The sequence below is a fragment of the Staphylococcus sp. GDY8P119P genome, from assembly GCF_017892075.1.
Taxonomy (GTDB): Bacteria; Bacillota; Bacilli; order Staphylococcales; family Staphylococcaceae; genus Staphylococcus; species Staphylococcus ureilyticus.
Map to the genome: position 1 here is coordinate 1 of NZ_JAESKJ010000015.1, position 57,671 is coordinate 57,671.

A 57,671-nucleotide genomic window follows, 5' to 3' on the forward strand; every position below is an offset into this window, starting at 1 on the left:
TCAGTTTTCAATGTTCATTTTAATATTTCATAATGGAGCGGGTGATGGGAATCGAACCCACAACATCAGCTTGGAAGGCTGAGGTTTTGCCATTAAACTACACCCGCATATTTTCATATAAATCATATGTAATGTATTTTGATGCGGCCGAGAGGACTTGAACCTCCACGGGATAAATCCCACTAGGCCCTCAACCTAGCGCGTCTGCCATTCCGCCACGGCCGCTCGGTTGACGCTAAAATTTTCCGTTCATCAAGTTAACGTACTCAATTGTAATATGTTTGAAATGTTTTGTCAATAAGTTTTTAAAATTTCTTTAACAAACTTAAAGGTCCTTCATTTAATTTCATATTATTTTCGCAACGTTTAATATCATATAACATAAATTATATATCGTCAACACATACAAATAACGAATTAGAGTAAAATATTCATTTTTATTTATTTTATCTAATTAAATGCACAAATTTCATATATTTATATCGTCTTTTTAATATCAAACGTGTAAAGTGATTCTTAAATAAAAAAGAGCTGAAAAGTATCAGCTCTCTTGCTACTTAAATTCACTATTTAAAAATGGCTTTGTTCTATCAATTTCCCTTTGCAATGTCCACAAAGCATTTTATTTAAATTCACTTTTCTTATTCTGGCATATTTCACACCACAGTTTGAGCATTTATAGATGTACCTAACTCGATTCTCATAGCTTTCAACTGCTGAACAAAATCTCGGGGCACCTGTTTGCGCACTGAGTAACTTGAAATCTTTATCTTTGTGTTTATATCCTTTTCCTTGTATATGAAGATGGTAATGACATAATTCATGTTTAATAATATCAATAACTGCCTTTTCACCGAAAGCGTCATATTGCTTTGCATTTATTTCTATATTGTGTGTATTCAATATATAACGCCCACCAGTTGTTCTAAGTCGTTTATTAAAATAAGCTTTATGTTTAAACGGTCTTTTAAAAATTGTGGTAGAAATAGACTCTGTCATGCTTTGTAATTTTTCATTATCCATGAGGATCAATCATAGTTAGTGATACTTTCCCTTTCTTGTCATCAATATCTAATATCCAAACATCAACGATATCTCCAACACTGACAACATCCATTGGGTTTTTAACAAATTTCTTAGATAATTTTGAAATGTGTACAAGGCCATCTTGTTTAACACCAATATCAACAAAGGCTCCAAAGTCAACTACATTTCTTACAGTTCCACTTAACTTCATATCTTTCGATAAATCTTCAATCGATAAGACATCCGATTTTAATATTGGTGTCTCAAATTCATCACGTGGATCTCTATTTGGTGCAATTAACGACTTGATAATATCTTCAAGGGTGGGTTCGCCAATGTTTAGCTTTGTAGCCATGTCAGTCAAATCCACATGATTTAAAGCTGCTTTCAAATCAGCTTTTCCTAAATCATCTGCACTAAAACCAATCTCACTTAACAATTGATAAGTTGCTTGGTAACTTTCTGGATGAATTGATGTATTATCTAAAGGTTCGCTACCATTGATAATTCTTAAAAAACCAATACTTTGTTCAAATGTTTTAGCACCTAACCTTTTTACTTTGGCAATATCCTTATTGTGTTTAATAGGCCCATTTTCTTCACGGTATAAAATTATGTTTTGGGCTATAGTCGAAGACAGACCCGACACATATTGCAATAGTGAGCGTGAAGCTGTATTTACATCAACACCTACTTGGTTAACAGCTGTTTCGACAACAAAAGTTAACGCGCCCTCCAATGCTTTTTGGTTAACATCATGTTGATATTGACCAACGCCAATTGATTTTGGGTCAATTTTTACAAGCTCACTTAACGGATCTTGTACCCTTCTTCCAATCGAAACAGCACTACGTTCTTCTACTTGAAAATCTGGGAACTCTGAACGAGCGATTTCTGAAGCAGAATAAACAGAAGCTCCAGCCTCGTTAACAATTATAAATTGTGTTTTTAATTTATGTTTTTGAATCATTGAAGCTACAAATTGTTCTGTTTCTCTACTAGCTGTACCATTACCGATAGCAATTAAATCAACATCATAGTTATTTACAAACTGAACAAACGTTTTCTCCGCGTCTTCCTTTTTATTTACTGGTGGATGCGGGTATATTACTCCTTTAGCTATAAAAGTGCCAAAAGGATTTATTACAGCCAATTTACAACCTGTTCTAAAAGCAGGATCCACTCCTAGAATTTGTTTCCCTTTCATTGGTGGTTGTAATAATAAATTTCTTAAATTTTCGCTGAATACATCAATAGCATGTTTTTCAGCTTTTTCTGTTAGGTCACCTCTTATCTCTCTTTCAATCGAAGGCATGATTAGTCTTTTCAAACTATCAGCAATCGCATTTTCAATAATTGTTGAACCTTCATGATGATGAATCATTTCATGCTTACGAATAAAATTCTCAATGCCTTGAATATCCATATCTATTTTAGCTGATAGTATTTTTTCTTTTTCTCCCCGATTGATTGCTAATGTTCTATGATTTGCAATTTTTTTAATTGGTTCTGAATAATCATAATACATTGAAAAAATCTCTTGGTCATCCTCAGCATTCTTTTTCTTTTGTGTAACAATTTTGCCATGCTGAAAAGTGTCTTTAAGTATTTTAGTTCTATATTTAGGTTCGTCTGAAACTTTTTCTGCAATAATATCTTGCGCACCTTGTATTGCTTGTTCTATATTTTCTATTTCTTCATTGAAAAATTGAGTTGCTTTTTCTTCTATTGTCATTTCTAAACTAGGATTTTTGAGCCATTTTGCAAAAGGTTCTAAACCTTTTCTTTTCGCTTCCGTAGCTCTTGTTTTCTTTTTCTGTTTATAAGGTCTATATAAATCTTCAACTCTTTGTAGCTTTGTTTGCTTTAAAATGTCATTTTTTAATTCTGTAGTCAGTAAACCTTGTTCTTCTATATTATGTATAACTTCTTCTTTTCTTTTTTGAAGATTAACCATATATTGATATTCATCATTAATTTGTTTTATTTCTACTTCATCTAACCCGCCAGTCTGTTCTTTACGATAGCGTGCAATAAATGGTACTGTATTTTTTTCTTCAAGCAACGTTAATACTGCATTAATTTGTTTACTTGAAAATTTATATTTTTCTTTTATAGATTGTATTAAATTACTATCCATAGTATCCTCCACTCATAAATAAAAAATTTATTACTAATACTTATATATTCTAACATATAACGTTATCTTGATTCTTTTCCTAAAAATAATCGAAGTATAAAAAAGCAGAATTCATTAAATGAATTCTGCTTTAAGCATATATTTTATTGGTTTGCTGCTTCTTGAAGTTTCTTAATTGCTGTTCGTTGTAACCGGGATACATGCATTTGACTTAAACCTATTCTTTCACCTGTTTCTTTTTGACTTAAACCTTCAATAAATGTGCACTGTATAATCTCTCTTTCCCGTTCAGATAAAATTGGGAGTATTTTTTCTAATATCATACGCTTTTCAGTTAAATCATAATTATCATCTTGTTGCCCCATAATATCTAATAATGTAACAGTCGATCCGTCTTTATCCGCTTCAATGGAATGGTCTACACTTAATGCATTATAACTTTGACCCATTTCCATAGCTTCGAGCACATCTTCTTCATTGACTTCCAACCTATCGGCAATTTCAGCAATAGAAGGTGAGCGCTCTAACTCATTTGTCAATTCATCAGTCACTTTCTTAATACGGGGTCCGATTTCTTTAATTCGCCTAGGAACGTGCACACTCCACGTTTTATCACGTAGATAACGCTTAATCTCACCAATTACAGTTGGTACTAAAAAAGCTTCGAACTTTCTATCAAAAGATAGGTCGAATCGGTTAATTGCACCAATTAAACCAACCATACCAACCTGAACGAGATCTTCGTGATGAGATTGACCTTTTGAATATTTATATGCCAATGATTCAATCAACTTTTTATAATGTTTAACAAGTTTATCTTGAGCATCTGAATTCTCATTATTTTGATGCTCCATTATCCACTGGTTGATTTGTTCAGGTGATACGTCATTAACTGATTTCGACTCTCTCGCCATTATTTCGCACCTGCTCTTTTTTTATATACTTAATCATGCTAATGGTTACACCAGAGTTTTTATCCACTGTAACTTCATCCATTAAAGATTCAATTAAAAATAAACCAAGACCTCCCTCTCTAAGGAAATCTATATTTTCATTGTCTTTATATGGTCCTAATTTTGCTTTTGTTTCTTCATAATCGAAACTTTCCCCTTGATCGGAAATTACTATTTTAATTTTATCATCAAAAATTTCAAAACAAAGGTTAATCATTCCTACATCCGTAGCATCGTTTTTATATGCGTGTTTTACTGCATTTGTTACTGCTTCGCTCACTGCTATTTTGGCATCTTCTATATCGTCATATGACGCCCCAGCACGTGAAAATACACCTGATAGAGTCAAACGTATTAAGCTTACATACTCTGCTGATGCTGGTAAACGCATTTCTATATAATCTTGTTTAAGTTGCATGTTATTCGACCTCCGTTCCTTCATTAACATGCATCAAATCTTTTAAACCTGTGATATCAAATAGTCGACTTATTCGATCTGAAGCACCTAATATATATAATTCTTTATCATTTTGATTTAAAGCCTTTAATGTTCCGACAAATAGTCCTAAACCGGTTGAATCCATATAACTAACATTTTCTAAATTTACATATATATCATGCGTTCCCTCTTGTCTCATCGGCATGAGTACTTCTTCAAGTTCTGGAACAGTATAAACATCTAATTCTCCGCCAACTTTAACTTCATAATGTGTATCATGTGATATTGTTTCAATATTTAGATTCATAAATTACACTCCTAAGCATAGTCTCATTAATAACCATTATACCCTTTTATTTTAATCATTAATCTTATCTAATTCACTCTTTTTATTATCAATATTGTTAAATCATCTCTTTTTTCTGGATTTTGAATTTTTAAAATTGCTTCATATAAAAGTTGAACAATGTCTTGTGGATGCATATGTTTATACTTTTTTATCATATCTAGTAAATAACTTTTATCTAAAAAGTCACCAGCTTCATTTCTTACTTCTGTGACACCATCTGTAAAAATGATAACTAAGTCATCTAAATGAACGGGTATTTCTTGTTGATTGTATCGTGTTTGTTGGCTAACACCTAAAACGCGACCTCTCACCTTAATTTCCTCAAATGTTTCGGTTTCAGCTCTATAAATATACCCTGGCTCATGGCCAGCAGAACTGCAATATAACAAGTGGTTTAATTCTTCATACAGTCCATAAAACATCGTTACGAACATATTTTGATTCACATTTTTTTCTACCACGCGATTCAATCGTTTAAGACCATCGCTTGGCAATTGGGAATGCCCATATGAATCCATACCAAATTTGATCATACTCATAGCTAAGGCAGCAGGTATACCTTTACCTATAACATCTGCTACTGCAAAACTCATCGTACCGTCTTTATGATCTATTAAATTAAAGTAATCGCCACTAACCTTTTGCGCAGCTACGGAAATTACACCGATTTGAATACTATCGAATTGAGGAATATCTGTCTTAAGCATCGTTTGCTGTAAACGGGATGCTAAGTCGATTTCTTTATCATGATATTGTAATCGATTTACAAGATCTTGATAATCTCTATAATTATAGCCAAATCCTTTTACTACTTCTTTAAGTACGTTGAATGTTTTAGAAATTTGTTCACTACTTAACTCTAATGCTTGAACATAATTTTTATGAATTTCAACGATATCTTCAGGTAGCAAGTCTTTTCTTTTCACTTCTTCGGTGAAGCCTTCACACTTTTTTAATAAATCTGTCTCATTTACTGTGTGTAGACTTTCGTCAATTAGCGCTTTATATTGATTTTTGAACTCTTTCACTCAGTATTTCCTCCTCAAAATGCAAATATAAATCGCATACATCGGTTTTAACAAGAATATATTCTGTTATATGTATGTGTATTAAATATTTAATCAAGCAATACAGTTTTGTTTCTAGCAAAGTGAGATGTTTTTAAATACATACTTTAAGTTGATATCGAAAAAAGCTTTAGGATAACCTAAAGCTTTTCAACTTAAACATCCTATTCATAAATATTTGATTACAAACACACGCTTTATTTTCTCTGTTCTATTTCAAATTATCTTGGAATTAAGTGTTTGTTGCATGTATAAGGAATTGATGTCTGTTATTCGTTATTTTATTACGCTCACTTTTAAAAATTATGTTCTATGATTTCTAATATTATGTAAACCTAGGCTAATATCTATAGCATTATTAACTTCTTGCATTTTTTCTTCAGATAGATATGTCAGTTTTTCTTTTAATCTGTTCTTGTCTAACGTCCGTATTTGCTCTAACAATATAACAGAATCTTTGTCGAGTTTATACTTGCTTTTTTCTATTTCTACATGTGTAGGTATTTTAGCTTTATTAATCCTACCTGTAATTGCAGCTACAATTACGGTAGGACTATACTTGTTACCAGTATCATTTTGTATAATGACTACGGGCCTTATTCCCCCTTGTTCAGAACCCTGTACTGGTGACAAATCAGCTAAATAAACGTCTCCTCTTCTCATCATTCATTGTTATTCTTAGATATAATGTAGACTTCATTGCAATCGCAAGCTTCACATTCAAATGGAAATGCTTCCGCCGCAAGGGAGAGATTCAAGTCAGCCATTTGCGAATAGCCTTCTTTTAATAGTTGTTCAATACTATGATTTCTGCTTTGATTAAAACTTGCCATGAATAAAGACCTCCATGTGACTAAAATAGAATATATTGAGATTTCTTGTTAGATATATAATAACAAATTTTAAATACAGTGACTATACTATTTTAGTAATTCATTAAGGATTTCTAGGTCTTGAGTACCATAATAGATACGTGGCAATCTCCTATTTAAGCGACATAAAACTTCATAATTGATAGTATGTTGTTGATATGCCAGCGCTTCCACAGATTGTTCACTGTCTGAATGATGATCCAACAATATCACTTTATCACCAGTTTGAATTTCTTCTGGAATTTTTATAATTATTTGATCCATGCAAACTTTTCCAATAATTTCACATTGTTTGCTGTTAACATTTACATTAAATCCGGTCATCATTCTTGGAAATCCATCTGCATAACCAACAGGAATAATACCTATTTTTGTAGGTTCTGTCGCTGTATAAATACTGCCATAACTCACAGATTCGCCTGGTTGCAAGACTTTTGTTTGTACAATTTCACTAATCCATTGCGCACTTGGTTTTAAATGTATTTTCACACTGTCTTTAACATAACTTGAAGGATAATAACCGTATAATGATATACCCACCCGCACTGAATTACAGAATTGGCTATCTTTCATTAATGCGCCTGCAGAATTTTGCGAATGTATATACTGTGGCTTTTCTTCTTCATTGACAATTGATTCAAATAAACTTTGTTGCTGATTCATTGATTCTCCAGGTTCATCTGCACATGCAAAATGCGTAAACACCCCTTCAAATACTAAATGATCATGGTTATGGATTAACTCAATAACTTCTTTATACTCCGCTGCATCTTTAATACCTAATCTTCCCATGCCAGTATCTATTTTTACGTGTAACCATAAATCTTTGTCGTTATCTTCTGGAATTTCTTTTAACGCTTCAACTAACCATGCTTTTGATGGAATGGTGATTGCTACGCGATGTTGTATGGCTTTATTAATATTATATGTAGGTATAACGCCTAATATTAAAATTTTAGCATCTATACCGTGCATTCTTAATTCTATCGCTTCATCCAAAGTTGCTACGCCAAAAAAATCAGCGCCATGATCCATAAGGTAACGTGCGATTTTCACGCTGCCAAGGCCATAAGCATTCGCTTTTACGATTGGCATCACCGTTTTATTTGGGTGTAATTTTTGGAAAACTTGAAAATTTGCCACAATTGCATTTAAATCTACGTTTAAATATGTGGATCTATAATACTTATCAGTCATTAAACGAGACCTCCATTTCAAAAATAAAGTTACACTTTGACATACATTAAATTAATTTTATAACAATTAAATAAAGATAGCCAAAACTTTATATTAAAATCGTTTTTTATTTTTCTATAATGACTTGGCTCATTGCGTAATGTTCTGTGTGTGAAATACTTACATGAACTGTAAAACCATCATAATGTATACATGGTTTTCCAAGTTCATCATTAAAACAATCTATTTCATTTAATGCTATAGTTTTTCCAAGTCCTGTACCGAGCGCTTTGCTAAAAGCTTCTTTACAGGTAAATCTTCCCGCTAAAAATTCTATTTTACGCGTTTCACTTTTAAATTGACGAAAGTGTTGTTGCTCATTTTTTGACAATACACGTTCTACCAATTTGTCTTGTCTATAGTAAAGTTTTTTTATTCTAGCTATTTCTATTAAATCAACGCCTATACCATGTATCATTAGCTACTCCTGCCTTTCTATGACAAGTTTTTTATTATAAATTCTGTGGCATAGAATGATTACCTTTTTTTATTTCTTGTTTCAATGTATTTGCTTTATTTTTGTCAATTAGCTTTATTTCAGTATTTCCACCGGCTGTCGACAAGGTTAAACTCGCCAAATTATATTTTCTCATTAAGATACCTTCATGGGTATCGACATTTTGAATACGAAACAAAGGAATTTTCACTACATTAATAAACCACAAGCCATTTCTAACCGTGATTTCTTGATTTTCTAACTTATATCTAAATATTTTATATTTATAAATCGGTCTAATCATACCACCGATAATGATAACAATGAATGCAATTATGATATTAATCGTCCATAACCAAAACATGACTTTAGAACTTATGAAATGTAACCATACCTTATCTATTACTGTAATGATTGATAAAGCCAAAATTAATAAAATTGCAGTAATTATTGAAGCAATACAAATGACTGTTTTGCCTGATGGATCCATATAATTATATTCATTCATCAAAATCACCTCTCAAATACCATGATTTTAGTTTTTCCACATGACTAACTTCACTATATTTTAACCCTATTTCTGCACTGCCAGCCGCTTTAGCAATGATAAATTTAAAGTTTGCTAGGTTACTTCGAATAAGAAACGGATTTTCTGACATTTCCATACCTAACAATTTGTTGTGTTTAAAATATGTGTTTTTAAATCCAAACATAGTTACATTCCGCACAACTAATTCATCGTGATTTAAGTTTAAACCAGAGGATTTAATAACGATAAAACTGTGAAGAATCATTATTAATATTAGGCACCCTGCAATAACAAATGACCAAACAGACCAGTAATAAGTAGCAATCGTAGCACCGATAAGTAATACTAGTGATTCTCTCCAAAAATACCTATGAAATCCCCTCCAAGGCATGCCTAGTTTTGGTTCAGTGAATTTCATGTCTGGTATCAGGTGCTTTATCAGATAAAATGCTTTTTGCCTCTTAATAAATGGTAAAATCATTACATTGCCGCCTAGAGTAACATCATCCTTATCAACACCATCCATATCACTCGTAATTACAAAATGAATTGAAGTATAGCCAAATAACTTTCTTATAAATGATTGACGTTCTACAATCGCTTGCACACGGTCAGTTGGTACAGTAATACTTTTGACATTAAACAAACCATATTGAATATTTAACTGTGTACCTTGTTGCTTAACCGTATAATTAAAATTTCTAACTATTTCTATGATAGTGCCAAAAATATAACTCACTACAATGATCAAGACAACAATCATTAAAATAATCATAAAAGCAGTCTGAAAAATTTCAGAAAATGTATTGGTAATTTTATGCCAAGGTAAAATATCACTTAATGCAAACATGACTGGTGACAATGTTGCAAAAGCTACACCAATGACACCACTTGTTAAAGCCATAAATAAAAGTTCTTTAAAATTTAATTTATAAATATTCATAGCTGGCGACTGCATTTTTTGTTCTTTTTCAGCATCCTGCTCTGCAAAAGAATTATTGTTGTCAATGATTTCGCTATTTTGAGTCAGTTTTTGCTGTTTTTCTTTTAATGTTTGCTGTATAAAATCACTTTGATTTTTGGATACAGTGTCTAACTCTATACCATCACTAGGCGTTTTAATTTGAAGTATTACCCCACCCACAATTTGATTAATAATACCTTGTGAAGTATCTAACGTTTGAATTCTGCGTATATTTAACTCTTTCCTTTCTTTACTAAAAATACCAGTGGCTAAAATAAAATGATCATTTTCAATCCAATATCTAGTGTTATAAACCTTTAATATTTGTATTATAAACGAAATCAGAAAGATAATAGTAACAATGCCTGGATAGATATATGATTTATAATCCGTAAAATCAAAGTTGCGTAAATTAAACACTAAAAAAATAAAAATCAAAATAATATTTTGTTTAATCGCCTCTATTATTCCAGTTATGTATGAAATTGGATGTAATTTTTGAGGACTATACATCATAATCAGCTCCTCGTAAGTATTTTAAAATATTATGTTCAAATACTTCAATTTCCTTTGTTAACATCAACGGGAAATCAAGTGAGTGGCCAGCTGTCACCAAAGTTAGCCTTGATATATGTAATTGTTTTAATAATGGATTGCTTTTTCTTTTTAAAAATTGCGTTCGCTCATATTTAACAATTTCATTCTTTTTAAAAAATATTCCTGTTTTGATTTCAATATATTGGTCTTTGACGCAGTAAAAAGTATATTTATACTTCAACCAAGGTCTCAACAGCATATATATTACATCAAAAATCGTTATTGCAATAAATATGTAAATTAAAAAATGCCACCAATTATAATGATTCCATAAAAATACTAATGCAATCATAAATAATAAACTAACAATCAATTCAAGAGCTTCTAGTATGTAATAATATCTCATCGCTTGTTTAGGGCTGCGCCTAAATTGTTGGTCGTTAGTCATAATTACACTCCTCCATAAAATTTTTCAATTCATTATAACATAGGGACATGTTTGCTTCATTATCGTCGTAGAAGGCAATGATTATTCTAATATTTTTATCATCACTTTAATTTCCCACTTTTTCTAATCACTTTTATGTGATTGAATCGATTTTAGATATAAAAAAATCACTCCAATAAATTGGAGTGACTAAACCTAAAATTCATATATGATAAAGTATTTTATTTTTTATGGTCTGCGAATGTGCGACCCTTCATTGATTTTTTGTTGTTTCTATCTGATGATCTATCATTTTTCTTTTTATTGTTGAAGGCGCCTTTATTTGGACGACGATTTCTGCTATCGAATTTGCCGCCACCACGTTTATGGTTTCCACCACGTTTTGGTCCACCTTTACCTTGGCGACCTTTGCCTCGAGATAATGGCTTTTCAAATGTTAATTGAACATCAACTTCATCGTTTGATTCAACTAACTCTTGCAATAATGCTGCTACTAAATTTACATCATTATATTCTTCCAGTAATTCTGTTGCAATACGTTCCAGTCTTGGTTCGCTATCTCTTGACATCCAGTTTTGAACTTTACCTTTAATGTCGTCTTCACGTGCTTTAAGCACTTCTTTACGATGCGGTGGTCTCAATGCAGTCATTTGTCGTTTGTTCGTTTGTTCAATTTGACGGATATAATCCATTTCAATTGGGTTAACAAAAGTAATTGCTACACCTTTTTTACCAGCACGACCCGTACGGCCAATTCTGTGAGTATAACTTTCAGTATCTTGAGGTATATCAAAGTTATAAACATGGCTTACACCTGATATATCGAGTCCTCTTGCTGCAACATCTGTAGCAACTAAGATATCTAATTGGTCGTTCTTAAATTTCTTCAATACTTCTAAACGTTTAGCTTGTGTGATATCGCCATGTAAACCTTCAGCTTTATATCCTTTTGAAATTAACGCACTTGTTAGTTCGTCAACACGACGCTTAGTACGACCAAAAACAATTGCTAACTCAGGTTGATGTACATCTAAGAAATTTGTAAATGTATCAAATTTTTCTAATTCTTTTACAATTGTGTAATATTCATCTATTTGAGGATCTGACATTTCATTATTCATAGTTTTAACAATTTCTGGTGATTTCATAAATTGTTGTACCAATGTTTGAATAGCTTTTGGCATTGTAGCTGAAAATAACATTGTTTGACGTTGTTCTGCTGGTATTTTATCCATAATAAATTTCATATCATCAATAAAGCCCATATTCATCATTTCATCTGCTTCATCTAATATTAATGTATGAATAGTGTTTGTTTTTAACGTACGACGATTTAAATGATCAATAACACGTCCAGGTGTACCTACAACAATTTGTGGACCCTTTTTAAGTGATTTAATTTGACGATCTATTGGCATTCCACCAAATACAGTTACTATTTGTACATTTTGGCCGGTCGCAAATGCTCTAAGTGATTCAGCAACTTGCATCGCCAATTCTCTAGTTGGTGCTAATATTAATGATTGAACTCCATCTTGTCCTGCCACTTTTTCAATAAGTGGAATACCAAAAGCGCCTGTTTTTCCTGTACCTGTTTGCGCTTGACCAAGAACATCCTTACCTTCTAAGGCAAGAGGGATACTCTCTTTTTGTATAGGAGTGGCCTCATCGAACCCCATTGATACTAGGGTTTCTACCGTTTTATCTGAGATCCCTAATTCTTTAAAATTTTGCAATATAATTCTCCTTTATTTATCTGTATTTCTCTACATATATGTTCATCTAAGTTTCTTCAACTTCTTTATAGTACCACCTCAAGTCTATAATCGCAATAAACCAAATTTATTATAATGACATAATTCACCTCATTAATAATCAAAGTAAACTGAGAAAATACTGTGACATATAGGTTGTAAGCGTTTAATTATATTTACCAGTATTTATTTTTGTTTACGAAAAAAAATTGTAGATTTATTTATATTGATAATTTTTAGTAATTTTTAAAAATAGTAACTTAAATGAACTAGTTCAAGTTACTAACTATCGAAATATCTATTTTATTTATAACAAAATAAAACACCACTTTCCCACTAATAAAAGTGATATGAAATGTGGTGTTAATAATTTTAAATTAAGGCATCTACAACTTCTTCTAATTGCATCCCTCTTGAACCTTTAATTAGTATTTTATCTTGTGGTTCAGTATTTGATTTTAATGACTGTATTAGTGCAGCTTTATCTGTAAAATGTTCTGCATATTTTACAAACGCTTTGCCTGTACGATGAATATGACCCGCTTCTGTTCCATAAGTATATAACGCATCGATTTGTTTATTAACTAAATAATCACCAACCGCTTCATGCATTGTTTGACTATTAGGCCCTAATTCTAAGACATCACCTAACACAAGTATCTTGCGGCCTCCCATACTGCTGAGTGTATCAATAGCGGCTTTCATACTAGTTGGACTAGCATTATAAGCATCATTGATAACAAGCGTATCGGAGTCGGTATGGTGTTGTTCCATTCTCATACCTGTAAGTTGAACCGCTTGAATATTTTGATGTATCGTTTCATAACTCAGATTAAGCCGTTTACCAACAGCTATAGCTATAGTTTCGTTTTTCATATTATGTTCACCTAAAATTGGTAATTCATAATGCTCATTTTCATTAATATTAAAAATAATACCAGTATCATCTATATTGTCAATTTTACAAACTAAATCATTATTTTCTTTTTTACCTATACTCATTAAATCTATATCTACTAATTTATCGACATGAGGCTTTAATAATGGCTCATCTCCATCGTAGATAAATAGACCTTGAGGTTTAAGACCAAATGAAATTTCCGCTTTAGCTTTCGCTATACCTTCACGCGATCCTAAATCTTGCATATGTGATTCACCAATATTAGTAATAATTGCAATATCTGGGTTAGCTAATTGTGATAATGCTTCAATTTCATGAAAACCAGACATACCCATTTCTAATATAGAAATTTCAGTATCTTGATCTAATTGCAAAATGGTTAACGGCATACCGATTTCATTATTATAATTTCCTAGTGTTTTTTTCACTTTAAATTGAGGCTTTAATACACTTTCTATCATGTCTTTAGTCGTTGTTTTACCATTAGAACCTGTAACAGCGATCACAAATGGATTAACAAATGCCAAATAGGCTTTGGCTAACTGCTGCAATGCTTCCAATGTGTCATCTACCCAAATAATAGGTCCAGAAATTTGAGGGGCTAAAACACTGTCCTTCTGACAAAATGCCGCTCCCGCACCATCTTCCAATGCTTGATTCACATATTTATGTCCGTCGACATGTTCTCCTTTAAAAGGAATAAACAAATTTTGTTCGTCGATTTTTCTTGAATCTATAGAAACACCTTTAATTGTGTAATCTAAATAGTCATTATCAATCTCGCATGGAATCCAATCTTGAATTTGTTCTAAAGTTACTTCAATCATGATTTAACCGCCTCAATCAATTTTATATTTATTTTTCTTTTTATCTTCATGTTTTTCTTTTGCTAATTCAATTAATTTACTTATGAGTTCTGCATAACTTACGCCCATGTTTTCCCATAAACTTGGATACATACTATAAGCTGTGAAACCAGGCATAGCATTTGTCTCGTTTATAAAAATTTGATTATCTTCCGTTACAAAGAAATCAGCGCGCAATAATCCTGAACAATCTGTTGCTTTAAATGCTTCTACAGCCATATTTCTTAAAGTCATTTTTACATCATCATTCAAGTCAGCTGGAATATCCAATTTGATTTTTCCATCTTTATACTTAGCTTTGTAATCATAAAATGCCACATCTTTAACTACCTCTCCCGGCCAAGTCGTTTCTGGGTAGTCATTACCTAAGACAGCCACTTCAATTTCTCTAGCGTTGATGCCTTGCTCAATTACTAATTTACGATCAAATTGAAATGCTTCTTCTATACCTTGTTTCAACTCTTCCTCATCGTTACACTTACTAATACCTACGCTTGATCCTAAATTTGCAGGTTTCACAAATACAGGATATTCTAACTTGTCATGTACTAATTTCAAAATATTATTTTCGTATTTTTGATATTCGCTTCTTAAGAAACTTACATATGGTAATTGAGGTAAGCCTCTATGCGCAAAGAGTTGTTTCATCACAAGCTTATCCATTGAACTTGAGGCTGCTAGCACACCATTACCAACGTATGGAATATCTAACACTTCAAATAAACCTTGAATTGTTCCATCTTCACCATTCGGTCCATGTAGTAATGGGAAAACCGCACTATATGCTGTGCCAAGGCTGCCTTCATTTAATAATTTGGAGATTTCTCCGGCAGGAACATCTGCTAATCGTAACGCATCTATGTCATCTATAGGATCTACGATATTTTCTTTCTTTTTCCAATCTCCATCGTTTGTTATGTAAATAATGTCCACTTGATATTTTTCTTTATCAATCGCATTTAAGACATTTTGTGCTGTTAATATTGATACATCGTGTTCAGCACTTTTCCCTCCATATACGATACAAACATTTTCTTTAGCCATATTTTAGCCTCCATATAGAATTCTTAAACTACATCATATCACGATTTATTAGCATTTTGCATTTGTTATGTAGTTGTAAAATAATTGTTTTTTATAAGTATATTGAAGTTTTTAAAGTATTTAAAGTGAAAACTTCAATGACACTTAAAATAATTATTTAAGTTTTACATACCCTACTTCTAGCAAAATCGTATAAAGTTCGGTAAAATCTATATATACTACAAGTAATTGAAATAATAGTTTTCCAAAGGAGTAAGAAATGAATACTTCACGTCAATCAAAAAATAATCATTGGATCCGAAAAATAGACTGGATTTTAATTGGCTTCATCGCATTACTAGCAATCATAAGTATTACGTTTATTAGTTCTGCAATGGGCGGAGGTCAATATAGCGCTAACTTTAGTATACGCCAGATACTATATTATGTTTTTGGGGCGATTATCGCATTTCTAATAATGCTAATTTCACCTAAAAAACTTATGAAATATACATATTTACTTTATATTATACTTTGTTTCTCATTGTTGTTATTACTAATTATTCCAGAAACACCTATCACACCGATTATTAACGGGGCAAAAAGTTGGTATACGTTTGGACCAATTAGTGTTCAACCATCCGAATTTATGAAAATAGTTATGATTTTAGCTTTGGCCAAAATTGTAACTAAACATAACCAATTTACATTTAACAAATCTTTAGAAACTGACTTTAAATTATTCTTTAAAATTATCGGTATAGCTTTTATCCCTATGGTACTTATATTATTGCAAAATGATTTAGGTACAACACTAGTTATCTTTGCGATTATTGTCGGTGTTATGATAATCAGTGGAATCACTTGGAAGATACTAGCACCTATATTAATAGGGTCAGTCGTTATTGCTTCTACGGTGATATTATCAGTGATTTATAAACCTTCTATTTTAGAAAATAGTTTCGGCATTCAACCTTACCAATTAAGTCGTATCAATTCGTGGCTTGATCCCTATACTTATAGTAGTGGTGATGGATTTCATTTAACAGAATCACTTAAAGCGATTGGTTCTGGACAACTATTTGGTAAAGGGTTCAATCAAGGTGAAGTTTATATTCCGGAAAACCATACGGATTTTATTTTCTCAGTTATTGGGGAAGAATTTGGTTTTATTGGTTCAGTCATTTTGCTATTGATTTTTCTTGCATTTATTTTTCACTTAGTAAGACTTGCTACTAAAATTGAATTACCGTTCAGTAAAATTTTCATCATTGGATTTACTACAATGATTCTATTCCATATCCTAGAAAATATTGGTATGACCATTCAGTTATTACCAATTACGGGTATACCATTGCCATTTATTAGTTATGGTGGTAGCTCATTATGGAGTTTAATGTGTGGTATTGGTGTGATATTATCAATTTATTATCACCAATCTAGACAATATACAACGCAAAACAAATAGCTATTTGTTTTGCATTGACATATTTAAAAAGCGTTGAAAACTCTTAGATCAAAAAGTTTTCAACGCTTTTGTTTTTTATAAATTTATCGTTCAACACGGCACACTAAAATGGAATGAGTAGAAAATCAATTTATTTAATAAGGCTTCACCGTACCATCCCTTCAAGTCAAGATTAACTGCTGCTTTAACAATAAGAGGCTGAGACAATCAATGTCTCAGCCTCTTAAATTTGCATATATGCTTTTAATCTTTGTATGGGTAACGCACTATTTCAATTCGTTAGCGGTTTTCACAGTCGTTGGTAAAGTATGCATAACTTCTAATCTTGATTTAGTTTTCTTTATGTTTACCCCTAATGATGATAATAGTTTAACTACATTTTGAATCTTTTCGTTATCTTTACTCATATCATCACTCCTAAATTCTAGCTTCTATTATATCTTACCCTATTTATTTACGAATTACTACATGTTATTGAAATTTTCTTTATCTTATAAAATAATTTTTGTTTTATTACGTAATTTTAAAACATTCACTTATAATTATTATAAGCAATAAAAACAAAAACAGAATATAAATCAATACCAGTCAGTCTATTGATTGTTTCACCCTGTACTTTATAACATGATATGAGAAAGATAACATTTCAATGACTGAAGTCGATTTAATACAAAATTTCAAATCCTAAATCATATAAGTCTTTTTCTAAATTGTTTAAACTTGCTGGTGTTTCAAATTCTATAAACACTTGTGCTTTTTCAATTTCAACTGAAACATGATTCACACCGATGATTTGTGATAATGTTCTTTCTATTTGAAGCTTATCTTGTTTATTATCTATTTTACGTAAATAAATCGTTTGTGATTCCATTGGCGTCACCTGTTCTAATCTTTCATTAACTTTTGGAAAGTTACCAACAACTCATCCATTGCTTCTTGTTGCTCACCTTGGTTCACTTTATCCATAATACAACTTTTCATATGGTGATCTAATAATTTCGTAGCAACACTATTAAGTGCTGATCTTGTCGCTCTAATTTGTGTAAGCACATCATCACAATATACATCTTCATCAATCATACGATTGATCGCTCTTACTTGTCCTTCAATGCGATTTAAACGAGATTTTAAATTTGATTTAATTTGTTCAGAATGATGCGCTTTTTGCATTTCTGCCATGATCCAACGCCCCCTCTTAATATACATTTATAATATACCCCTATCAGGTATTAGTCAAGTGATAAAAACGTGGTACCATGTTACAATGATGAAGAATTTATCAATTGTAAATTAATTGAATAGCAATTTGGAGGTTTAATATGATAGATATTTTTGCTATAACTTACAACCATACAAACGTCATCATTAATGTTATTCTGATTGGCGCATTTATATTAAACCTAATCTTTGCATTTACAATTATCTTTATGGAGCGACGATCTGCTGGTTCTGTTTGGGCATGGATATTGGTTTTGGGTCTTATACCTATTTTAGGTTTTATCGTGTATTTACTTTTTGGTCGCCAAATCCAACGCGAACATATCTTTAGTTTAGATGAAGAAGATAAAGTCGGCATTGAAATGATTGTAAATGAACAACTAGAAGCCTTGAAAAATGATGATTTTTCTAAAGGCAATCATCAAATCGTAAAATTTAAAGATATGGTTCAAATGTTATTGTATAATAATGCGGCTTTCTTAACTACTGATAATGATATAAGCATCTTTATAGACGGAAAAGAAAAGTTTGATGCACTCATTGAAGATATATATAATGCCAAAGATTATATACATATTCAATACTATATTTTCCGTAATGATTATCTAGGAAAACGAATATTAACTGCATTAGAACATAAGCTTGACGAAGGTGTCGAAGTGAAAATGCTTTATGACGACATGGGGTCTAGAGGTTTATCTATAAAAGACTTTAAAGCTTTTAGAAAAAAAGGTGGACTCGTTGAAGCATTCTTTCCATCTAAATTACCATTAATCAATTTGAGAATGAATAATCGTAATCATAGAAAAATTGTTGTTATCGATGGACATATTGGTTACGTAGGTGGATTTAACGTCGGTGATGAATATTTGGGACTTAAGAAAAAATTTGGATACTGGAGAGATACACATCTCCGTATCGTTGGTGATGCCGTTAACGCTTTACAACTTCGTTTTATGCTTGACTGGAACTCACACTCAACACGTGATAATTTAAGATATGAAGAACGTTATTTTCCAGACGTAGATTCAGGTGGTACGACGGGTGTGCAAATTGCTTCTAGTGGTCCTGATGAAACGTGGGAACAAATAAAATACGGTTATTTAAAAATGATTGCTTCAGCAAAGCATTCTATTTATATACAATCGCCTTATTTTATTCCCGATCAAGCATTTTTAGATGCTGTTAAAATTGCTTCTTTAGGTGGCGTGAACGTAAATATCATGATACCTAATAAACCGGATCATCCTTTTGTTTATTGGGCAACATACAATAACGTTGCTTCTTTATTAGATGCTGGTGTGAATATCTTTCACTACAATAATGGTTTCTTACATTCTAAAACACTCGTCATTGATGATGAAGTTTCCAGTGTTGGAACAACAAATATGGATCACCGCAGCTTCACATTAAACTTTGAGATAAACGCATTCATCTATGACCCACATATTGCTAAAGCTTTAAGAATGGCTTTTGAAGAAGATTTAAACGTCTCTTATAGATTAACTAAAGCACTATATGAACAAAGAAGTTTATGGGTCAAATTTAAAGAAGGCATTTCAAGATTATTATCTCCGATTTTATAGAATCATTATCAGTCCGAGACTTATCATATGTCTCGGACATTTTTAATCTTAGTAATTATAAACAACCGAATTAAAAAATGTATTTCTACGCTTATAAAAGCTTAAAGTATATACATGTTGTTTGTCACTCTAGTAAAAACACTTAATACTTTCATCTTAGAAAGATTGTTGATCACCCACTATTTAAACACATCAATGTATTATTTATAATTTTATAACAATTAAATCTCAATTAATAATTTAGTTTAGTTTTTTGTCAAAATGGAGGCAACTTGATATGACTAATGAAGATATACTCACTAAAGCGCAAAACTACATGAAACTTTTTCATAAAGATGATACAACCGGGCACGATATTGCACATATACAACGCGTAACAAGATTAGCAGAATATATTGCTAACAATGAACAACAAGGTCATTTACTCACCATACAATTAGCAAGTATTTTACACGATACTATCGATAGCAAACTTACAAATACTAAAGAAGCAAAAGTAAAGTTAGCACAATTCCTCAATGGTTTGGAACTTGATCTCGTAATACAACAAGATGTGTTACATATTATTGAACATATCAGTTATAAAAATGGTAAAAATGATCATGTTAAATTATCGATTGAAGGACAAATTGTTCGTGATGCTGATCGTTTAGATGCGATTGGTGCAATTGGTATAGCACGCACATTTCAATTTGCAGGTCATTTTGGTGAACCTATGTGGATTGACCAACAATCCAATAATATAAAAAAATCTAATCAATCATATTTTGATTGGAAACCTTCTGCAATAAAACACTTTTATGAAAAATTATTTAAACTTAAATCACTCATGCACACTCAAACAGCAAAAAATTTAGCGCAACAACGACATGAATTTATGAAAAATTATGTAGATACTTTTTTCAAAGAATGGTATTTTTAAAAATTCAAGTATGTTTGTTCCAGACTTTGTAGACCATCTTTATATATTGGATAGCTACGTTACTTTCGAAACTAAGATACATTTATTTTAAATATAAAAAATAGAAGCACTTGAGATAATCATCTCAAGTGCTTCTAAACTTTATACCTGCTATATATTATGTACCAGGTCTACCATTTAAATTAATAATGTAATGCATTATTTCTTTTTAGATTTCTTAGGTGCTACTTGAGTGTTTTTACCTTTGCTAGCTTTTTCAGAATTATTATTCTTCATTGCTTCAATCATTGGAGCAACTTCTTTTTTAGCAAGATTAGAATAATACATGTTGGCAACTTGAGTTTGTACAATCAAGAATGCCGCACTGACTGACCAATAAAGACCTAATGCTGACGCAGAACTTAAAGAAATCCAAACAATCATAATTGGAGAAATAATCATCATCATATAACCCATTTGACGTTGTTCATTTGGCATACTCTTACTTGATACAAAAGCTTGTAAGAAGTATAAAATACCAGCGATAACAGTAATCCAAATATCAGGTTGAGACAAGTTAAACCAAAGGAAATTTGGGTGTTCCGTAAATCCACCACTTGACGGGTATTTCAATACGAAGAATAAGCCCATAATGATTGGCATTTGAATTAAGATTGGTAAACAACCTAACATGCTCTTCATTGGATTCATATCGTATTTTTTATATACTTCCATCATTTCTTGGTTTGCAGCCATTTTTTCTTCTTGCGTTCTAGAACGCTTAACTTTTTCTTGAACTGCATCAATATCCGGTTTTGCAACCTTCATTTTTTCTCGCATCATATGACTATTTTTATAGTTTGATAACATGAAAGGCAATAATACAACACGTATTGCCAATACAAGTACTACTATTGCTAAACCATAATCATTGTTGAAACTTGTTCCCAACCAATGAATTAACTTGTCCATTGGTTCTACAAACGTATTAAAGAAAAATCCATCTCTATTTTCAGGTTTAGAGTAGTCACAGCCTGCTAAAAGGACCATTACACCTAATAATAAAGGTAGTAGCGCTTTCTTTTTCATTTTTCCACCTCTAATGATATATTCACATAAAATTTATTTTATCATACTCAAAGGAAAGTAGAAAACAAAAAAAGAAATTTTCCGCATTATTCAACAGTTTGTAAAAATTGTTGTACAGTTTCTTGGATATTTGAACTTTTCGAGATTGCAGAAATAATTGATAATCCATCTGCACCATGATTCATAATGATTTGAGCATTTTTTGTATTAATACCTCCAATTGCAACGATTGGAAAATCTTGAACTTTAGTTCTTAATGTTTGAATCATTCCTGGGCCCACTGGAGCTTTAGCATCTGATTTTGAGCCCGTATGATACATCGGTCCAACACCGATATAATCAACATTGGTTAAGTCCGATACTTGATATTCTTCTAAATCACTTACACTAAGACCTATTATTTTATTACTAAATGTACTGGCGAATGCATCAATATTGGCATCATTTTGTCCTACATGTATTCCATCAGCATCTATTGCTTTTGCTAAGTCTACATCATCATTAACAATAAAAGGAACATGATAACTTTTACATAAAGATAATAATTTTTGTGCAAGTTCAATTTTGGCATTTCCTGTTAATGAACCGTCCCCTTTTTCTCGAAATTGGAACATTGTAATTCCTGATTCTAAAGCTTCAGTCACAACATCTATGATTGATGTTTGTTTTGGTATATCTTGTGTACCACAAATAAAATATAGCTTTAAATACGCTTTGTTAAACATAGTTACACCTCTTGCTTATTTTGATATTGTATATCAGTTTCAAAGGTCATATTATACAATGCATTTAACAATTCTACTTTAAAACTACCAGGTCCTGCTGAAATTTGTTCAGCTTTTTCTGCAGCGATATTATATAGAGAGACCGCTTCTATTAACGCATTTATAGAAGGAGTTTCTGAGTCAACAAAACTTGCTACTATTGCTCCTAATAAGCAACCAGCACCAGTTATTCTTGCCAACAATGGAGATCCGTTAGATAGTTTAAATATGCGTTCATTCTGAGCAATAATATCCTCTTTGCCAGTTATGACAATCGACGTATTAAAGTGTTTGCGTGCTTCTTTTGCAATTGATACTGAATCTAAACTACTATCGCCGTCAGTTCCCTTCATTTTAGTATCGCTATTAATTAACGTTAAAATTTCAGAAGCATTTCCTTTAATAACAGTAACTTTTATTTCATTGAGAAACTTTTTGCAAAAATCTTTGCGGTATTGTGAAGCACCTACAGCAACAGGATCAAATATAATCGGTTTGCCAAGATGATTCGCTGTTTTAGCGATGTTTAAAATATCTTGTTCTCTTTCTTTTGTTAACGTACCAATATTTATTAACAAAGCGTTTGCAGCTGTCAGCATATCATGTGCTTCTTCAGGCGCCTCACTCATTGCTGGACTAGCACCAAGACTTAACAAACCATTTGCAGTAAAATTTTTAACTACATCATTTGTATAACAAATGACAAGCGGTTGATCCGCCCTTAATTTTTCTAAATTATTCATCATCTAAACCAACTTCCTTCATATATGCAAAATGGTTTACTGGACCTCTACCTAAACCAATTTCTGGTGTATGTTTAATACTAAGTGAAATAAATTTCTTCGCTTTTTGAACTGCATCGAACATCGATTTACCTTTTGCTAACTCTGAAGTAATAACAGCTGAAAAAGTACATCCTGTACCATGTGTATGTTTTGTATCATATCTAGGTTCTTCAAAGGTAAACACATCATCTTGTGTAAATAAATAGTCTATAGCTGTATTTTTATCACTTGAATGTCCCCCTTTTATAACAACACCCTTGCTACCAATTTCATTGATAAATATATTGCCAGCTTGATAAATCGACTGTTGGTCATTAATTGTAATACCTGTAATTTCTTCAGCTTCTGGTAAGTTAGGCGTCGCTATTGTAGCGTAAGGCAATAAAATATTTTGTAAGTTTGCTTTAGCATCATCATCCATCAAAGAATCACCACTTTTTGCTAACATAACTGGATCGATAACATATGGAATATTGTCGTATTTTTTTAAATACATTTGAATAATCTCCATCATTTCTCTAGATGCAATCATCCCAGTTTTCAAAGCATGTGGTAGTTCATCTGAAAATACACTTTCCATTTGCTCTTCTAACCAATGTGAATCTAGATTATGAATATGTTGTACGCCTTTAGTATTTTGAGCCACAATGCTTGTTATTGCAGCCATACCATATACACCACATGCATGGAATGATTTTAAATCTGCCATGACACCTGCACCACCGGTAGGATCTGTTCCAGCAATCGTTAACGCAATCTTAGGTTTATTCATTATTTTGACCTCCGTATAACCAATTTTCTTGTATATATGCCATATTAAAGAAATTTCGTTCATGTATCGTACTTTGCAAGAAACAAGATTTTATTGCTTCTTTTTCTTCAACTGCAAGATTTTGTGTTAATCGGTCCATTAGTTCATCAAAAATATTTACCAATTCATCCATTTCCGTACTATAAAATTCAAATCATTTTGATAAAATTGAGTCTTTATTTAATTCACTGTCTTTCAACGCTTCTTTAGCAATCACTTGATACACATATGGACAAGGTGCCATTGCTGCAATTGTATATGCAGCATTTTCTTTTGAATAGGCATTGAAATACATATGTTTGATATAATGATCTCCACTTGGTGGCCAAACTTTTTCTTGAACGATTTCACTATAGTTTTGTTGTACATATGTTGCTAAGATTTCGTGTGCTTCTACTTCACCATCAACTATAAATTGTATTTGTTCTACTAAAAATTGAACCTCTTCCAATCTACTCATTTTTGGTATTAACAATGCATATATATTTGCAAATTCTTTTAAATAAGAAGCATCTGCTCTCAAATAAAATTTCAAAGCCTCTTCAGAAATCGTACCATGCAACATTTCTTGGATAAATGGATCATTATAGATATCCTCAATAATTGGTTGTGAAGCTTTTTTTAATTCCTGTGAAAATAACAAATTTAACCCTCCTAATTAAAAAAACTACATCCCACGTAGGAATGTAGTTTATTAATATATATTAGAGCAATTTCCCAAATATTAATGAATGCTACTTTCCTACGTTGGTCTTAACCAAATCAGGTTATAAGGGTCTGAATTTCTCATCTCAGCCATAAGGCTCCCCTAGTAGTTTCTTTATTATGTATTTATATAAAACATATCAAAGTACATCAACTATTGCAATAAAATGGTTTATATAAACCTTCTAGTAATACAAAAACCTTTAATATGATTGTACTCCCAACAGTTATCAACTAAGTTAAATGTACTTATAATTAGCTTTATATACTCTAGATGCACATTATTTATAAGAAAAAATATGCAGGACTTTGGCTATCGTTCATGCATAATTACCACTAACTTAATATAACAATAAAAAGCTGAGACAATTAAATTGTCTCAGCTTTTCCAAAAATAAACTTTATTGTATTTTGTTATATTATGCTGTAACCCATTGTGAAGGGCCTACTTCATCATATAATTTTTGAGCTGCTGCATCTTGAACTGCTTCTGGTGCGTTAGCAGCTGGTTGACCTTGATATTCAGCTGGAGCTACTGAATCCCATGTACTTTGTAAGAATTGGAACTTACCTGAAGCACCTGATGATGGGTTTGTAGCATGAATATCGCCACCTGATTCACGTTGTGCAATTTGTTGTAAGTGTGCATTCACACCTGATGAGCTAGTTGAAGCTTCATTTGAGCTTGATGATTGAGTTGAAGCTTTTGTAGTTGCTTCTTGTTGTGGTTGTTGTGTTTGTTCAGTTTGTGGAGCAGCTTGTTGAGCTGGTTGCTCAGTTTGTACTTCTTGTGCTGGTTGTTCAGTTTGTGCTTGTTGAGGTTGTTCAACAGAAGTTGTTTGTTCTGATGATACATCTTCACTAGAACCTCCACCAAAACTCCATGACCATGTTTGGCCATCTGATTCAAAATTATAATTTGTACCATTATAATTAAAGTTATAGTTATATGCACCCTCTTGTACAGGTGATGCATTTAATTGTTCTGGATTAGATTGTGCTAAGTTTGCTAATTCTGCTTTGTCAACACCTTGTTCAGCTGCGTCTGCTGAGTTTCCTGCTGCAAATCCTGTTACGCCTAAGCCTACTGCTAATGTTGAAGCTAATACTGTTTTTTTCATTTTTAAAAATTCCTCCTATAAGGTAAATAATTTTTTTCGTTATGATTAATTTGCAAGTACAACTATAACATCTTAAAAACAGTAGTAGGTTACAGCCAAATAAAAAAGTACACCTTTTCTTTACATGGTGATTACATTTATAAAATAGAATATAAGCATCATCAACTATGTTGAAAACTGCTATGAAAGTTTATGTGACTATTTAACAAATATAGTGAGTGTAATAAAATTGTAATTTATCAGATTATTCTGTATTATTTCGAGATAAATTTCTACCTTCTTATAAAAGTACATTTTCCTATAAAGTATGTATTTTAGCTATTCCTATTGTCTATTGTTAATTTAATAGACAATAAGAATAGCCTGATAGAAGTATAATTAAATAGTAGGATTAAATATATTAGATTTGATGGGTTAAATTAACGGGGAGTTGGGAGTGCTTGAAATATTATACAATTTCATAAATTTCGTTTTCTTCAAAATCAAATTGACTTATAAGATCTGGGTTTTGATCTATTGGAAGTGGATCAAAAAGTGTTTCATCTTCATTTTTAGAACGTGGGGACATAAATTTAATAGTTTCAATAAAAATTTCTGATACAAAATGCATCTGTCCTTCTTTTTCAAATTTTCTCGATTGCATTTGTCCAGTTATACCAACCAATGAACCTTGATTGATATATTTTTCGACATTATTAGCAATTTTTCCGAATGCCTTACAAAATAAATAATCACAAATAACTTTTTGATTTTTATCTTTATAATTTCTTGAGACGGCTACGCAAAATGTAGCTAGTTTATTACCTTCCTTCTCATAAATTTTAGGGTCCTTTGTTAGTCTCCCTACAATGACAATACTGTTAATCATATGTCACCTCCTCTATAAGTAAATCATAAAAAATTCACATGATTCCGTCAAAATACAGTTTTTATAATTTCAAAAAGTAAATGACTACAAAATTCTACTTTTTTCACCTTTATCATAGAAAATTACGTTATAATGATAATATAAATACATTTTATGTAGAGTTTAAATTAATTAAATGGATGTGAGACGATGAAAACATTTAAAGCCGTTCGATTTCAAATCGTATCAGAAAATGGTGGCTTAACTGAGTACGAATTAGAAGATGGTGTCATCATCAATAAGGAAAACAGTGGCACTGGCTGGTTGCTTGAAATCGTCATTTCAGATTATCATTATGAAACTATGAAAACATATATGGATAACGAAACATTATTAGACATACGTGTCGTTATCACTAGACCTGCTAACGATCCAGCTTTATTTGATGCAACCATTAAACATATCATTCAATTAGAAAATACAATTTCTGTTGTTTGTGAATGTCACATTTACACATTAAGACAAGTTTATGCTGAAAGTTTGTTAGAACAATTAATAGATGAAGGTTTATCTGGTGAAGACTTGAAGAAATCCTTTAATAGAATGATGCAATCTAAACCAAGACTGAAGGATGAAAAAGTAGATAAATAAAAAATAGTGTTACAGCCCGTTTTAAACAGTCTGTAACACTATTTTTTTATTATTTGTCTTGTAAAGCAAATGTTAACTCACAACTACATGCTAACTGTCCATCTACTGTTGCCTTAGCACTACCTTTACCAATAGGGCCTCTGAGCTTCGTGATTTCAACTTCTAAGCGCAAAGTATCTCCAGGTGTTACTTGTTTTTTAAAACGACATTTATCGATACCAGCAAATAGTGCAAGTTTTCCCTTGTTTGCTTCGCTATTTAGCATAGCGACTGCACCTGTTTGTGCTAAAGCTTCAGTAATTAATACGCCAGGCATTACTGCATATTCTGGAAAATGACCTTGAAAGAATGGTTCATTACCTGAAACTTGTTTAATTGCTACACATCGTTGACCTTCATCGTATTCTACAACACGATCAATCAATAAAAATGGTTGCCTATGTGGAATAATCTCTTTTATTTGGTTGTAGTCAAAAATTGTTTCCATAATTTGCTTCCTCCAACTTTACTTCTCTCTGTTTCCAATTTATTAATATAATATATTATAACATTAATCTTGTATTCTTTTGATGTCAGCACCTAATGCCTTTAATTTACCATGCAAATCAACATACCCTCTGTCTAAATGCTTTAGTTCAGTAACATATGTTGTTCCTTCAGCTACTAGTCCCGCTAAAATAAGTGCTGCTGCTGCACGTAAATCCGTTGCTTTTACTTGAGCGCCTTGAAGTTGACTTTTACCTTCAATTTTTGCACTTCTTCCTTCAACAGTGATTTTAGCATTCATTCTTTTAAATTCACCGACATGCATGAATCGATTTTCAAACACAGTTTCCGTTACTACTTTATGTCCATTTGCAGTTAATAATAACGCCATCATTTGTGATTGCATGTCTGTAGGAAAACCAGGATGTGGAAGTGTTTTGATATCTACCGGTTTCAATTCGTTTTCAGCACTTACACGAATAGCATCATCAAGGTATTCTAGATTAACTCCCATTTCTTCTAATTTATAAACTAGACTCGTCATATGTTCTTTGATTGCACCGTTAACTAAAACATTTCCTCTTGTAATTGCACCTGCAATTAATAATGTACCTGCTTCAATTCTATCAGGTATAATTGAATGCTCGACGCCATACAAGGCTTCAACACCTTCAATCGTAATGGTGTCAGTACCAGCACCTAACACATTTCCGCCCATTTCATTAATATAATTTGCTAAATCAACAATTTCTGGTTCACGTGCGACGTTTTCTAAAACAGTTTTACCTTCAGCTAATGAAGCAGCCATGATAATATTTTGAGTCGCACCTACGCTTGGAAAATCTAAGTGAATCGTTGTACCTTTCAATCCGTTAGTAGTGTTTGCGTATATAAAACCACCATCCATATGGATTTCAGCACCTAGTTCTTCAAAACCTTTAATATGCTGTTCTATCGGTCTTGAACCAATTGCACAACCACCCGGTAAAGCAACTTTGGCATGACCTAATCGTGCTAGTAAAGGTCCCATTACAAGTATACTTGCTCTCATTTTACTTACATATTCATATGGTGCTTCTTCATTTAATTGTTTTGTTGCATCTACTGTAACTTCTTCTTGTTCTTTATTATAAGAGACCTCAGCATTTAATGTAGATATTACATTATTAATTGTTTCTACATCACTAAGTGCTGGTACATTTTTTAATTCGCTCACGCCTTTTGATGCTAATAGTGATGCTGTTAATACTGGTAATACTGCGTTTTTTGCACCCGAAACTTTCACTTCACCAGTTAATTTTTTACCACCATTAATTTCTATCTTATCCATCTTAAATCCTCCACTTAACTACTTATATATTGCCTAAAATTTTTATTCAAACTTACTATTAAATTATATCGATAATCATACGTAATATACAATTATTTGAATTATTGTACCAAATATTTTATTTGTGTAGAAAATTGTAATAAATCTACAATAAAATTACTGACCGAAGTTCCAATTAATATTGCTAAAAATATCATACAAATTTGAACTTGTACTGGAAAACCTTTTTTAAAAAATTGCTCTAATCTCACTGCATTCAATGCCCAATAAGCAATACAAATACAAAGGACATGTAGTATGAGATGTACAATTGAAAATTGTCCTAAATATTCCATAAGCCATTCTCCTTGATAAACACTATTTATATATTTTACACGAAACACTAAACAAAAGATACTTAATAATTAGATTACTGACTTTTAAATAATAAGCGTCAATTTAATATTATTTTCCCATTATATATATCATGTATGCATAACTATTAAAATTAAATATTTTTACTTACTTTACTTCTAAACGATTAAAAGTATATGTGAAAGTAAAACTTTTACTTTTTTATTCATACTACACTCTTAAATCTTTAGTACATTATTATAATTCACTTGTGATTTAAGAAAGTTACTATAATCCATATTTTGAATTAATGTTTCATTGCTAAATTAACGCTAAAAATTTAATTTTGACATGTTTAATTAGAAAAGAAAAAGTCGACAAAGTAAAAACTTTGTCGACTTTTTTAGATATTCGTCATAGTATATCTTTTATTCATTATTGTAATTGAGCGACACGAAGACGGTTATTAGCACGATCTAATGCGCGTTTGGCTCTATTTATGTCACTGCTATCTTCTTCATTGTTTAAATGAGATTCTGCTCTTGACTTAGCTAATTCTGCTCTAGCAACATCAATTTCATTCGCAGGCTCTGCAGTTTGAACAATGATTGATAATTTATCTTGTCTTACTTCAACAAAACCTTCACTCACTGCAATATATTCTGAACCACCGTCAAAATTAATTTTGGCATAGCCAATTTCAAGTGCTGCAACTGTTGGAATATGTCCATACATGACACCGATTTCTCCAGCAGTAGTTTGTAAAACTGCCAGAGTGACATCTTCTCGGTCGTAAACAGAACCATTAGGAGTGACAATATTTAGGCTTAATGTATTCATTATCCATACCTCCTAATTTTAAACTTCAACACCCATATCTTTAGCTTTTTCAATTACTTCATCCATGCTTCCAACTAGACGGAATGCATCTTCTGGAATATGATCGTAATCACCATTTAATATTGCTTTGAAGCCTTCTACTGTTTTTTGAACAGACACATAAGATCCTTTTTGCCCAGTAAATTGTTCAGCTACGTGGAAGTTTTGAGATAAGAAGAACTGAATACGACGCGCACGTTCTACAGTTTGTTTATCCTCTTCCGAAAGTTCATCCATACCTAAAATAGCAATAATATCTTGTAATTCTCTATATTTTTGTAAAGTAGATTGTACCTCACGTGCTACTTCATAATGTTCTTGACCAACAATTGATGGATCAAGGGCTCTAGAAGTAGATGCTAATGGGTCAACTGCAGGATAAATACCCATTTCAGTTAATTTACGCTCTAAGTTTGTAGTTGAATCTAAGTGCGCAAATACTGCAGCTGGTGCTGGGTCGGTATAATCATCGGCTGGCACGAATACTGCTTGAATTGACGTTACAGATCCTTTAGTTGTAGAAGTAATACGTTCTTGTAATTGTCCCATTTCCGTTGCTAATGTAGGTTGATAACCAACGGCTGAAGGCATACGTCCTAATAGTGCAGAAACTTCTGAACCGGCTTGCGTAAATCTAAAGATGTTATCGATGAATAGTAGAACATCTTGTCCTTGTTCATCACGGAAATACTCAGCCATAGTTAAACCAGAAAGTGCTACACGCATACGAGCACCAGGTGGTTCGTTCATTTGTCCAAAAACCATCGCTGTCTTTTTAATAACACCACTATCACTCATTTCAAAGTATAGGTCATTACCTTCACGAGTACGTTCACCTACACCAGCGAACACTGATATACCACCGTGTTCTTGAGCGATATTATTGATCAATTCTTGGATTAATACAGTTTTACCAACACCTGCACCGCCGAATAATCCAACTTTACCACCTTTAATATAAGGTGCTAATAAATCAATAACTTTGATACCTGTTTCTAATATTTCAACTTTCGTAGATAATTGATCAAATGCAGGTGCTTCTCTATGAATTGGATCACGACGTACTGAGTCATCTATGTCTTCATCTAAGTCTATCGTATCACCTAATACATTAAACACTCTACCTAACGTTTCATTACCAACTGGAACGCTAATGCTGTTTCCGCTGTCTCTTACTTCTGTACCACGTTTAACACCATCAGTTGAATCCATTGCGATTGTACGTACTACGTCATCGCCAAGTTGTAATGCAACTTCTAACGTTAATTCAACAGTACCTTCTTCTCTTTCTATATCGAGAACTAAGGCATTATTAATTTCTGGAACTTCATTGTGCTCAAAGCGAACATCAATTACTGGACCCATAACTTGTGTTACACGGCCTAATCCCATGCTATTTTCCTCCTTTAATCATTATTCAAGTGCAACTGCGCCACCAACAATTTCAGTAATTTGTTGAGTGATTGCTGCTTGTCTCGCTCTGTTATATTCGATAGATAAATCATCAATGATATCTGTCGCATTATCAGATGCATTTTTCATAGCCGTCATACGTGTTGCATGTTCACTTGCTTTTGCATCTAAAATCGTTCCATATATTAAACTTTCAACATATTGAGGTAAAATGACACTTAAAATTGCTTCTTTGTCTGGTTCAAATTCATATGAAGACATTTGACCATGCCCTAAGCTTGAATCTTCTGGAGACAATGGAAGCACAGTTTTCATCGACGGTGTATTTTCTAAAACACTGACGAAATGACTGTAATAAATTTTCACCTCATCCACAATCTCATCGTTATACAAATCTATTGCTTTTTTAGCAATTGCTTGTATCTCTTTAAATGAAGGTTGATCAGGAACTTCTGTTAAAGAATCATGAATGTCATATCCTTTATTTTTAAGAAAATCAACACCTGTTTGGCCTAAAACTAAGATGGAATATTCATCACTACTACTATGTTTGCGTTCAATATCTTTCATTAGATGTTTCAACACATTCGCATTGTATGCACCCGCAAGGCCTTGGTCACTAGTAATTACGATATAACCACTTTTCTTCACTTCTCGTTGTTGTAACATTGGGTGATGTGAATTTTTGTCCGCTCCAGCAACAGCTGTAATTGCATCTTGCATTTTAACCATATATGGTCTGAACTGATTCGTATTTTTTTCAGCACGACGCAATTTCGAACTAGAAACCATGTTCATTGCTTTCGTAATCTGTTTCATCTTTTTTGTTGATTTTATTCGTGTATCGATTTCTTTAAGAGATGCCATTATCTCACCACCTTTTATCTACATTAACTATTATGCTTCTTCTGATTTGCTAAAACTCTTCTTGAATTCATTAATCGCTGATTCAAATGATTCATCATTAGGTAAAGCACCCGTCGTTTTGATTTCATTTAATAAATCAGATGCATTCGATTTAGCCCATTGATTCAACTCGTCTTCAAAACGTGTGATATCAACTACAGGGATATCATCCAAATGTCCTTTTGTTAAAGCATAAATAATTAAAACTTGATTTTCTACAGGTAGTGGTTTGTTTTTATCTTGTTTTAATATTTCAACTGTACGTTTACCACGTTCTAATTTTTTAGCAGTAAATTCATCTAAATCAGATCCAAATTGCGCGAATGATTCTAATTCACGATATGATGCTAAATCTAGACGTAAAGTTCCAGCAACCTTTTTCATTGCTTTAATTTGCGCAGAACCACCGACACGTGATACTGATTGACCTGCATTAATCGCTGGTCTTACACCAGAGAAGAACAAGTCAGATTGCAAGAATATTTGTCCATCAGTAATAGAAATTACGTTTGTCGGAACGTAAGCGGCAATGTCGCCTGCTTGTGTCTCAATAATAGGTAATGCTGTGATTGAACCGCCACCTAAATCATCATTTAGTTTAGCCGCTCTCTCTAATAATCTACTATGTAAGTAGAATACATCACCAGGATAAGCTTCACGGCCTGGAGGTCTACGTAATAATAATGATAGTTCACGATAAGCTGCTGCTTGTTTTGTTAAATCATCATAAACGATTAAAACATCTTTGCCAGCAAACATGAATTCTTCAGCCATTGCTACACCAGAATATGGCGCGATATAAAGCATAGGCGCTGGATCTGCTGCTGAAGCAGAAACAATAATTGTATAATCTAATGCACCTTCTTGACGTAATTTTTCAACATTTGCACGTACAGTTGAATCTTTTTGTCCGATAGCAACGTATATACAGATCGTATCTTGATCTCTTTGGTTCAAAATCGTATCAATGGCAACCGTCGTTTTACCTGTTTGACGGTCTCCGATGATTAATTCACGCTGTCCACGGCCGATTGGTACAAGCGCGTCAATTGCTTTTATACCAGTTTGTAATGGTTCATCTACAGATTTACGATCCATTACACCAGTTGCTTTCTTCTCTACAGGACGTGTTTTTGTAGTATTGACTGGTCCTTGACCATCAATTGCTTGTCCTAATGGGTTAACGACACGACCAAGTAACTCCTCACCAACTGGAACTTCCATGATACGTCCAGTTCGTTTTACTTCGTCTCCCTCTTTAATATCCGTGTAAGGTCCTAAAATTACTACACCGACATTGGATTCTTCTAAGTTTTGTGCTAAACCTAGAACGCCGTTATTAAATTCAATAAGCTCACCAGCCATAACGTCATTTAATCCGTGGATTAAAGCGATACCATCACCAATTTGCAGAACTGTACCTACATCAGTAACAGCCATTTCTGACTCATAATTTTCTATTTGTGAGCGAAGTAATGCACTGATTTCTTCAGCTTTAATGGCCATCTATGTCACTCCTTCGATTTTTATTTCACTCTAATAAATTGCTTTTCAAGTTTGGCAAGATCATTTTTAATACTTGCATCCATCACTTTCGTACCAACTTTAACTCGGATACCACCGATAAGATCTGGATTTATTTCATTTGTAATCATTAGTTTTGATAGTTTTGTGCGCGATCTAATAATTGAATCAATACTTGCTATTTCATCCTCAGATAGTTCATACACCGATTCAATAATCGCAAAGTCTTGATTGTGATACGCATTATATAAAGTTTCAAAAGCTAAGAATATTTCATGTGTATATGTAAGGTGACGATTACTTGCAAGCACCATAAACATATTTTGTAAATATTGATGTGCGTGTCCAAAAATAATAGCAACAAAACGTTGGCGTTGTGCTACATCTTTTTGTGGGTCTGTATCTAATTCTTTTAATTTTCCTACTTCAGGTCGCACTGCTTCGTCAATTGTTGAAAACTCTTCATACATTTGATCAAGTAACGCTTTTTCTTTAGCAGTATCAAATAACGCTTTTGCATATTTTTTTGCTACATTAGCCATTATTTATCGCCTGCCTCTTTAATGTACTTTTCAACTAATTCTTTTTGATCTTTTTCTGAAATTTCTTTTTGCAGTACTTTTGAAGCAATGAGTACGGAAAGCTCAGAAACCTGATTATTAATATCTGCAAGTGCGCGTTCTTTTTCACTATTAATTTCATTTTGTGCTGTTTCAATCATGCCATTAGCTCTAATATTGGCTTCATGAATAATTTCTTCGTGTTGTTTACGGGCTTGTATTTTAGATTCTTCTAAAATCTTATGAACCTCTTCTTGTGTTTCTTTTAGTGTTTGTTTGTTTTGTGCTTCTAATTTTTGAGCATTTAATTTAGCTTGTTCAGCATCGTCGATATCTTTATTGATATCGCGTTCACGTTTGTCCATTACTTCTTTAAGTGGGCCCCATGCAAACTTTTTCAAAAGTAAGAGTAATATGGCGAATGTAGCAATCGTAACAATGATTGTCCCCCATTGTACACCACCGCCACTAGCCGCACCTAGAACGAACATATTAGTCGTAGCAGTCACTTTCATAGACACTCCTTTCATCCAGTATAATCATAAGGTATTTTGATAAAAACGAACGGCGAGAGCCTAGAAGACTTCGCCATAAAGACTAGTTTACTTATAGTGACATGAAAGCGATAACTACACCTATAATTGGTAGCGCCTCAACTAATCCGATACCGATAAACATAATACCCATTAATTGACCACGTGCTTCTGGTTGACGAGCGACACCTTCTACTGTTCTTGAAACGATAAGACCATTACCAATACCTGCACCAAGTGCTGATAAGCCGATTGCGATTGCTGCTGCGATTAAATTCATTTAAAAATCCTCCTAATTTGTTCTTTTTATTTTTTAATTTAATGACTCTTTTGTACTTTATGTGACATATATACCATTGAAAGCATTACAAATATATATGCCTGAATCGTACCAATAAAAATTGAGAACCCTTGCCATACGATTAGGCCAGGTAATCCAATTAACCAACCCCATGCTGGGAAGTCGAATACTAAACCTGCTAATAATCCTAGTAATAATTCACCTGCAAAAATATTTCCGTAAAGTCGTAGTCCTAGTGTCAATGTTGAAGTGAACTCTTCAAACACATTGATAGGCAATAGGAATATCGGCTTTGTATAATTTTGAAAATACCCTTTAGTGCCAACCATTTTAACCCCATAATAATGTGTTAATAATATTATAAGCGTTGATAATGTTAATGTCACAGTTGGATCGGCTGTGGGAGATTTCCACCACAGGGTGTGTCCCGAAATTAATTGGAACGGTAAACCGAGCATATTACTAACAAATATGAAAAAGATTAATGTAACGGCTAAGAAATGGAACTGACCGCCTTTTGACCAAGCCATGTTACTTTCGATAATCCCTCTTACGAAATCAAAAACCCACTCGATAAAGTTTTGTTTGCCTGTTGGATGTTTCTTGAGGTTACGTGTACAAATAATAGCTATTACAAAAACAATAAACGCCGTAATCAACATCATCATAATCGATGATAGATTAAACACGATGTCTAGACCGAACACATTCCAACTGACTAGAGGGTCTTTATGATCCATGCTTTCTCACCTCTTTCATTATAAAATTTATTTCTTGTGTAAAAATGGTTTGAAAACAATTAAAACATAAGAAATCATTAAACCAACAACTACTCCAAAAATGTTTATATGGTCCTTATAAAAATACCATGTCGTACAAGCTAATATCACAACCAAATATCTCCAAATGTTGCCCGTTGAAATATGTATGTTATCCTTTTCTTTTGCTTCCGCCAAATAATATTCAAAAGTAAAAGTATTGATTAGCGAACCGATCATTCCAATTATAAGACCTAATATAAATGCAGAGTATGTGAAAATAAACACAATTACAAGTACAATAATACAATATATATAGTATTGCATGTACTGTTTAAAAATGATGTTGAAACGTTTCATTTCAGTGCCTCGCTTCACCTTATCTTTCTTATATGAAAACCATTCCAATCATACAATTTTAATAATAATATAGGGTACTTTACGTGTCAATTCTATTCAAATTGTAATTCAATTTTTTACAAGAATGTCACAAAAATGACACATAAATACAAAAATTATTTGAAAGAAGAAGGTTTTTTATCAATTAAACCAAAAAAATATTTAATATTTTGACAAATTCTATATGATGCATTGCCGTCTCCATATGGATTTTGAGCTGTACTCATGATCTCATACAAATTTTCGTTATCTAATAGTTCTTTTGTTGCTGCGAATATATTCTTTTCATTTGTGCCTACAATTTTTAATGTACCTGCCGCTACACCTTCTGGTCTTTCTGTAACATCCCTCAAAACGAGTACTGGTTTACCTAAAGAAGGCGCTTCTTCTTGTACACCACCAGAATCAGTTAAAATTAAATAAGACTGATGTGCAAAATTATGAAAATCAACAACTTCTAAGGGTTCTACAAGCTCAATTCTTGTGTGATTTGATAAATAATAATCTGCAATTTCTCTTACTTTAGGGTTTTTATGTATTGGGTAAACGACAACAACATCCTCGTATGCTTCGACGATATCTCGTACTGCTTTGAAAATATGTGCCATTGGTTCCCCAATATTTTCTCGTCTATGCGCAGTGAGTAGAATAATTCGTTTATCTTTGTGCTTGGCTATAATTTCTGATTGATAACCATTATGAATTGTCGTTTTCATTGCATCAATAGCAGTATTACCTGTTACGACAATTGAGTCTTCTGGTTTGTTTTCAGCAATCAAATTATTTGCAGCATTATTGGTAGGAGCAAAGTTTAAATCGGACATTACTCCTACCATTTGTCTATTCATTTCTTCAGGAAATGGAGCATATTTATTCCAAGTTCGCAAACCAGCTTCGACATGCCCGATTGGGACTTGATTATATAATGCTGCAAGACTTCCAGCAAATGTACTCATGGTATCACCATGAACAAGTATCATATCTGGTTTCGCTTCTTTTATAACATCCTCTAATCGTACGAGTATGCGTGAAGTTATATCAGACAATGATTGTCCCTGCTTCATAATGTTCAAATCATAATCAGGTGTGATGTCAAAGCTTTTCAACACAGAATCTAACATTTCTCTATGTTGTGCCGTCACTACAACGATTGGTTGTAATTCAGCGTCTCTCTCCAATTCTAAAACGAGTGGTGCCATCTTTATAGCTTCAGGCCGTGTCCCGAATACAGTCATAACTTTTTTCATACTACTCCACTCCTGGGTCAAACTATTTTGTACCGAATAAACGGTCACCAGCGTCACCTAATCCAGGTGTAATATAAGCATGGTCATCTAATTTCTCATCTAATGCTGCGATATAGATATCGACATCTTCATGTGCTTCTTGTAATTTTTCTACACCTTCTGGTGCTGCAATTAGACACATAAATCTGATATGCTTGGCGCCACGTTTTTTAAGTGAATTAATCGCTTCAATTGCGGAAGCACCAGTCGCTAGCATTGGATCAACTACGACAATTTCTCTTTCTTCAATATCTTGTGGTAATTTCACAAAATACTCAACTGCTTCTAGCGTTTCAGGATCTCTGTATAAGCCAACATGACCTATTCTTGCTGCCGGCACAAGATTTAAGATACCTTGTGTCATGCCAAGACCTGCTCTTAAAATGGGAATAAATGCTAATTTTTTACCAGTTAAACGCTTAGCTATCATTTTAGTAACAGGCGTTTCAATTTCTACATCTTGTAACTCTAGATTTCTAGTCACTTCGTAAGCCATTAACATGCCTACTTCATCTACGAGTTCTCTAAATTCTTTTGTACCTGTATGTACATCTCTAATGTAACTTAATTTGTGTTGAATAAGTGGGTGATCAAAAACATGTACGTTGCCCATAATTACTTCCTCCAATTTAATTATATAAAGGATGTTTCGTAGTTAATGCTTTAACTCTTTCTTGTCCTTCTTTTAATGTTGTTTCGTTTTCAGGATCTTTTAACACTAAGCTTATAATTTTAGCTACTTCTTCAAATGCCGCTTCATCAAAACCACGTGTAGTAGCTGCTGGTGTACCAAGTCTTAAACCACTTGTTACAAAAGGTTTTTCTTGATCAAATGGTATTGTATTTTTATTACAAGTAATACCTATTGAGTCAAGGGCTTCTTCTGCTACTTTACCAGTAATATTGACTGATCCTTTTACATCTACGCATACTAGGTGATTATCAGTACCGCCAGATACTACTCTAAATCCTTCTTTATTTAGTGTATCAGCTAATACTTTTGCATTTTTAATAACTTGTTGCTGATATGTTTTAAAATCATCTTGTAGTGCTTCACCGAACGCTACTGCTTTGGCAGCAATAACATGTTCTAAAGGGCCACCTTGAATGCCTGGGAAGATTGTTTTGTCAATTTGCTTTTTGTATTCTTCTTTACATAAAATCATTCCACCACGAGGGCCACGTAATGTTTTATGTGTTGTTGTAGTTACAAAATCAGCATATTCTACTGGACTTGGGTGTAAGCCTGCAGCGACTAATCCAGCGATATGAGCCATATCTACCATCAATTTAGCGCCTACTTCATCAGCAATTTCTCTAAAACGTTTGAAGTCTATTGTTTTTGAGTATGCAGAAGCCCCAGCAACGATTAACTTAGGTTGGTGCGCTTTTGCTACTTTTAATACTTCGTCATAGTCTATTTGTTCGCTTTCTTTGTCGACACCATATTCGACAAAGTTATAAAATTGACCACTAAAGTTTACTGGCGCACCATGAGTTAAGTGCCCACCATGACTTAAATTCATACCTAATACAGTATCTCCGTGTTCTAATGCCACGAGATAAACAGCCATATTTGCTTGTGAACCAGAATGTGGTTGAACGTTAACATGTTCTGCACCAAATAATTGCTTTGCTCTCTCAATAGCTAATGTTTCAGATACATCGACATATTCACAACCACCGTAATATCTTCTGTTCGGATAACCTTCAGCATACTTATTAGTTAATACTGAACCTTGAGCTTCCATAACTGCTTCCGACACAAAGTTTTCTGACGCAATTAACTCTATATTGTTATTTTGACGGTTGAACTCGTTTTGAATCACTTCATAAATTTCTTTATCTTGATCTTTAATAAATGACATTAGTAAACCCTCGTTTCTGTATTAGTTGTATTTTGCTCTTTCGCCACCAATTTTTTTAGGTCTTGAAGAAGCGATTGTAACAATTGCTTCGCCAATTTGCTTCACGCTTGTACGTTCGGGTATTGCTACATGTTTGATATGCATACCAATTAATGTTTGACCAATATCTATACCTTTCGGAACAGTTATAGTTTCAACCACCATAGGCGCTTCCATATGCTGATATGCATACGTAGCTAAACTACCTCCAGCATGGACATCGGGTACAACGGTTACTTCTTCCATCGTTGCGGGGTCGAAGTTAGCTTTTTCAATCGTAATTGCTCTATTGATATGTTCACAGCCTTGAAATACAAAAGAAACGCCTGTTTCCGTTTCAATCTCTTTTAATGCTTCAAATATATCTTTAGCTACTTCCATTGAACCGACGCTACCTATGCGTTCGCCAATCACTTCTGAAGTAGAACAACCTACAATACAAAGCTCATCCTTTTTAAAGAAAGATTTAGACTTTAGTTCATCTAACAATGCTCTTAAATCTTCCATATTAAACACCCCTTATTTATTTTGATAAAAAAGTAAGCCAAAATACATAAGTCCAATCTGGCAAATTTAATTGCTAGCACATTTGCTACACGTAATTATTATAACGTATTTAATGACTTACTCATACTAATTTCACATATTTATTTACTCTAATATTTTATTTTTTAATTTTTCAATCAATGAATTTAATTCATTATAAATTTCAATATAATCTGATTTAGTTCCTCCAAATGGGTCAGAAACATCATCACCATGCAATACATATTCACTTAAAGTAAATATATGTGTATTTACGCCATACGTTTGTTTAATCGCATCTCTATGACTCCTTGACATTGTCAAAATAAGATCTGCATGCATGTCCATCTCAGTGAATTGTTGCGCATTGTCAGGTATTGGCAATTGTTTTTCTTTTAAGATAGCACGCGTATGTTCTGAGGTAGGTGCGCCATCTAATGCAAATAAACCACGCGAAGCAACTTCGATGTCAGGTATTTTAGCTTTTGCAATACTTTCTGCCATTGGACTTCTACAAGTATTACCAGTACAAACAAAAACGATTTTCATAATTTTTCTCCTTTAACGACGGTAAAGTTTGCCGCCTTTTGCATTCGATTCATAATAGCAACTGCTTCGCCACTATTTTCAAATCCAAATATATAAGCTTCTTTTATCTTTTTATTTTTGTCTATATCGTGCAATATTTGATACAAATTATGGTTTGCCCCTTTAATATCTCTTTCATTTTCACACAGTGGAATGAAAGTTGCGTTTTTTGGAATATATTTACATTTATCTTTCGGGAATATAAACGCAACATCACTCCAATCTTTACATGAGGATGGTTGTTGATGAACGCCGTATACAATCGTTATTGGCGTATCTGGCGCATAATGTTTATATTTCATTCCGGGGGCTATAGGTTTTTCTTGATTTAAATCATCTTTTGCTGAAATAGAACCTGGCAAAACATTTTCAATCATCGACTTGGTGATAGATCCTGGACGAGCAATTTTAAATGGGTATTGCGTGCAATCTAACACGGTACTTTCTAAACCTTCTTCACTTTGATCACCATTAACAATACCATCAATGCTTTGGTTTAAATCATGATATACATGTTCAAACTTAGTTGGAGAAGGTCTACCACTTAAATTAGCGCTCGGTGCGGCAATCGGTATGTCTACAAACTCTAATATTTTTCTCCCAATCACATGACTTGGCATTCTAACCGCTATGGATGAAAGTCCACCACTTACACTTTCACATAAATATCCTTTTTTTAATGGTAAAATAAACGAAATTGGTCCTGGCCAAAATTGATTCATCAGTATTTTAACTTCTTGTGAAATATGCTTCGTAAATACATCTAGTTGCTTAACATTATGTATATGCACGATGAGTGGATTATCTGAAGGTCTACCTTTTGCAGCAAAAATATTTTTTATAGTTTGTTCATTTCTTGCATCACCACCTAAACCATATACAGTTTCAGTTGGTATAGCGATGAGTCCACCAGCTTCAAAAATATTTTTTATCTCATTAAAAGCATCTACATTTGCATCTTCTGTCACATGATTTCTTAAATCCCATATTTTTGTTTTCATTTATACTCACCCTTTCATCTTAATTTCAATTTTAAAACAAAATAAGAAGTTATGCACCTTCATGACATATCATGTTAGGTACACAACTTCTTAAATTACCATTTAAAAGAAACCATTCTATCATTATCGTTAATATCTTTTATTATTTGGACACTTACAGCAGGATATTTTTTTTCAATTTTGCTTTTTAATGTAGCTCCTTGTTTATAACCAATCTCAAACACAACAATTGCATTAGGTAATAATACGTCTGGTAATTGATCTAAAATCTTTTCATAAACTTGAAAGCCGTTGTTTTCAGCAAACAAAGCACTCATAGGTTCATATTGTAAAACAGTATCATCCATTAAAGCTTTTTCGCTCTCAGCGATATAGGGGGGATTTGAAATCAATCCATTCACTTTAATATGCTTTTCTATTAATGGATTTAAGGTATCGCCTTGTAAAAATATAACATCTACATCATGATACTCAGCGTTTTCTTTTGCCACAGATAAGGCTTCATCATATAAATCTGTAGCTATAACATCCAAATTTTGATTCATTTTTTTTAGTAAAATAGGTATGTTACCACTACCTGTTCCAATATCTACAACTTTATCTCCCAATTTTACCAAATTATAAAAATGTAGTAATACTTCCTCGGTTTCTGGCCTTGGAATTAAACAATGCTCATTCACTTTAAATATTTCACCATAAAAAGTTTGCGTTCCTACAATATATTGAATCGGTTCGCCTTGTAACATCCTTGCTTCCGCATTATCAAACAACACGTTGTGTGCTTCCGTCATAACTTCATCTGCGTGTAGCAAATAATCTAATTTTTTCCATTGAAATAAATCAAGCATTAACCATTCAGCTCGTGTTACTTCAATACCTTTAGTTTCGCATTTGTCTTGTGCGATTTTTAATCGTTCTCTATAATTCACCATCATTCAGTTCTTTCAATTTATCAGTTTGTTCAGCTAAAGTTAGTGCATCAATAATCTCATCTAACTTACCTTCCATAACTTGCTCTAATTTCTGCAAAGTCAATCCAATACGATGATCCGTTACGCGACTCTGTGGATAATTGTATGTTCTAATTCTCTCTGAGCGATCACCTGAACCGACAGCTGATTTACGCTGTGCAGCATACTTTTGTTGTTCTTCTTGTAATTTCATATCAAATAAACGTGCTTTTAACACTTTCATTGCTTTTTCACGGTTTTGAATTTGAGATTTCTCAGATGATGTAGCAATGACACCTGTCGGTATATGTGTAATTCGAACGGCAGAATCAGTGGTATTTACGTGTTGTCCACCTGCACCACTAGAACGATATGTGTCTACTTTAATATCTTCATTTCGAATCTCTATCTCAACATCTTCAACTTCTGGTAATACGGCAACAGTAGCAGTAGATGTGTGAATACGTCCTCCAGACTCAGTTGCTGGTACACGTTGTACACGATGTGCACCATTTTCGTATTTCAATTTACTGTAAGCGCCTGTTCCTGAAACAGAGAAGCTAATCTCTTTGTAACCACCATGATCACTTTCAGTAGCTTCTACGATATCAGTTTTATAACTATGTGCTTCTGCATATCTAGAATACATTCTAAATAAATCACCAGCAAATATTGCAGCCTCATCCCCACCAGCTGCTGCACGAATTTCAACAATTACGTCTTTTTCATCGTTAGGGTCTTTTGGAATTAACAAGAATTTTAATTCTTCTTCCAGTTCTGGAATTTTTTGACTCAATTCTTGCTTTTCGTCTTTAAGCATTTCGACTTCTTCATCGTCTTTTGTTTCCTGTAACATATCATCTATTTCAGTTACATCTTCTTTAACCTGTTTATACTCACGATATACTTCTACTGTTTTTTGCAAATCAGCCTGTTCTTTTGAATATTTTCGTAAATTGTCTGGATTATTTACGACTTCAGGATCACTTAACATTTCATTTAATTGCTCGTATCTTTCCTCTACAATGTCTAATTGATCAAACACTACATTTCCTCCTTCTCATGATTACTTGGTGCAACAATATGATGTGCCCTACATCTAGGTTCATAGCTTTCGTTAGCGCCAACGAGAATCACTGGATCATCTATTTTTGCTGGATTACCATCAATTAATCGTTGTGTACGGCTTGATGACGAGCCACATACTGCACATACAGCTTGTAGTTTAGTCACTTCTTCACTTACTGCTAATAAATGGGGAATTGGTTCAAATGGTTCACCTCTGAAATCCATATCTAAACCTGCAGTAATCACTCTATGCCCCTTTTCAGCTAATTCTTCAACAATATGGACAATATTATTTTCGAAAAATTGAACTTCATCAATTGCTATAATATCAAAATTTGTTAAATCGTGTTTATAGATCTCAGCTGCTGTCGAGATATTAATTGCCTCAATTGCATTGCCGTTATGCGACACAATCTTATCTTTATGATAGCGATCATCTATTGCCGGTTTAAATACAACCACCTTTTGTTTAGCATATAGTCCACGTCTTAAACGACGAATTAATTCTTCAGATTTACCACTAAACATACTTCCAGTTATACATTCTATCCACCCGGAATGATAAGTTTCATTCATTATGCGTTCCACCCTTTTTCAAAACATAATCGGTTTATTATATCATATTTTCCATCTTAAAATATCAATTTCTCATAAGATATTTGTAATTTAATATGTAATCAAAGTGCTCTAACAACTGTGCAATTCTGTTCAAACCTTCACATCGTCCATGTTAAATAAAAAAGCATTCTCATAAAATGAGAATGCCTTATGACAACAATTATTCGTTGCTTGATTTGAATCCGAATTTCTTGTTGAAACGTTCCACACGACCATCCGCAGCAGCGAATTTTTGACGTCCTGTGTAAAATGGATGTGAATCAGATGAAATATCTAAACGAATAACTGGGTATTCATTTCCATCTTCCCATTCCATTGTTTCTGATGAAGATTTTGTTGAACCACTTAAGAATTTAAAGTCTGTAGTTGTATCTAAAAAGATAACTTTGTGGTATTCAGGATGAATATTTTGTTTCATTTTTTTCAGCTCCTTTGCCCTGAACCATCTGGAACAGAGTTGTTTGTGAGTTTTTTTACCCAATACTTGATAATTATAATTGTTATAAAACTAAAACGCAACCCTAAATCACATATTTAAATGTTAAGCTGCTTTAAATAATTGGCTTACCAGTTTTAGTACTTTCTTTGGCAGCTTGTTGCAATTGTTCAAAGAATTCTTGATTCGTTTTTGTACGTTTTAATTTTCTTACAAATCTTTCTGTGAAATCAAGTGAATCTGTGAACATGTTACGTAGTTGCCAAAGTGACTCTAAATCTTTTGGCGGTATTAGTAACTCTTCTTTACGTGTAGAACTTCGACCAATATCAATAGCTGGAAAGACACGGCGTTCAGCCAGTTTGCGATCAAGGTGTAATTCCATGTTTCCTGTCCCTTTAAATTCTTCATATATCATGTCATCCATACGTGATCCTGTATCTACTAAAGCAGTAGCTAATATCGTCATACTTCCACCAGCTTCAATATTTCTCGCAGCACCAAAGAATGCCTTAGGTTTGTGTAATGAAGCTGGATCTAAACCACCTGAAAGTGTGCGTCCGCTTGGCGGGATAACCAAGTTATATGCACGTGCAAGTCTTGTAATAGAATCCATAAGAATAATGACATCTTTACCTATTTCTACTAAACGCTTGGCACGTTCTAATAGTAATTCTGCTACTTTGACATGGTGCTGTGGTGGTTCATCAAATGTTGAATGAACGACTTCTGCTGATTCTACAGAACGCTCAATATCAGTTACTTCTTCTGGTCTTTCACCCACAAGTAGCACAAATAATTCTGCATCAGGTTTATTGCTTGCGATGGCATTTGCAATTTCTTTCAATAATGACGTTTTCCCAGCTTTTGGCGGGGCAACAATCAAACCACGTTGTCCTAAACCAATTGGCGTAATTAAATCCATAATACGTGTAGAATAATTTTCTTTTGTTGTTTCTAGCTTGATGCGCTCTTCTGGATATAATGGTGTTAATGCTTGGAAATGTGGTCTTTTCTTAACTTCTTCTGCATTCTCATCATTAACAAAATCTACTTGTAGCAAACCATAATACTTTTCATTATCCTTTGGTTTCCTTACTTTACCAGTTACTTTGTCGCCTCTTTTAATTTCAAAACGACGTATTTGGCTAGCAGAGATATAAATATCTTTTTCACCTTTTGAATAATTGACAGTCCTTAAGAAGCCATAACCATCTTGTTGGATATCATCTAAGATACCTTCCATATAATAGTTGCCATCTTTTTCCATCTGGGCTTCCATAATTGCAAGAACTAACTCTTTTTTATTTAATTTACTATAGTTTGTTAATTTCAGTGATTTTGCTTTTTGAGTGAGATCTTTAGTAGTGTAATTTTTATATAACTCGTGGAACGATTCGTACTGAGGTGATGTTCGTACTTTATCAGGCATTATCTTGCACCCATTTCATAAAAAAGTTTTAAATAACATAGAGGGCTACGCTATTTACCTTTATAACTATAGCAAATATTTTATTTAATTACAAAATGTATTTCAATTTTTGAAATTTATTAATACTGCTTTAAAGCTAATTAGTTAATAAAACAGTATGTTAAATTGTAATGCTTTAATTTATAATTCAAAATTTCTAAAAATAATTAGAGCTAAGCAAAGGTATCTCTGGTTCAATCATTAACATCAATTGTCATTGAGAAATATAAAAACTGACCTTTGCATATCGTAATAGACTTATATTAGGAATTGGAGATTGTCGTTTCGTTAAGTAATATAAGTTAAACATTCATTTTTGGCGATTTTATAATGTCCTTATACCGAAGAAATGGTGGTTATGAGAGGCTACAGGCTCAAATCATATCCTCACGCATGCATGTTAAAAATCGGAAGATTAAAAAATGACTAATCCATAAGCATACGGATTAGTCATTTTTAAGCGTGAGATTATTTGTCACAGTATATTTTTATTACAACTTATAATTTTATTTTGTATTAAATTACGCGTTAAAATATCCTGCAATAGATTTAACTTCTAAGAATTCTTCTATGCCATAATCTCCCCATTCGCGTCCTAAACCTGATTGTTTATAGCCACCGAATGGTAAGTCTGGTTTTCGTCCAGCTTCATTTATTTCAACTGTTCCAGCCTCAATTGAACGCGCAACTTTATGCAGTTTTTCTTTGTCTTGTCCATATACATAACCAGCTAAGCCATATTTCGTATCATTTGCAATTTCAATTGCTTCGTCTAAATCGTTGTAAGTGATCACAGACATAACAGGACCGAAAATTTCTTCTTGTGCAATTGTCATATCATTTTCAACATTATTAAAAATAGTTGGTCTTGCAAAATAGCCTTTTTCCAAGTTTTCAGGTTTTCCAGGACCACCGTATAATAATTCGGCACCTTCTTCTACACCTTTATCAATATATGATTGAACTTGATCAAATTGTTTTTTACTAATAATTGGTCCTACTTGTGTACCTTCTTCACGAGGATCACCAACTTTAACTTGGCTAAATTTTTCTTTAACAACTGTTAAGAATTCTTCTTTTATACTTGCTGGTACCAATGTTCTAGTTCCTGCAGTACAAACTTGTCCTGTATTATTGACGACTTTACCAGTTGCTGCACTTGCAGCACCATCAATATCAGCATCATCTAAAATAATATAAGGAGATTTACCTCCTAATTCTAATGATACTTTTTTGAAATCTTCAGCTGCTTTCTTCATAATGCTTGCACCAGTTGGACCAGATCCAGTAAAGGACATCATTCTTACTTTTGGATGTTCACTTAGTGGATTTCCAACGCCTTGGCCATCACCATTCACTAAGTTAAATACACCTTTAGGTACGCCAACTTTATCAAATATTTCTGCTAAAATGATGGCTGCAAATGGTGTTTCTTCTGATGGTTTTAATACAACTGGGCTTCCTGCCGCAAAAGCTGCTGCTAATTTTAATGAAGTTTGGTTAGTTGGGAAATTCCATGGTGTAATTAATCCAGCAACACCAATTGCTTCCTTAACAACTAAATCGTCGCCACGTCTTTCTTCAAATTCAAAATTATCTAATGCATCTCGTGCAGCTTCAAAATGATTTAATCCCATTTGATAATGGACATTTTCAGATACTTTTAAAGGAGCTCCTAATTCGTCAGTTATTGCGTCAACAATATCATCTTTTCTATTTTTATATTCTTGAACAATTTTATCTAACAGTTCTTTTCTTTCTGCTACAGAACTTTGTCTAAATTCTAAATATACTTTATCTGCTGCTTCTACCGCTTTATCAACATCCTCTTTATTGCCTTTAGCAATTGTGCCTGCCACTTCTTCAGTTGCTGGGTTGATTACATCAAGTGTTTCTCCACTTGCACTTTCTACCCATTCTCCGTCGATATATTGTTTAGTGAAATTTCTCATCAATTATTCACTCCTTAATTTGTGTTCATGCTTTTATTCTAACCTAGATTTTTAATTTTAAAACATATCTGCTCATTCCAAATCATTGCAAACGTTGTTATTACAGGGTTTTACGCCTGAAATTTGTGCATAGTTATAATAGCATTATTGCGTTATATATCAATTAGAAATAACATTTATATCCTTAAAATTTTGCTTTATTTAGAATATTTAAACATACCATGACATGTCAATCGGCACATCCACTCTTAATCAACAAAATTATTTTAACACTACTAAAGGTTAGATGATTCGACAATAAATAAAAAAGCTATAAAGAAATCTTCAATTAAAGATTTCTTTATAGCTAATCTTAGTATGTTAAAAACAGACTAGATATAACAATCATATTCAAATAAAATATTACATGAAAATGTCAAATTAAAAAGTTAAAATCATTCGCTTTCTAACTCGATATATTCTTGGGCCCATTTTTCCATAGGAACCAATGCCGATGCTAAGGCATCACCTTTATCTGTAAGTTGATATAAAATGTTCATAGGACTAGTAGAAATAATTTTTTTCTCTACAAGTCCCCATTCATTAAGGTCTGTGAGCTTTATGCTAAGTGCACGAGGCGTAATTGTTTTCAAATCACGTTTCATATCAGAAAAATGAGCAGATTTTTCCGTGCACCTAGACAAGTAATTAATGATAAGACCGTTCCAACTTCTACCTACTATTTTAAAGGTCTCTTCTAGATAAGGGCAAACCTCCATGGTCATCACCTCATATCAATTATATTTCCCCACTGCATAAATTATAATTTACTTTATACATTCAGTATAATTATTATACCACATGTTTTATATTTTTTCAGTCCAAATGTCTGCTCCAAGTGATTTTAGTGTTTTAACAATATTAGTATAACCACGATAAATATGTTTTACATTATAAATTGTAGTAACACCTTCAGCTAATAAGCCAGCTACAATTAGACAAGCACCTGCACGTAAATCACTCGCGTATACTTCTGCGCCTGTTAATTTAGATGGTTTGATTGTTGCAGTACCATTATCTGATGTAATATTAGCACCCATATTTTTAAGTTCTTCGACATGCTTGAATCGAGCTGGATAGATTGTTTCAGTCACAAAAGAAACTCCATCAGCCATAAATAATAATGGCGTAATAGGTTGTTGTAAATCTGTAGCAAAACCTGGGTATACTAATGTTTTAATATCTACACTAGAATATGGTGTACTTCTCTTAATTGTTACACTATCATCACCAACATTTATGTTTACACCAAGTTCTTTCAACTTAACAGTTAATGGCTCAACATGGGTAGGGATAATATTATTAATCACAATATCTTCACCACAAGCTGCGGCAATACACATATAAGTTCCTGCTTCAATTCTATCTGGTATCACTTGATGATGTGATCCATGTAAATGCTCAACACCTTTTATTTTGATTGTACTTGTACCAGCACCTTTAATATTAGCGCCTAAACTTGTTAAGAAGTTAGCTACATCAACCACTTCTGGTTCTTTCGCTGCGTTTTCAATTACAGTTTGTCCTTCAGCTCGTACTGCTGCCAACATAATATTAATCGTTGCACCTACACTAACGATATCTAAAAATATATTAGCACCTATTAAACGATCAGCTTCAATTTTCATAGATGTTTCACTGGATTCATCAACATGCGCTCCTAATGCTTTAAAACCCTTGATGTGTTGATCAATCGGTCGTGGACCTAATGGACAACCGCCAGGCAACCCAATTACACATTTTTTAAATCTACCTAACATTGCCCCCATCATATAATATGAAGCACGTAGTGATTCTACTTTATTATTAGGTAATGGAGCATTTTCAATTTCATTTGGATCAACTTCAAGTGTTGTGCCGTCTAGCTTTGCATCAATATTCAAATCACCTAATAAACTCACTAGCGTTTCAACATCTGAGATTTGTGGTAACCCTTCTATTGTAACTTTATCTTCCGCTAGAATTGTAGCTGGAATGATTGCTACAGCACTATTTTTTGCACCATGATTATTAACTTCACCTTTTAGTGTTTGACCGCCTCTAATTTTTATTACTTCTTGAGCCATTCGCTTGATCTCCTTTGCCTTTCAATCAGTATTTCAATTTAATTACATTATTTGCATTATAAAGTAAAAAAATGAAGTTTGCAAAACACACCAATGAAACAAAACTTTTTTAATTTTAAATTATGTATTGCTTCACTTTTATGTATACTATAATGATATTTTTATTCCCGATTTAATAGGGTTCAAATCTTATTTATCTTATTTCTGTTTAAAATTTATGTTGATATTTCAATTTGCTTAATTTTAACGCTCATAGATTATAACATAAAAAAATAAGACTGCGACATTAAAAATTGTCACAGCCTTACCGATTGAATCATCAAGATTACTTTAAAATATGCATCTTTCTATTATAGGCAGATTATTTAGCTCTATTTGATGTACCAAACTCTTTAATTTTACCCACTACTGTTGTTTTAATCGCTTCACGTGCTGGTCCTAAATACTTACGAGGATCATACATTTCTTTATCATTGTCTAAAGCTTCACGTACTGCTTTTGCAGAAGCAATTTGATTTTCTGTATTAACATTGATTTTTGCAGTGCCAAATGGAATCGCTTTTTGAATATCTTTAGTTGGGATACCAGTTCCACCATGTAATACTAATGGTAAGCCAGTTGAAGCACCAATTTCTTCCATTTCTTTAAATCCTAATTTTGGTTCACCTTTATACGGTCCGTGAACTGAACCTAACGCTGGTGCTAAAGTATCAATACCTGTTCTTTCAACAAGCTCCTGACATTCTTTAGGATCTGCATAAATAACACCTTCAGCAACAACATCGTCTTCTTGTCCACCTACTGTACCTAATTCAGCTTCTACCGATACACCATGTTCGTGAGCATATTCAACTACTTTTGATGTAATTGCTACGTTATCTTCAAATGACTCATGAGAAGCATCAATCATAACTGATGTAAATCCAGCATCGATAGCTTCTTTACATTTATCAAAACTTGAACCATGGTCTAAGTGAATTGCAACTGGAATCGAAATTTCTTTATCGTGCATTAATCCTTCTACCATTTTAACTACTGTATAGAATCCGCCCATATAACGTGCTGCACCTTCAGAAACTCCTAAAATAACTGGAGCATTTTCTTCTTGTGAAGCTTCCAATATCGCTTGTGTAAATTCTAAGTTATTTAAGTTGTATTGGCCAACCGCATAACCATTTTCTTTTGCATCGATTAACATTTCTTTCATTGAAACTAAAGGCATGAAAGTTCCTCCTTAGTGCATTGAGCACATATTTTTACAATTTAATTATATCAAAATCCCAAACAATTTGCATTCTTCTATTCATTTGTAAGCGTTTTTAATTTATTTTTTTAATTTATTCCATTTAAATCAGTCTTTAGCATTCATATTTTTATATAAAATTGCAATATTTTCTATCATTATTTAAAATAAGTTGAGTGAATAGATCGGAGGTACATATATGTCTAAAATTTTAAACACACAATTAAATGGTGTTTTCAATCGAATTGAAGCACAAGATTTAGATATTCAAATGGCAGCTCAATGCTTAATTCAAGCAATAGGTGGAGAAGGTAATGTGTTTGTTAAAGGTTATGGGGACTTGAATTTTTTTGAAAATTATATTTTAAATAGTAATGAAAAGTTAGAATCTAGTGTTGCATTATCCTCACTTAATACATTCGAAGATATTGACACAACAGATAGAGTGTTTCTTTTTTCCCCTTACTATACTGAGAATGTTGAAAATGATGTTAAGTCATTAATTGCAAATGATGTAGACTTTGTCTTAATTTGTAATAAACCAAAAACAGGAAATTTTCCAGATCATTTATTTCATTTTGTTAATCTAAGTACACCAAGACCTATTGTGTATACCGAAGATTACGATAAAATTGTTATACCACATCCAATTGCATTCAACTACATTTATTATGATATATATACACAAATGGTTGAAATGGTTAGAGATTTAAATCTTTAACATCTAAATCACTATTATTCTTGATATCTCATCAAATTTAATAAACAAACTAACTTTAAAAAGGCTGAAACGAATGTCATCGTTTCAGCCTTTTTAATCAATATTTACTTTGTTTGTTGATGATTCAATGATGCTTCTATAAATGCTTTGAATATAGGTTGTGGTCGATTAGGTCTAGATAAGAATTCTGGATGAAATTGACATGCAACGAAGAAATCATTTTCAGGAATTTCTACCATTTCAATCAATCTACCGTCTGGACTAGTTCCAGAGAAAATCATACCTTTTTCTTCTAGCTGATCTCTATATTCATTATTGAACTCATAACGATGACGATGTCTTTCTTCTACATCTACTGCGTCATAGATTTTATGCGCTAAAGTTCCTTCTTTAATATGACATGGGTACAGCCCTAATCTTAACGTACCACCTAAATCTTCAATGTCTTTCTGTTCAGGCAATAGGTCAATGATCGGATGTGGCGTTGAGGGATCTAATTCTGCAGAGTGTGCATTTTCTAAGCCAAGTACATTTCTTGCAAACTCTACTGTAGCAAGTTGCATTCCTAAACAGATACCGAAATATGGTACATTATTCTCTCTCGCGTATTTGATAGCGGATATTTTTCCTTCACTTGCTCTGAATCCAAATCCACCAGGAACTAAAATGCCATCAACATCATTCAGTATATCATGTACATTTTCATCAGTTACCTCACTAGAATCTATCCACTTAACTTCAATATCCTTTTTAAATGGATAACCTGCATGTTTTAACGATTCAACTACTGATAAATAAGCATCTTGAAGACTTACATATTTACCAACTAAGCCGATAGTTATTTTGCCATCTAAACTGTTTACTGTATCTAGTAAATACTGCCATTCGTCTAACTGAGTATCATACTTAGCGTTAAGTTCTAAGCGTTGAATTACAATATCATCCATGTCCTGTTTACTTAATTGTAATGGAATTTCATAAAGTGAATCTGCATCGCGACATTCAATGACACTTTCTTTGTTAATATCACAGAATAAAGCAATTTTATCTTTTAAATCTTGTGTTAATTCATATTCTGTACGTACTACGATTAAGTCTGGTTGAATACCCAACCCACGAAGTTCTTTAACACTATGTTGTGTGGGTTTTGTTTTCATTTCACCGGCAGCTTTTATAAATGGTAAAAGTGTACAATGTACGTACATGACATTTTCACGACCCAAGTCACTACGAATTTGTCTAATCGCTTCTATAAATGGTAATGATTCAATATCTCCAGTAGTACCGCCAATTTCAGTAATAACTACATCAGCATTCGTACTTTCTCCTGCTAAAAGTAAACGCTCTTTAATTTCATTTGTAATATGAGGAATTACTTGAACTGTACCACCAAGATAATCCCCACGGCGTTCTTTTTTCAAAACATGTGAATAAACTTTACCAGCAGTAACATTTGAATACTTATTTAAATTAATGTCAATAAATCTTTCATAATGTCCTAAGTCTAAATCTGTTTCCGCACCATCATCAGTAACAAATACTTCACCGTGTTGGTATGGACTCATTGTACCTGGGTCAACATTTAAATAGGGATCAAATTTTTGTATTGTAACTTTTAATCCTCTATCTTTTAATAAACGTCCTAAAGATGCTGCTGTGATACCTTTACCTAGTGAAGATACAACTCCACCAGTTACAAAAATAAATTTTGTCATTTTCTGCCTCCTATTATTAAAACAGTCATTCCCACAATACCAACAAAAATTTATGGCATGTTTCATTAATCATTGAAATAGTTATAATTTATGTAAACGTCTAAGCGTTATAATTTTTAAATGTCATTATATTCACTAAAAATAACGTCATAAATTAAAATTTTATAAAATTTGTATAGTCATTTAAATAAAAAAATCGCTCCCTCTCACAGCATTTGCAAGGGGGAGCGTATAACATTTATACACGTCGTCCTAATTAAAGGAGCCCGAATAAAATTTTATCATTTTCGCAGAAAAAGTCAAATGAATATTGATAGATTATTGATTAATTTTCTTCGTCTTCTTCCTCTTCATCATATTCATCTTCGTCTTCTTCTAAATCTTCATCTTCGTCATCGTCTTCATCAATAACGATTTCATTTTCAGGAATCTCTTCGTCAACTTCTTCTTCATCAGGTTCTTCGATTGTCTCTTGGTCATCAGTGACTGCTGGGATGTCATCATCGTCGTCTGCCTCATCTTCACCAAGTAATTTTAATGTTTTATCTTCTTCATCGTCATCGTCTAAAATGTCGAATTTTTGGATAGTTGGTGCTATTTTTTCTTCAATATCGGCAACTGAATACCAATCACGTAAGCCCCATATGTTTTCTCCAACATTTAGGAAACGACCATCTGTGTTTAAGTCTGTATAGAATTGAACAATTCTATTTTCAATTTCGTGGTCTTCGTAATGACCTAAAGCTTTAAATTCGTCAATAATATCATATAAGTTCATTGTATCGCCTTTTTCAAGTAATAATGTGTAGGCCATATCAATAAATGATTTCTCGTCAACCATTTCTTTAGTGTAATCTTGAATTCTCATTATTTATTCTTCCTTTCAGAGGCATTTATGCATTTATCCAAATCAGTACTATTCATCTTAAGTAATAATAACAAAAGTAAATTATAAATGACAATCCCTGATTTCGCAAACACTATTAATAATTAATATATTTTTCAAAAACAGAAAAATCTTCTGCCTTTTCAATTTCAACAAAATTACTGTTTATACATAGTGGTTTTAATTCATTATTTTCCCCATAAAGTGTAATCGTTATTAGCTTTATACCTTCAAAATGTTTTCGAATATATGTAGGTAATTGTCTCAATGCACTTTCCGCTATACCGTTATGTCTCTCTGCTTTATCAACTTCAATTGAATTAATATTCATACGCTGTTCATGTTGCTCAATTGCTATAAAACCTACCTTATTATCGTCTTTCATCATATCAATAATATGCACATCATAAGGTGATGTATCTCCATTTGCTGTTAGCTTTAAAGAAGATACATGTTTAGAATCTAAATCTAAATAATATAGACGTTCTTTGCCAATCGGGCCTTCTTCTTTTGTGGCAGCATGCATAAAACCTGCACGTTCATATACATTCCATGCACCTTTATTTTCCGCATCTACAACTAAGTATAAATGATTAAAATTTGGAAATAGCTTTTGAACATATTGTGGCAAATACATCATCATTTTTGTACCATACCCAAACCCTTGAAAATCTTCGTTTACAGATAAAGAACGAACATATATAACTTGTTTAGGTGTATCGTAGCCTTCATGTTGATAATATTGATGTAAGACAAAAAAACCTACTACTTCTCCTTCATCATTCAAAGCAATATTAGCTACTCGGTCGTTATCCTTCAACGCATCACTAAGCACATCTTTTGGCAATGAAGAATATATCTGTTGGCGCTCACTTAATTTAAAATGACAAACAGCTGATTTATATTTTTCTTCAAAAACTTGTATTGTAATATTTTCAAACGTTTCTTTAATAAACATATTATATCCCCTATTGTGTTTAACTTTTATTAGTTATTAATACCACTTTTACACTAGTATAATCGAAAGTTGAACATTTTGTCTTATTAGTCTAAGAAACAATTCATGAGCCAGTTGACTTCAAATTGGTCTTTCACTTGTCCATGCATCGCATTAAAAAATGTTTTAGACAGAGGCATATGTGCGTCTCCCGCTTCGCTTAATTTATCATATACTTGTTTTTGAGTTTCCAAATCGTCGAAAGTTAAAATTATATTTGTGTTGTCATTGCTCCATTCCCGTCCATATGTGCTGGAAATATGTAATACAACTGTTTCATTAATATGGAGCTCCGCGTGTAAAATTTTACCGTTTGTTTCGTTTAATATTTTTTCGCTACCACCAAACGCATTTTTATAAAATGTTAATGCTTGTTCTACATCATCTACTTTAATAAAAGGGCTTAATTTCATTAAAACCATTCCTTTCTAATTTTCTATATTTGATTTTACCTCATTTTATTATAATATAAGTTATAATGTAAATTTTTTAGGAGGTACACAGATGAAAATAGGCATTGATGCCGGCGGAACACTTATAAAAATTGTTCAAGATGATAATGGTAAACGACAATATACTACAAAATTAACTACTGAAATAAATGACGTCATTGAATGGTTGGAACAACAATCTTGTGAAAGTATTAGTTTAACAGGGGGGCAAGCTGGGACAATTCAAAATAGTTTAAATTGTGAATCTCGTATTTTTGTAGAGTTTGATGCTGCTGCAAAAGGTTTAGAACTCTTGTTAGAAGAACAAGGTCATCATTTAGATAATTATATTTTTACTAATGTTGGTACTGGAACATCATTGCATTATTCAAATGGCAAAGAACAACAACGTGTTGGTGGTGTCGGTACAGGCGGTGGTATGATACAAGGCTTGGGTTATTTATTAACTGGATTAAAAGATTACAAACAATTGACAGATACTGCCCAAAAAGGAGATCGCGAATTTATTGATTTAAAAGTAAAACATATCTATAAAGATAGTGAACCTCCTATTTCAGGAGATTTAACTGCTGCTAATTTCGGTCATGTGTTGCATAATTTAGACAAGGATTTTTCAGATTCTGACAAATTAGCTTCATTGATTGGTGTAGTGGGAGAAGTCATTACTACGATGTCTATTACAGTAGCGAGAGAATATGGTACAGAAAACGTAGCTTATATCGGTTCTTCGTTCCACAATAATCATTTACTTAAAGAAGTTGTTAAAGATTATACGGTATTACGTGGTTTTAAACCATTTTATATTGAACACGGTGCCTTTTCCGGTGCACTAGGCGCAATTC

At 32.8% G+C, this 57,671-nt stretch carries 62 protein-coding genes, 2 tRNA genes, 1 pseudogene and 1 riboswitch (1 of these 66 running past the window's edge); of the genes and pseudogenes, 6 read left to right on the plus strand and 59 right to left on the minus strand.

The features are described from left to right. Window positions 1-33: 33 nt before the first annotated feature. The 18 genes from KA830_RS12285 to KA830_RS12370 all read right to left on the minus strand — a co-directional run bounded on the left by KA830_RS12285 (window position 34) and on the right by KA830_RS12370 (window position 15,561). Window positions 34-107: transfer RNA gene (locus tag KA830_RS12285), tRNA-Gly, on the minus strand. 35 nt (window positions 108-142) lie between these two features. Further along, a tRNA-Leu gene (locus KA830_RS12290) sits at window positions 143-225 on the minus strand. 345 nt (window positions 226-570) lie between these two features. Next, on the minus strand, window positions 571-1,023 hold the full coding sequence (locus KA830_RS12295) for a SprT family protein (RefSeq protein ID WP_073346045.1): 453 nt from the start codon (window positions 1,021-1,023) through the stop codon (window positions 571-573). Then, window positions 1,016-3,166: a Tex family protein gene (locus tag KA830_RS12300; RefSeq protein WP_204179717.1), complete on the minus strand. Its 2,151-nt coding sequence runs from the start codon at window positions 3,164-3,166 to the stop codon at window positions 1,016-1,018. Before KA830_RS12300 ends, KA830_RS12295 begins: the two co-directional genes overlap by 8 nt. A gap of 143 nt (window positions 3,167-3,309) precedes the next feature. Then, window positions 3,310-4,080, minus strand: a complete 771-nt coding sequence (gene sigB / locus KA830_RS12305; RefSeq protein WP_046207790.1) for an RNA polymerase sigma factor SigB — start codon at window positions 4,078-4,080, stop codon at window positions 3,310-3,312. Then, window positions 4,055-4,537, minus strand: coding sequence for an anti-sigma B factor RsbW (gene rsbW, locus KA830_RS12310; protein WP_064209857.1), 483 nt, complete (start codon window positions 4,535-4,537; stop codon window positions 4,055-4,057). Before rsbW ends, sigB begins: the two co-directional genes overlap by 26 nt. A gap of 1 nt (window position 4,538) precedes the next feature. Beyond that, window positions 4,539-4,865: an anti-sigma factor antagonist gene (locus KA830_RS12315; protein WP_046207788.1), complete on the minus strand. Its 327-nt coding sequence runs from the start codon at window positions 4,863-4,865 to the stop codon at window positions 4,539-4,541. Window positions 4,866-4,933: 68 nt separating this feature from the next. After that, complete coding sequence (locus KA830_RS12320; protein WP_046207787.1) at window positions 4,934-5,935, minus strand: SpoIIE family protein phosphatase; 1,002 nt, start codon at window positions 5,933-5,935, stop codon at window positions 4,934-4,936. Window positions 5,936-6,277: 342 nt separating this feature from the next. Next, entirely contained in the window at window positions 6,278-6,640 is a 363-nt protein-coding gene (locus KA830_RS12325; protein ID WP_019468010.1) for a type II toxin-antitoxin system PemK/MazF family toxin, read from the minus strand. Continuing rightward, window positions 6,637-6,807, minus strand: a complete 171-nt coding sequence (gene mazE / locus KA830_RS12330; protein ID WP_046207786.1) for a type II toxin-antitoxin system antitoxin MazE — start codon at window positions 6,805-6,807, stop codon at window positions 6,637-6,639. Before mazE ends, KA830_RS12325 begins: the two co-directional genes overlap by 4 nt. Before the next feature lie 87 nt (window positions 6,808-6,894). Continuing rightward, complete coding sequence (gene alr / locus KA830_RS12335; RefSeq protein ID WP_064209856.1) at window positions 6,895-8,043, minus strand: alanine racemase; 1,149 nt, start codon at window positions 8,041-8,043, stop codon at window positions 6,895-6,897. Window positions 8,044-8,149: 106 nt separating this feature from the next. Next, window positions 8,150-8,500, minus strand: coding sequence for a holo-ACP synthase (gene acpS / locus KA830_RS12340; RefSeq protein ID WP_204179716.1), 351 nt, complete (start codon window positions 8,498-8,500; stop codon window positions 8,150-8,152). Window positions 8,501-8,534: 34 nt separating this feature from the next. Then, window positions 8,535-9,026, minus strand: a complete 492-nt coding sequence (locus KA830_RS12345) for a PH domain-containing protein (RefSeq protein WP_046207783.1) — start codon at window positions 9,024-9,026, stop codon at window positions 8,535-8,537. Continuing rightward, window positions 9,019-10,524: a PH domain-containing protein gene (locus tag KA830_RS12350; protein ID WP_204179715.1), complete on the minus strand. Its 1,506-nt coding sequence runs from the start codon at window positions 10,522-10,524 to the stop codon at window positions 9,019-9,021. The genes KA830_RS12345 and KA830_RS12350 overlap by 8 nt, the downstream gene beginning before the upstream one ends. Next, entirely contained in the window at window positions 10,517-10,996 is a 480-nt protein-coding gene (locus KA830_RS12355; protein WP_046207781.1) for a PH domain-containing protein, read from the minus strand. Before KA830_RS12355 ends, KA830_RS12350 begins: the two co-directional genes overlap by 8 nt. Window positions 10,997-11,217: 221 nt before the next feature. Beyond that, entirely contained in the window at window positions 11,218-12,732 is a 1,515-nt protein-coding gene (gene cshA / locus KA830_RS12360; protein WP_210134285.1) for a degradosome RNA helicase CshA, read from the minus strand. Window positions 12,733-13,122: 390 nt separating this feature from the next. Beyond that, complete coding sequence (locus tag KA830_RS12365; RefSeq protein WP_204179714.1) at window positions 13,123-14,478, minus strand: UDP-N-acetylmuramoyl-tripeptide--D-alanyl-D-alanine ligase; 1,356 nt, start codon at window positions 14,476-14,478, stop codon at window positions 13,123-13,125. 12 nt (window positions 14,479-14,490) lie between these two features. Continuing rightward, entirely contained in the window at window positions 14,491-15,561 is a 1,071-nt protein-coding gene (locus KA830_RS12370) for a D-alanine--D-alanine ligase (RefSeq protein WP_046207778.1), read from the minus strand. A 259-nt stretch (window positions 15,562-15,820) separates the two neighbouring features. Here KA830_RS12370 and KA830_RS12375 point away from each other — a divergent pair, with 259 nt between their 5' ends. Beyond that, a complete protein-coding gene (locus KA830_RS12375; RefSeq protein ID WP_070657370.1) occupies window positions 15,821-17,008 on the plus strand; it encodes an FtsW/RodA/SpoVE family cell cycle protein in 1,188 nt (395 codons plus the stop codon). Between the two features lie 266 nt (window positions 17,009-17,274). Here the strand turns inward: KA830_RS12375 and KA830_RS12380 are convergent, their stop codons facing one another. From KA830_RS12380 to csoR, 3 genes are all read right to left on the minus strand, one after another. Next, entirely contained in the window at window positions 17,275-17,415 is a 141-nt protein-coding gene (locus KA830_RS12380; protein WP_099091318.1) for an Lmo0850 family protein, read from the minus strand. A 257-nt stretch (window positions 17,416-17,672) separates the two neighbouring features. Next, complete coding sequence (gene csoZ / locus KA830_RS12385) at window positions 17,673-17,879, minus strand: putative copper chaperone CsoZ (RefSeq protein ID WP_046207776.1); 207 nt, start codon at window positions 17,877-17,879, stop codon at window positions 17,673-17,675. Between the two features lie 14 nt (window positions 17,880-17,893). Continuing rightward, window positions 17,894-18,187, minus strand: coding sequence for a copper-sensing transcriptional repressor CsoR (gene csoR, locus KA830_RS12390; protein WP_046207775.1), 294 nt, complete (start codon window positions 18,185-18,187; stop codon window positions 17,894-17,896). 140 nt (window positions 18,188-18,327) lie between these two features. Between csoR and cls the strand changes: the two genes are divergently transcribed. Continuing rightward, window positions 18,328-19,812 (plus strand): cardiolipin synthase, encoded by a 1,485-nt coding sequence (gene cls, locus KA830_RS12395; protein WP_046207774.1) that lies wholly within the window; start codon window positions 18,328-18,330, stop codon window positions 19,810-19,812. A 277-nt stretch (window positions 19,813-20,089) separates the two neighbouring features. Beyond that, window positions 20,090-20,734 (plus strand): HD domain-containing protein, encoded by a 645-nt coding sequence (locus tag KA830_RS12400; RefSeq protein ID WP_204179713.1) that lies wholly within the window; start codon window positions 20,090-20,092, stop codon window positions 20,732-20,734. 198 nt (window positions 20,735-20,932) lie between these two features. Here the strand turns inward: KA830_RS12400 and yidC are convergent, their stop codons facing one another. The 7 genes and pseudogenes from yidC to KA830_RS12435 all read right to left on the minus strand — a co-directional run bounded on the left by yidC (window position 20,933) and on the right by KA830_RS12435 (window position 26,856). Then, complete coding sequence (gene yidC / locus KA830_RS12405) at window positions 20,933-21,802, minus strand: membrane protein insertase YidC (RefSeq protein WP_046207772.1); 870 nt, start codon at window positions 21,800-21,802, stop codon at window positions 20,933-20,935. 86 nt (window positions 21,803-21,888) lie between these two features. Further along, window positions 21,889-22,527, minus strand: a complete 639-nt coding sequence (thiE, locus tag KA830_RS12410; protein WP_070039511.1) for a thiamine phosphate synthase — start codon at window positions 22,525-22,527, stop codon at window positions 21,889-21,891. Between the two features lie 2 nt (window positions 22,528-22,529). After that, window positions 22,530-23,309 carry a hydroxyethylthiazole kinase gene (thiM, locus tag KA830_RS12415; RefSeq protein ID WP_204179719.1) on the minus strand — a complete coding sequence of 260 codons (780 nt, stop codon included), beginning with the start codon at window positions 23,307-23,309 and terminating at the stop codon, window positions 22,530-22,532. Beyond that, complete coding sequence (thiD, locus tag KA830_RS12420; protein ID WP_204179712.1) at window positions 23,302-24,123, minus strand: bifunctional hydroxymethylpyrimidine kinase/phosphomethylpyrimidine kinase; 822 nt, start codon at window positions 24,121-24,123, stop codon at window positions 23,302-23,304. The genes thiM and thiD overlap by 8 nt, the downstream gene beginning before the upstream one ends. Beyond that, a pseudogene (gene tenA / locus KA830_RS12425) lies at window positions 24,116-24,805 on the minus strand (thiaminase II). Before tenA ends, thiD begins: the two are co-directional and overlap by 8 nt. A gap of 79 nt (window positions 24,806-24,884) precedes the next feature. After that, a riboswitch (TPP riboswitch) is annotated at window positions 24,885-24,982 on the minus strand. 304 nt (window positions 24,983-25,286) lie between these two features. After that, window positions 25,287-25,988: a transglycosylase family protein gene (locus KA830_RS12430; protein ID WP_046207768.1), complete on the minus strand. Its 702-nt coding sequence runs from the start codon at window positions 25,986-25,988 to the stop codon at window positions 25,287-25,289. Between the two features lie 448 nt (window positions 25,989-26,436). Then, window positions 26,437-26,856: a single-stranded DNA-binding protein gene (locus KA830_RS12435; RefSeq protein WP_046207767.1), complete on the minus strand. Its 420-nt coding sequence runs from the start codon at window positions 26,854-26,856 to the stop codon at window positions 26,437-26,439. A gap of 189 nt (window positions 26,857-27,045) precedes the next feature. Between KA830_RS12435 and KA830_RS12440 the strand changes: the two genes are divergently transcribed. Continuing rightward, window positions 27,046-27,486 (plus strand): YwpF-like family protein, encoded by a 441-nt coding sequence (locus tag KA830_RS12440; protein ID WP_046207766.1) that lies wholly within the window; start codon window positions 27,046-27,048, stop codon window positions 27,484-27,486. Window positions 27,487-27,535: 49 nt separating this feature from the next. Here the strand turns inward: KA830_RS12440 and fabZ are convergent, their stop codons facing one another. The 27 genes from fabZ to fdaB all read right to left on the minus strand — a co-directional run bounded on the left by fabZ (window position 27,536) and on the right by fdaB (window position 52,037). Next, entirely contained in the window at window positions 27,536-27,973 is a 438-nt protein-coding gene (gene fabZ, locus KA830_RS12445) for a 3-hydroxyacyl-ACP dehydratase FabZ (protein ID WP_046207765.1), read from the minus strand. 63 nt (window positions 27,974-28,036) lie between these two features. Continuing rightward, window positions 28,037-29,302: a UDP-N-acetylglucosamine 1-carboxyvinyltransferase gene (murA, locus tag KA830_RS12450; protein ID WP_210134286.1), complete on the minus strand. Its 1,266-nt coding sequence runs from the start codon at window positions 29,300-29,302 to the stop codon at window positions 28,037-28,039. Between the two features lie 101 nt (window positions 29,303-29,403). Further along, on the minus strand, window positions 29,404-29,637 hold the full coding sequence (locus KA830_RS12455; RefSeq protein ID WP_046207763.1) for a DUF1146 family protein: 234 nt from the start codon (window positions 29,635-29,637) through the stop codon (window positions 29,404-29,406). A 433-nt stretch (window positions 29,638-30,070) separates the two neighbouring features. Further along, window positions 30,071-30,475, minus strand: a complete 405-nt coding sequence (locus KA830_RS12460; RefSeq protein ID WP_019468303.1) for a F0F1 ATP synthase subunit epsilon — start codon at window positions 30,473-30,475, stop codon at window positions 30,071-30,073. Window positions 30,476-30,493: 18 nt separating this feature from the next. Continuing rightward, the gene (atpD, locus tag KA830_RS12465) at window positions 30,494-31,906 is read right to left on the minus strand and encodes a F0F1 ATP synthase subunit beta (protein ID WP_019468302.1); all 1,413 of its coding nucleotides are present in this window, start codon (window positions 31,904-31,906) and stop codon (window positions 30,494-30,496) included. Between the two features lie 21 nt (window positions 31,907-31,927). Continuing rightward, window positions 31,928-32,794, minus strand: coding sequence for an ATP synthase F1 subunit gamma (gene atpG / locus KA830_RS12470; protein WP_046207762.1), 867 nt, complete (start codon window positions 32,792-32,794; stop codon window positions 31,928-31,930). 30 nt (window positions 32,795-32,824) lie between these two features. Further along, window positions 32,825-34,339: a F0F1 ATP synthase subunit alpha gene (gene atpA / locus KA830_RS12475; RefSeq protein WP_046207761.1), complete on the minus strand. Its 1,515-nt coding sequence runs from the start codon at window positions 34,337-34,339 to the stop codon at window positions 32,825-32,827. A gap of 20 nt (window positions 34,340-34,359) precedes the next feature. Beyond that, window positions 34,360-34,899, minus strand: coding sequence for a F0F1 ATP synthase subunit delta (locus KA830_RS12480; protein ID WP_070039515.1), 540 nt, complete (start codon window positions 34,897-34,899; stop codon window positions 34,360-34,362). Further along, the gene (locus KA830_RS12485; protein WP_026034759.1) at window positions 34,899-35,426 is read right to left on the minus strand and encodes a F0F1 ATP synthase subunit B; all 528 of its coding nucleotides are present in this window, start codon (window positions 35,424-35,426) and stop codon (window positions 34,899-34,901) included. The genes KA830_RS12480 and KA830_RS12485 overlap by 1 nt, the downstream gene beginning before the upstream one ends. Before the next feature lie 97 nt (window positions 35,427-35,523). Next, window positions 35,524-35,730: a F0F1 ATP synthase subunit C gene (gene atpE, locus KA830_RS12490; protein ID WP_002482721.1), complete on the minus strand. Its 207-nt coding sequence runs from the start codon at window positions 35,728-35,730 to the stop codon at window positions 35,524-35,526. 38 nt (window positions 35,731-35,768) lie between these two features. Continuing rightward, window positions 35,769-36,491: a F0F1 ATP synthase subunit A gene (gene atpB / locus KA830_RS12495; protein WP_204179711.1), complete on the minus strand. Its 723-nt coding sequence runs from the start codon at window positions 36,489-36,491 to the stop codon at window positions 35,769-35,771. A gap of 27 nt (window positions 36,492-36,518) precedes the next feature. Next, entirely contained in the window at window positions 36,519-36,869 is a 351-nt protein-coding gene (locus KA830_RS12500; RefSeq protein WP_046207759.1) for an ATP synthase subunit I, read from the minus strand. Window positions 36,870-37,024: 155 nt separating this feature from the next. Further along, window positions 37,025-38,155: a non-hydrolyzing UDP-N-acetylglucosamine 2-epimerase gene (gene wecB, locus KA830_RS12505; RefSeq protein WP_204179710.1), complete on the minus strand. Its 1,131-nt coding sequence runs from the start codon at window positions 38,153-38,155 to the stop codon at window positions 37,025-37,027. A gap of 22 nt (window positions 38,156-38,177) precedes the next feature. Next, window positions 38,178-38,807 (minus strand): uracil phosphoribosyltransferase, encoded by a 630-nt coding sequence (upp, locus tag KA830_RS12510; protein WP_019468295.1) that lies wholly within the window; start codon window positions 38,805-38,807, stop codon window positions 38,178-38,180. A 16-nt stretch (window positions 38,808-38,823) separates the two neighbouring features. After that, the gene (glyA, locus tag KA830_RS12515) at window positions 38,824-40,062 is read right to left on the minus strand and encodes a serine hydroxymethyltransferase (RefSeq protein ID WP_046207757.1); all 1,239 of its coding nucleotides are present in this window, start codon (window positions 40,060-40,062) and stop codon (window positions 38,824-38,826) included. Window positions 40,063-40,083: 21 nt separating this feature from the next. Further along, window positions 40,084-40,608: a TIGR01440 family protein gene (locus KA830_RS12520; RefSeq protein ID WP_046207756.1), complete on the minus strand. Its 525-nt coding sequence runs from the start codon at window positions 40,606-40,608 to the stop codon at window positions 40,084-40,086. Between the two features lie 144 nt (window positions 40,609-40,752). After that, window positions 40,753-41,175 (minus strand): low molecular weight protein arginine phosphatase, encoded by a 423-nt coding sequence (locus KA830_RS12525; RefSeq protein WP_046207755.1) that lies wholly within the window; start codon window positions 41,173-41,175, stop codon window positions 40,753-40,755. Continuing rightward, on the minus strand, window positions 41,172-42,215 hold the full coding sequence (locus KA830_RS12530) for an L-threonylcarbamoyladenylate synthase (protein ID WP_046207754.1): 1,044 nt from the start codon (window positions 42,213-42,215) through the stop codon (window positions 41,172-41,174). The genes KA830_RS12525 and KA830_RS12530 overlap by 4 nt, the downstream gene beginning before the upstream one ends. Before the next feature lie 95 nt (window positions 42,216-42,310). After that, entirely contained in the window at window positions 42,311-43,147 is an 837-nt protein-coding gene (prmC, locus tag KA830_RS12535) for a peptide chain release factor N(5)-glutamine methyltransferase (protein ID WP_210134288.1), read from the minus strand. Further along, a complete protein-coding gene (gene prfA / locus KA830_RS12540; protein WP_046207752.1) occupies window positions 43,134-44,210 on the minus strand; it encodes a peptide chain release factor 1 in 1,077 nt (358 codons plus the stop codon). Before prfA ends, prmC begins: the two co-directional genes overlap by 14 nt. After that, window positions 44,210-44,809, minus strand: a complete 600-nt coding sequence (locus KA830_RS12545) for a thymidine kinase (protein WP_046207751.1) — start codon at window positions 44,807-44,809, stop codon at window positions 44,210-44,212. The genes prfA and KA830_RS12545 overlap by 1 nt, the downstream gene beginning before the upstream one ends. A gap of 202 nt (window positions 44,810-45,011) precedes the next feature. Next, on the minus strand, window positions 45,012-45,269 hold the full coding sequence (locus tag KA830_RS12550) for a type B 50S ribosomal protein L31 (protein ID WP_019468287.1): 258 nt from the start codon (window positions 45,267-45,269) through the stop codon (window positions 45,012-45,014). A 133-nt stretch (window positions 45,270-45,402) separates the two neighbouring features. Continuing rightward, window positions 45,403-46,719: a transcription termination factor Rho gene (gene rho, locus KA830_RS12555; protein ID WP_046207750.1), complete on the minus strand. Its 1,317-nt coding sequence runs from the start codon at window positions 46,717-46,719 to the stop codon at window positions 45,403-45,405. Window positions 46,720-47,279: 560 nt separating this feature from the next. Next, the gene (locus tag KA830_RS12560) at window positions 47,280-48,710 is read right to left on the minus strand and encodes an aldehyde dehydrogenase family protein (protein WP_204179708.1); all 1,431 of its coding nucleotides are present in this window, start codon (window positions 48,708-48,710) and stop codon (window positions 47,280-47,282) included. Between the two features lie 434 nt (window positions 48,711-49,144). Next, on the minus strand, window positions 49,145-49,468 hold the full coding sequence (locus KA830_RS12565) for a winged helix-turn-helix transcriptional regulator (RefSeq protein ID WP_046207748.1): 324 nt from the start codon (window positions 49,466-49,468) through the stop codon (window positions 49,145-49,147). A gap of 87 nt (window positions 49,469-49,555) precedes the next feature. Further along, window positions 49,556-50,815 carry a UDP-N-acetylglucosamine 1-carboxyvinyltransferase gene (locus KA830_RS12570; protein ID WP_046207747.1) on the minus strand — a complete coding sequence of 420 codons (1,260 nt, stop codon included), beginning with the start codon at window positions 50,813-50,815 and terminating at the stop codon, window positions 49,556-49,558. A 361-nt stretch (window positions 50,816-51,176) separates the two neighbouring features. Further along, the gene (gene fdaB, locus KA830_RS12575; RefSeq protein ID WP_046207746.1) at window positions 51,177-52,037 is read right to left on the minus strand and encodes a class IIb fructose-bisphosphate aldolase FdaB; all 861 of its coding nucleotides are present in this window, start codon (window positions 52,035-52,037) and stop codon (window positions 51,177-51,179) included. Window positions 52,038-52,257: 220 nt separating this feature from the next. Between fdaB and KA830_RS12580 the strand changes: the two genes are divergently transcribed. After that, window positions 52,258-52,779, plus strand: coding sequence for a DUF2529 family protein (locus KA830_RS12580; RefSeq protein ID WP_046207745.1), 522 nt, complete (start codon window positions 52,258-52,260; stop codon window positions 52,777-52,779). A 104-nt stretch (window positions 52,780-52,883) separates the two neighbouring features. Here KA830_RS12580 and KA830_RS12585 read toward each other — a convergent pair whose 3' ends face one another. The 4 genes from KA830_RS12585 to KA830_RS12600 all read right to left on the minus strand — a co-directional run bounded on the left by KA830_RS12585 (window position 52,884) and on the right by KA830_RS12600 (window position 56,790). Next, window positions 52,884-54,494, minus strand: a complete 1,611-nt coding sequence (locus KA830_RS12585; protein WP_204179706.1) for a CTP synthase — start codon at window positions 54,492-54,494, stop codon at window positions 52,884-52,886. Window positions 54,495-54,819: 325 nt separating this feature from the next. Continuing rightward, window positions 54,820-55,362 (minus strand): DNA-directed RNA polymerase subunit delta, encoded by a 543-nt coding sequence (rpoE, locus tag KA830_RS12590; protein ID WP_019468279.1) that lies wholly within the window; start codon window positions 55,360-55,362, stop codon window positions 54,820-54,822. 115 nt (window positions 55,363-55,477) lie between these two features. Next, window positions 55,478-56,338, minus strand: a complete 861-nt coding sequence (locus KA830_RS12595) for a GNAT family N-acetyltransferase (protein ID WP_046207743.1) — start codon at window positions 56,336-56,338, stop codon at window positions 55,478-55,480. Between the two features lie 86 nt (window positions 56,339-56,424). Continuing rightward, window positions 56,425-56,790 (minus strand): VOC family protein, encoded by a 366-nt coding sequence (locus tag KA830_RS12600; RefSeq protein ID WP_064209837.1) that lies wholly within the window; start codon window positions 56,788-56,790, stop codon window positions 56,425-56,427. Window positions 56,791-56,881: 91 nt separating this feature from the next. Between KA830_RS12600 and coaW the strand changes: the two genes are divergently transcribed. Further along, on the plus strand, window positions 56,882-57,671 hold the 5' portion of the coding sequence (gene coaW / locus KA830_RS12605) for a type II pantothenate kinase (RefSeq protein ID WP_046207741.1). The gene runs 11 nt beyond the window's last position; only the first 790 of its 801 coding nucleotides appear in the window; the start codon lies at window positions 56,882-56,884; its stop codon lies beyond the right edge, outside the window.

Excerpts from the sequence above, each read along its gene's own strand:
- fdaB (WP_046207746.1), bottom strand. The coding sequence starts at position 52,037 with ATGCCTTTAGTTTCAATGAAAGAAATGTTAATCGATGCAAAAGAAAAT.
- alr (WP_064209856.1), bottom strand. The coding sequence starts at position 8,043 with ATGACTGATAAGTATTATAGATCCACATATTTAAACGTAGATTTAAAT.
- KA830_RS12545 (WP_046207751.1), bottom strand. The coding sequence starts at position 44,809 with ATGAATGAAACTTATCATTCCGGGTGGATAGAATGTATAACTGGAAGT.
- KA830_RS12430 (WP_046207768.1), bottom strand. The coding sequence starts at position 25,988 with ATGAAAAAAACAGTATTAGCTTCAACATTAGCAGTAGGCTTAGGCGTA.
- csoR (WP_046207775.1), bottom strand. The coding sequence starts at position 18,187 with ATGGCAGAAATGCAAAAAGCGCATCATTCTGAACAAATTAAATCAAAT.
- KA830_RS12350 (WP_204179715.1), bottom strand. The coding sequence starts at position 10,524 with ATGTATAGTCCTCAAAAATTACATCCAATTTCATACATAACTGGAATA.
- sigB (WP_046207790.1), bottom strand. The coding sequence starts at position 4,080 with ATGGCGAGAGAGTCGAAATCAGTTAATGACGTATCACCTGAACAAATC.
- rho (WP_046207750.1), bottom strand. The coding sequence starts at position 46,719 with ATGCCTGATAAAGTACGAACATCACCTCAGTACGAATCGTTCCACGAG.
- rpoE (WP_019468279.1), bottom strand. The coding sequence starts at position 55,362 with ATGAGAATTCAAGATTACACTAAAGAAATGGTTGACGAGAAATCATTT.
- KA830_RS12345 (WP_046207783.1), bottom strand. The coding sequence starts at position 9,026 with ATGAATGAATATAATTATATGGATCCATCAGGCAAAACAGTCATTTGT.
- KA830_RS12400 (WP_204179713.1), top strand. The coding sequence starts at position 20,090 with ATGACTAATGAAGATATACTCACTAAAGCGCAAAACTACATGAAACTT.
- KA830_RS12530 (WP_046207754.1), bottom strand. The coding sequence starts at position 42,215 with ATGAAAACAAAAATATGGGATTTAAGAAATCATGTGACAGAAGATGCA.
- KA830_RS12480 (WP_070039515.1), bottom strand. The coding sequence starts at position 34,899 with ATGGCTAATGTAGCAAAAAAATATGCAAAAGCGTTATTTGATACTGCT.
- acpS (WP_204179716.1), bottom strand. The coding sequence starts at position 8,500 with ATGATACATGGTATAGGCGTTGATTTAATAGAAATAGCTAGAATAAAA.
- KA830_RS12315 (WP_046207788.1), bottom strand. The coding sequence starts at position 4,865 with ATGAATCTAAATATTGAAACAATATCACATGATACACATTATGAAGTT.
- atpD (WP_019468302.1), bottom strand. The coding sequence starts at position 31,906 with ATGGGATTAGGCCGTGTAACACAAGTTATGGGTCCAGTAATTGATGTT.
- mazE (WP_046207786.1), bottom strand. The coding sequence starts at position 6,807 with ATGGCAAGTTTTAATCAAAGCAGAAATCATAGTATTGAACAACTATTA.
- thiD (WP_204179712.1), bottom strand. The coding sequence starts at position 24,123 with ATGAATAAACCTAAGATTGCGTTAACGATTGCTGGAACAGATCCTACC.
- KA830_RS12300 (WP_204179717.1), bottom strand. The coding sequence starts at position 3,166 with ATGGATAGTAATTTAATACAATCTATAAAAGAAAAATATAAATTTTCA.
- atpA (WP_046207761.1), bottom strand. The coding sequence starts at position 34,339 with ATGGCCATTAAAGCTGAAGAAATCAGTGCATTACTTCGCTCACAAATA.
- fabZ (WP_046207765.1), bottom strand. The coding sequence starts at position 27,973 with ATGGAAACAATTTTTGACTACAACCAAATAAAAGAGATTATTCCACAT.
- KA830_RS12580 (WP_046207745.1), top strand. The coding sequence starts at position 52,258 with ATGTCTAAAATTTTAAACACACAATTAAATGGTGTTTTCAATCGAATT.
- KA830_RS12565 (WP_046207748.1), bottom strand. The coding sequence starts at position 49,468 with ATGGAGGTTTGCCCTTATCTAGAAGAGACCTTTAAAATAGTAGGTAGA.
- yidC (WP_046207772.1), bottom strand. The coding sequence starts at position 21,802 with ATGAAAAAGAAAGCGCTACTACCTTTATTATTAGGTGTAATGGTCCTT.
- prmC (WP_210134288.1), bottom strand. The coding sequence starts at position 43,147 with ATGGTGAATTATAGAGAACGATTAAAAATCGCACAAGACAAATGCGAA.
- KA830_RS12460 (WP_019468303.1), bottom strand. The coding sequence starts at position 30,475 with ATGAATACATTAAGCCTAAATATTGTCACTCCTAATGGTTCTGTTTAC.
- rsbW (WP_064209857.1), bottom strand. The coding sequence starts at position 4,537 with ATGCAACTTAAACAAGATTATATAGAAATGCGTTTACCAGCATCAGCA.
- upp (WP_019468295.1), bottom strand. The coding sequence starts at position 38,807 with ATGGGCAACGTACATGTTTTTGATCACCCACTTATTCAACACAAATTA.
- atpB (WP_204179711.1), bottom strand. The coding sequence starts at position 36,491 with ATGGATCATAAAGACCCTCTAGTCAGTTGGAATGTGTTCGGTCTAGAC.
- glyA (WP_046207757.1), bottom strand. The coding sequence starts at position 40,062 with ATGTCATTTATTAAAGATCAAGATAAAGAAATTTATGAAGTGATTCAA.
- thiM (WP_204179719.1), bottom strand. The coding sequence starts at position 23,309 with ATGAATAATTTAGAAAAATTAAGGGCGGATCAACCGCTTGTCATTTGT.
- KA830_RS12550 (WP_019468287.1), bottom strand. The coding sequence starts at position 45,269 with ATGAAACAAAATATTCATCCTGAATACCACAAAGTTATCTTTTTAGAT.
- KA830_RS12370 (WP_046207778.1), bottom strand. The coding sequence starts at position 15,561 with ATGGCTAAAGAAAATGTTTGTATCGTATATGGAGGGAAAAGTGCTGAA.
- murA (WP_210134286.1), bottom strand. The coding sequence starts at position 29,302 with ATGGATAAGATAGAAATTAATGGTGGTAAAAAATTAACTGGTGAAGTG.
- csoZ (WP_046207776.1), bottom strand. The coding sequence starts at position 17,879 with ATGGAATCACAAACGATTTATTTACGTAAAATAGATAATAAACAAGAT.
- cls (WP_046207774.1), top strand. The coding sequence starts at position 18,328 with ATGATAGATATTTTTGCTATAACTTACAACCATACAAACGTCATCATT.
- KA830_RS12455 (WP_046207763.1), bottom strand. The coding sequence starts at position 29,637 with ATGGAATATTTAGGACAATTTTCAATTGTACATCTCATACTACATGTC.
- KA830_RS12525 (WP_046207755.1), bottom strand. The coding sequence starts at position 41,175 with ATGAAAATCGTTTTTGTTTGTACTGGTAATACTTGTAGAAGTCCAATG.
- atpG (WP_046207762.1), bottom strand. The coding sequence starts at position 32,794 with ATGGCATCTCTTAAAGAAATCGATACACGAATAAAATCAACAAAAAAG.
- KA830_RS12595 (WP_046207743.1), bottom strand. The coding sequence starts at position 56,338 with ATGTTTATTAAAGAAACGTTTGAAAATATTACAATACAAGTTTTTGAA.
- KA830_RS12520 (WP_046207756.1), bottom strand. The coding sequence starts at position 40,608 with ATGGAAGATTTAAGAGCATTGTTAGATGAACTAAAGTCTAAATCTTTC.
- KA830_RS12380 (WP_099091318.1), bottom strand. The coding sequence starts at position 17,415 with ATGAGTAAAGATAACGAAAAGATTCAAAATGTAGTTAAACTATTATCA.
- KA830_RS12440 (WP_046207766.1), top strand. The coding sequence starts at position 27,046 with ATGAAAACATTTAAAGCCGTTCGATTTCAAATCGTATCAGAAAATGGT.
- KA830_RS12375 (WP_070657370.1), top strand. The coding sequence starts at position 15,821 with ATGAATACTTCACGTCAATCAAAAAATAATCATTGGATCCGAAAAATA.
- KA830_RS12435 (WP_046207767.1), bottom strand. The coding sequence starts at position 26,856 with ATGATTAACAGTATTGTCATTGTAGGGAGACTAACAAAGGACCCTAAA.
- KA830_RS12365 (WP_204179714.1), bottom strand. The coding sequence starts at position 14,478 with ATGATTGAAGTAACTTTAGAACAAATTCAAGATTGGATTCCATGCGAG.
- KA830_RS12500 (WP_046207759.1), bottom strand. The coding sequence starts at position 36,869 with ATGAAACGTTTCAACATCATTTTTAAACAGTACATGCAATACTATATA.
- KA830_RS12295 (WP_073346045.1), bottom strand. The coding sequence starts at position 1,023 with ATGGATAATGAAAAATTACAAAGCATGACAGAGTCTATTTCTACCACA.
- KA830_RS12570 (WP_046207747.1), bottom strand. The coding sequence starts at position 50,815 with ATGGCTCAAGAAGTAATAAAAATTAGAGGCGGTCAAACACTAAAAGGT.
- KA830_RS12600 (WP_064209837.1), bottom strand. The coding sequence starts at position 56,790 with ATGAAATTAAGCCCTTTTATTAAAGTAGATGATGTAGAACAAGCATTA.
- thiE (WP_070039511.1), bottom strand. The coding sequence starts at position 22,527 with ATGTTTAACAAAGCGTATTTAAAGCTATATTTTATTTGTGGTACACAA.
- KA830_RS12355 (WP_046207781.1), bottom strand. The coding sequence starts at position 10,996 with ATGACTAACGACCAACAATTTAGGCGCAGCCCTAAACAAGCGATGAGA.
- atpE (WP_002482721.1), bottom strand. The coding sequence starts at position 35,730 with ATGAATTTAATCGCAGCAGCAATCGCAATCGGCTTATCAGCACTTGGT.
- wecB (WP_204179710.1), bottom strand. The coding sequence starts at position 38,155 with ATGAAAAAAGTTATGACTGTATTCGGGACACGGCCTGAAGCTATAAAG.
- KA830_RS12325 (WP_019468010.1), bottom strand. The coding sequence starts at position 6,640 with ATGATGAGAAGAGGAGACGTTTATTTAGCTGATTTGTCACCAGTACAG.
- KA830_RS12560 (WP_204179708.1), bottom strand. The coding sequence starts at position 48,710 with ATGAGAAATTTCACTAAACAATATATCGACGGAGAATGGGTAGAAAGT.
- KA830_RS12585 (WP_204179706.1), bottom strand. The coding sequence starts at position 54,494 with ATGACAAAATTTATTTTTGTAACTGGTGGAGTTGTATCTTCACTAGGT.